We start from the raw sequence: 57,671 nt of genomic DNA on the forward strand, positions 1-57,671 counted from the left end.
GATGTGAAAGCGGAAGTGAAGGACCTGTCGCCGACGAACTGGCCCGCCATTGCGCGCTTGATCAGCACGGCGGAAAACCATCCGGAGGTTTTTAATAAAGTGGAGGACGCCATCCACGCGAAGGCCAGGGCCAGCACGGCACCGGTGCTCGGCATCACCGGCACGGGCGGATCGGGGAAGAGCAGCATGGTGGATGAATTGATCCGCCGCTTTTTGATCGATCAACCCACAAAGACCATCGGCGTGATCAGTGTGGACCCGAGCAAGCGCAAGACCGGCGGCGCGCTGCTGGGCGACCGCATCCGCATGAACAGCATCCGCGGCGAACGCGTGTACATGCGCTCGCTCGCCACGCGCCAGAGCAACCTCGCGCTGAGCAAGTACGTGCAGGAGGCGGTGAGCATCCTCAAGGCCGCGGGCTTCGACCTGATCGTCCTCGAGACCAGCGGCATCGGCCAGAGCGACACCGAGATCCTCGACCACAGCGACGTCTCGCTCTACATCATGACGCCCGAGTTCGGCGCCGCCACGCAGCTGGAAAAGATCGACATGCTCGACTTCGCCGACGTAGTGGCCATCAACAAATTCGACAAGCGCGGCGCGCTGGATGCCGTGCGCGACGTGAAGAAGCAGTACAAGCGCAACCACCAACTGTGGGACGCGAAGGACGAGGACCTGCCCGTGGTGGGCACCATCGCCAGCCAGTTCAACGACCCCGGCACCAACACGCTGTATGAGCGGCTGATGCGCAAGGTCAAGGAGAAGACGGGCGTCGACTTCCACAGCACCTTCCACGGTCACGACGAGATGAGCGAGAAGGTCTGGATCATCCCGCCCGCGAAGAGCCGCTACCTGAGTGAGATCAGCGAGAACAATAGGAGGTATGATTCCAAAGTGGATACGCAGGCTGATATTGCGGATCAACTATATGGACTGTACTCCGCTGTCCTCACCTTCGGTGGACCGGATCTTCTTGAAGAAGCCGCAAGCCTTAAGCCACAAGCTGCAAGCTCGACTACGAGCAAGCTTGGGGCTTATGGCTTGGAGCTTGAAGCCCTCGCCAACAAATTCAACGAATTAAAGAAGGACCTCGACCCCCACCTCTGGTCCATGCTCACCGGCTGGAAAGCGGAAGAGGCGCGCTACAGCGGCGAGTTCTACACCTACCACGTGCGTGGCAAGGAGATCAAGGTGCCGAACCATTCCGAGAGCCTCGCCCACCTGAAGATCCCGAAAGTCGCGCTGCCGAAATTCCGCAGCTGGGGCGACAAGGTCCGCTGGGCCATGCAGGAGAACACGCCCGGCTTCTTCCCCTATACCGCCGGCATCTATCCATTCAAGCGCACCGGCGAGGACCCCGCACGGATGTTCGCCGGCGAGGGCGGCCCCGAGCGCACCAACAAGCGCTTCCACTACGTGAGCCAAGGCCTGCCCGCCAAGCGCCTCAGCACCGCCTTCGACAGCGTGACGCTCTACGGCCACGACCCGGGACGGCGCCCCGACATCTACGGCAAGGTGGGCAACAGCGGCGTCAGCATCTGCTGTCTCGACGATGCCAAGAAGCTCTACAGCGGCTTCGACCTCACCGACCCGAAGACGAGCGTGAGCATGACCATCAACGGCCCCGCGCCCATGCTCCTCGGCTTCTTCATGAACGCCGCCATCGACCAGAACTGCGAGAAGTACATCCGCGAGAACGGCTTGCTCGACGAAGTCGAAAAGAAGATCGCTGCACGGTGGAGAGCTACAAGCCATAAGCCCCAAGCCTCAAGCTTGAAGCTTGAAGCTAGCGGCTTGCGGCCCCAGTACCACGGTGAGATCCCGGAGGGAAACAATGGATTGGGTTTGCTCTTACTCGGAATAACCGGCGACCAAGTCCTACCAAAAGAAGTCTACGCCAAGATCAAAGCCGACACCCTCGCGCAGGTCCGCGGCACCGTGCAGGCCGACATCCTCAAGGAGGACCAGGCCCAGAACACCTGCATCTTCAGCACCGAGTTCGCGCTGCGGCTCATGGGCGACGTGCAGCAGTACTTCATCGACGAGAAGGTGCGCAACTTCTACAGCGTCTCCATCAGCGGCTACCACATCGCCGAGGCCGGCGCCAACCCCATCAGCCAGCTCGCCTTCACCCTCAGCAACGGCTTCACCTACGTGGAGTACTACCTCAGCCGGGGCATGGACATCAACGCCTTCGCGCCCAACCTCAGCTTCTTCTTCAGCAACGGCATGGACCCCGAGTACGCCGTGATGGGCCGCGTGGCGCGTCGCATCTGGGCCAAGGCCATGAAGCTCCGCTACGGCGCCGACGAGCGCAGCCAGATGCTGAAGTACCACATCCAGACCAGCGGCCGCAGCCTCCACGCGCAGGAGATCGACTTCAACGACATCCGCACCACGTTGCAAGCGCTCTACGCCATCTACGACAACTGCAACAGCCTGCACACCAACGCCTACGACGAGGCCATCACCACGCCCACCGAGGAAAGCGTGCGCCGCGCCATGGCCATCCAGCTCATCATCAACAAAGAGCTCGGCCTCGCCAAGAACGAGAACCCCCTGCAAGGCTCCTTCATCATCGAAGAGCTTACCGACCTGGTGGAAGCAGCCGTGCTCACCGAGTTCGACCGCATCACCGAACGCGGCGGCGTGCTCGGCGCCATGGAGACGATGTACCAAAGATCAAGGATACAGGAAGAGAGCTTGTATTATGAGACGTTGAAGCACAATGGCGACTATCCGGTGATCGGGGTGAACACATTCTTGAGTTCGAAAGGATCTCCGACGATACTTCCCAAGGAAGTGATACGGGCAACGGAAGAAGAGAAGCAAGCGCAAATTGCGACGGCGGAGAATTTGCAGAAAGCCTACTCGAAAGAGTCTGCGGTCTGGATCAAGAAGCTTCAGGAAGCCGCCATCAAGAACCAGAACATGTTCGAGATGCTCATGGAAGCGACGAAGTATTGCAGCCTTGGGCATTTGACGGATGCCATGTTTGAAGTGGGTGGCCAGTATAGAAGAAACATGTGATGATGTCTGGTCGAGAACGTATAGCGCACCTGCCTGCCGGCAGGCAGGGCCGCATCCAGGAGGAAAGCCTCTACTACGAAACGCTGAAGCACAACGGCGACTCCCCCGTGATCGGCGTGAACACCTTCCTCAGCAGCAAGGGCTCACCGACGGTCCTTCCGAAGGAAGTGATCCGCGCCACCGAGGAGGAGAAGCAGGCGCAGATCCAAACAGCGGAGAATTTGCAGAAGGCCTACGCCACGGAAAGCGCTGCGGCGTTGAATGACCTGCAGCATGCGGCGATCAAGAATGAGAACATGTTCGCTGTGCTGATGGAGGCTTGTAAGTATTGCTCGCTTGGGCAGCTTACGGATGCTATGTTTGAGGTGGGAGGCCAGTATCGACGTAATATGTGATGCGGAATAGACGAGCCAGCTGCCGGACCAAGTTTGGTTGCGCGTATCTGATGATTCGGAACCCAAGATCAATTCATCATTCAAAGCACTTATGAAGTCGATCATTGCATTACTCGCGCTTGTCTCTTCAGGGCTTGTTTGCGGACAATCCTTCGAAGGAGCCCTGATCTATGTTGCCGACTTCACGGTGGAAGAACGCATGGAGAAAATGGGTTTGACCAAGGACATCATGATCGCCAAAATGAAAGAGGACGGATCATACACGGACACCATCACCGTTTCGTATAAGCAAGGGAATTATCGCACTGCCCTGAACACGCATCCGGCGTCATGGAACATATACACGGCAGCAAGCAACAGGATCCACACTATGCAAGATGGTGAAGCATCGGACATCTGCACCGTAATGGATGCGTCGGTCGACCTAGAGGCATCCATGATGGGCACAATACCGACGGTGCAGAAGCTGGACACTACGGTCATGCTCGGGGGAGCAGTGTGCAACATTGTGCGCGTAAAATGGAAGACCGGGACCTATGATTACTACTACGATCCGACACGCCTGACCGTGGACGCATCCCTGTTCCAAGGGCACGTGTATGATGGCTGGGCCGAGTTTCTGAAGATCTCAGGAGTGCTACCTGTGCAGATCGTTAAGACCGTGAAGGGAATGACAACCGCAACCCAGACGCTTGTGTCTATCAAGCAGGAAGCCATCGCAGATGAGTTGTTCACGATACCTACACTCATTCCAGATGAGGAATTGAATGTGATCAAAGTCGCGGGCAAGGAATTGATGCGGATCAAGAGGTAGACGTATCGACCGTGGATGGGGACCGTGCCACCGAGGATGCGACTAAGGGTTGCTCGTTGGAGCAGATGACCGAGGCTATGCTTGAAGTTGGGGGCAGCATCGGAGGAATATGTAGGGACGCATCGTCGGTGCTACCTTTGGGTCAATGCCCAAACTCTACGAATACTTCGGTCTCATCTTCCTGTTCTACAGCGATGATCACGATCCGATGCACCTGCATGTACAGGCTGGTAGTCGTGAAGGCATCATCATGCTCATCATCGTAGATGGCAAGCTAACGGAACTCCGTTGGCGGGCCAAGCGGGGTGCTTCCATGCTGAATGAAAAGGAGCAGCGCGAAGCCGAATCGTTCGTCCGCGCCATGAAAAGCGACATCGTGGAGAAGTGGACCGCATTCTATGTCGAACACAAGCGCATCAAACCGGAGCGCATAACACGCCGCATCAAATGAAGATCGCTGAAGACGTCCGCATCAAGAAGGCCACCTACTTGCACGACTACGCCATCCGCTTCACCTTCACGGACGGTCATGTTTCGGAGATCGACTTTCATCCCTTCCTCAGCGCGGCCGGGCAAAATCCGATGAACAGCCAGTACTTGGATGTGACCCGCTTCCGGAAGTTCAAGCTGCACCGCAACGTGGATGTCTTTTGGGATGATTGGGAGATGTGCTTCCGCTTCGAGACGCTCTATTCCGGGAAATTGCCGAAGATGCCTAAGCGACTTTCCATCCGCTCACGCCGTGGCAGCGCACAGCACGTTGGGCAAGATCAAGAATGAGAACATGTTCGCTGTGTTGATGGAGGCTTGTAAGTATTGCTCGCTTGGGCAGCTTACGGATGCGATGTTTGAGGTTGGGGGGCAGTACCGGAGGAATATGTAGGAGGTTTGGGCGTGCCCCCGCCTCAAATGCAGCGCCGTCGGGCTTTTCCCTCCAAGTCCTCGGCCGGATTACCGGCCTGTGGGCTTTCCGGTACAATCCCTAACGCGGAGTGCGCTCACAAGACAGCATCCATATAGTCTTCAACCTGTTCGCGCTCCAAGCGCATACTTGCATACTCCATATGGTCGTCGAGTAGTCGGATGTACTGGATTTGCTCTGGCCGCGTACAGGCTTTTCGCAGTTCTTTTAGGAACGAAACCCGCTGGCTGTACTTGGGTACGAGACTACCTCTAGTAATGCCTGAGCCCTCGTTGAAGAGCACGTCCCTGAAGAGCTTCTCCGAGGGCATGTAGGCCAATAGACTTGCAATGAGTGCAGTCCGGCGATCAGGAGGGAGATCATGCGCCATGTCGAAAAGAAGCCTCATGCGCCGCTCGTTCGAATGGTGTCGCTCAATCTCATCCGACAAGAACTTATCCTGCCTAGCAAGCAGAGCCGACTCAATATCGGCACTGTCCAACTTCAGGAAGGAGGCTAAGTATTCGTCATCCCCATAGAAACCATCCTTCAACGTTTCAACGGCGTCAAGTACGGTTGACAAAACGTGTTCGGTATCGTCACGCTTCCAGAGAAATTCAAATGCACCTATCTCATCACTCGGATCAGCGGGTCTTGATCGCTCATACTTCCATCCAACCCACTTCGACAGGAACGATGGGTCGAGGTCGAGCAGGTCATCAAACCAACCACGCTGCCGGTCAATGCTGTACTCAGTTGCTGCAATGAAGTATGCGCGCTGAAGCAATTCAAGTTCATCATGGAACACGCGCTTCACATCCTCCATTGGGTACCATTTGTCATAGAACAAGTCATGGAAGGCCCATGGAACAGAGTTATCACCGGGGAACCGGTCTATGATGTATCGGACAACGGCCACTGTGATTCCGGGGTCGTAGGGCTCGAAGCGGTGAAGGAGGGTAATTGGAACATGGAGCTGCTCTTCCTGACAATTCAAGATCCGTTCACGGAACGAACGTGCAAGTTCCTTGGCCTTTTCCGGATCGTCACGAGTGACAAGCTCGAAGTACTCAATGGTCCAGAACCAGCGGTTCATAAACGGGTGCTCGTCAATGAAGTACAATATTTCCTCCTTGCCTTGGGCATTGAACAGAAGTGGTAGTAGAACCCCACATGGAATGTTTAACCGGTTGCCTTGACGGAGATGCCCCAGAATGGCCGCAATGGCATCAACAGGCTGGTCCTCGAAATGACCAATAATTACTTGAGCCAGCGCGAAGTTGATATCCTGCGGCCAATGACCTCTACTTTCTGTCCGGGCTATCACGCTCGTACGAGCGATTGTCTTGCGAAGCTGAAACGGACTAAGACTTGCGCCAAATTCACGTAGGTCCTTATGCCAAAGCTCTTTCCATTCGTCCCTATCAAAATCAGCGTATCGGCTTCTATCCAATACAAGGAGACGAGATAACTCAAATTCAGGATTGGTGAAGCGCGCGGAAATGGTCAAGAGCACTTTCAGGTTGTGGCGCATCCAGGAATTGACCATGTCATGCACGAAGAAGCAGTGCTTCAAGTTTGAGGGCTTCAGATGGTCGTTGAAGAACTGTAGGATCTGGTCTGCATCAGCCTGCTGAACAACCTTATTCGGCTGGGTACAGAATGAGTTCTTGTATGAGCGCAGAAGGTCGAACACCTGAGCACGGTGACCAGGGTTGACGAACAAGCCGAACGCATATGACCATAGCTGGTTTCTAAGTTCCAGCATTCCAGTTGATGGACCTGCTTGGTGATGGGAAATGGTCACGACATTCCTTCTACGGCCCGATCCGAAGTGTCTGTATTCCAAGTGGAGTCCTTGCTCTGCAAAAGCGAAGAACAAACCTGTGACCAGCGAGTCGGTACCTGTTGGGTCAAGCGCTACCAAATCTTCTAGTGCTTTGCGCTGGACGTGATAGTCGTGTTCGAAGGAGCGCTGATCAACACCAAAGGTTTGCAGGAAGGCTTGTCCGACTTCCGGTGCCGAACTGGGCTTCTTCCTCAAGAATTGCAGCATAAGTTTCAGTGCTTCCGTACGATGGACGTCCACGGTCTGACCAAAGCCATCCAACACCTTCAATGCATCCGGACGCCAGTGTACTTGTTGTCGCGCCTTGTCACTGAAGTCTGGAGAGGCAGATCCCTGTTCGGTAGGCATTGCTTCTATGAGTCCACGCGCGAAGGCGAGTGTGCGAGTTGGATCCACGAACCAGAAGTACTCGTGGTATTTCTGTTGAGCCTTGGAGTTGCCTTCGGCCTCGAACCGCGCTAGTGCTACCTCAGCGGCTTGTCTCACTTTGGCAAGAGTCTTTTCGGAGTCGAAAGCGCTGAACGTAGAATTGAGCACCTCAGCCACTCGTGAAGGCTCTTCCTCAATGAAATGTGCGATTATCGCAGCCAAGTCGATGAACGGTTCCTGTCCAAAAACTGAGCGGTGAAAGAGGTATGCCGCGAGGACTTGGTCCGCTACCCTCCCGACGCCTTGTGGCATCATGTCAATGACCTCTATCCGATGCAACCGACTCGCCCCCTCCCAGAATTCATCCTCGCTCAATTGAGTGACGGCGAGGATCCTGGCCATCAGGTTCTCGTCCCCTCGATTAACAGTGCGCAACATGGAGAATATAGCCGCGACCTTCAGCTCCTGTGGTTGGATTACAGTGGTTAGTTCGTCACCGAGGCGGGAGTTGAAATAGTTGTTGTAGATGTCCTCCACGGACCTGATGCTCTCAAAGGTTTTCTGTTCACGTGCCACCTCTCCGATCATGGCCGCGAGACGCATGTTCCCTTGAGCCTGCCTGGAAATCTTGTCAAGGAAGCGATGGTTACGAATACCATACTCGTCCTTCAGGAACTCTGCGATCTGCTCATCAGTTAAAGCTTGTACTTCAATCACTTTGGCGGCACCGAACTCGTCCACCACTCTTGCAACATCCTTCTCGGCATACCCCCGCACGGTTAGGAGCAGTCGGAATTGCCGATCGCTTCCGCTGTCGGTCAGCAGGCGCATCACGTGTTTGAGGCGCCCTTTTTCAAACAGGTTCGCGTCGTCCACGAGCAGCAGATAGTCGCCTGCCTGACCGCACGTCAGGGTAAGATCTTCATACAGGTCGAGGCTCTTGTCAACGATACATAGAGATCGTATTTTAATGTGTGCAGAACAGTATCGGTTAGTCACCTCCAGGGCCAATCGGGATTTGCCAACGCCTGGTTTACCACGTAGTATTACGATTGAGTGGGAGCCAAGTGCGGATAGAACTTCTTGGACTTCCTTCTCCCTAAATCGGAACTTCGTCTCGTAGCTGGTGGCATACTTCCCTTGCGACGCATGCCGCTTGAATTCCTCCTTCGAAAGAAGTTGGCCGGTGCCGATCGAAATGCCTAGTTCATCCTTTGCGATATCGACTGACCCTGAGGATAGCTCAGGTGCCAAAATGCTGGGACCGATGATTTCCAGCGGGCATTTGTGGCGTCGTGCCAGCTGTTGCAGTGAGGCATGGTCAGAAGCGCTGAGCCCACGGTTGAGACACAAAACGATTTTGCCGACACGAGGCTTCGCTATGCCGGTGAGTTCCTTTTTCAGGCACTTCGCGTAATCCTTCTTTAGCTTTTGCAGCAACCCCTTGCCCTTCTCTGTGGTGCATTGCATGAAGCCGTATTTCTTGCGCGGAAGTTGGAACCACCCATCGTATGGTGCCACACGGGTCTTGTCCTCTCCTAGCACCCGACCCGTCGCATCTATCGGGGGATAGCCTAGGCGTGGTAGTATCCTTGTACATAGGCGCTCGAAGCGTGCTTGGTTCATGCGCGAGAGCGCACCTTCGATTTGGCTGGTCTTAGACATGGAGTTGGAATGCCGCGGTTTTCATCAAATACTTTCATGCAAAGTAGTTCCTGCTAAGCTCTTCGTGCTATCGCCGCGATGACGCATACTACGGTCAGCCCGGCAAGAACGCCCTTAACCGTGTCGGTCTGTTTACTCGCTTTGACGAAGTTCAGTGTATCATTGACAAAGTGCTCGCAGTTGTAATTGAAGGCATCGTACTTCCATCCTATGCGTGAGTTTCCACGATCGATCACGCCTTGGCGCGCCCATTCATCGCCTCGGAAGGAAGTGATCTCTGTGATCCTGCCAACACGAACGAGGAAGTGATCCATGCGCGTGAAAACCACTCCCTGTCCGACGAGGTTCTCTACAACCCATGCATCACCATTGGCGTCATAACCCCAGAACAGCGCGTAGTGCTGAACGAGGTCAAAGAGGCTCTTGGGTGATTTGATAAGGTCAGCGGAGCGCAGGCCATGGTTGGCTGCAATCTGAAAGGAGTTGTTCCTGGTCATTAGCCTTTGGGGGGATAAGGGTCTTTGCCATGACTGTCCTTGTCCCGGATCCTACCATCCGGGCGATGGATGATCAGCTCGGATCCGTTGTTCTTGGAGATCTCCCGACCGATCTCGATGGCCTTCTTTTGAGTCGGCACGACCACGGTCGCGCGCTTCCCACCTTCGCGTTTCACCGCCCAGTCGTTTCCGTGCGGGACTACATGTTGGTTCTTCTTTCCCATCTTCGTTGTATGTTTCTGCTTGCAAAACTATCTCGCTCTGGGCGCGGATTTCAGGTTGATCGACACTTTCAGTGCGTTGATCGACGATCTTCGGCGATCGATCGACAAGGTTGACGAATAATGTAAATGTATATACATTTGTCAACCAAGTCCTAAACCCTCAACACAGCACAAATGGACGACGTCCACAGCACCTTCGGCGAGCGCCTTCAACTGGCGCGCAAGATGGCTGGGCTTTCCTATCAAGGTCTGGCCGACAAGCTGCAAGGCCTCGTGACCAAACAGGCGTTGCACAAGTACGAACAGGACACGATGATGCCTGACAGCGAGAAGTTGATCGCGCTGGCGAATGCATTGGACGTGACCGTGAACTTCTTCTTCCGACAAGACCCGGTGAAGGTGGAGTTGGAGCATATTGAATTCCGCAAGACGTTACGCCTGCCCGCCAAGGAGCGCGATGCGATCCTGAGCCGCATCACGGATGAGATGGGCCGCTACTTGGAAGCTGAGCGCTTGATGGGTGCCGGAAAGAGGTTCGTGAACCCGCTGGCGAAGGAGGACGCAGTGACCGAGCCCGAACAGGCGGAAGAAATGGCGGAACTCCTACGGAGACGCTGGAAACTGGGGGTGGACGGGATACCGAGTGTGTATGAAACCTTGGAGCAACAAGCGATCAAGGTGATGGAATGCCATGCCTCCAGCCCATTCGATGGCTTGAACGCACGAGTGGACGACCACATGGTGATCGTGATGAATGACGAGAAGGAAGTGGTGCGCAAGCGCTTTACCGCAGCGCATGAGCTCGGACATGCGTTACTGAACATTCCGGATGATCTCGATCACAAAACCAAGGAACATATCTGCCATCGCTTCGCCGGGGCCTTCCTGTGGCCGCGTGAGCAGTTCATGGACAGAGTGGGGCCAAGGCGCGCGCGCTTCATGCTGGATGAACTGGTCGAGTGGAAGCAACGTTGGGGCCTTTCGTTCAAGGCGATCATCCGTCGCTCATACGACCTCGGGATCATTAATGATGCCACCTACAAACGGTCGCTGATCAACTACAACATGGCGGGTTTCGGCAAGGGTGAGCCGGATGATTACAAGATGCCCGAGCGCACGGTGCGTTTCGAGCAACTCGTTCTTTCGGGTTTGGCGCAGGACATCCTTTCGCTGAATCAAGCGGCCGACCTGATGAATATGAAGATGGGTGACTTCCGCAAGAAGTACAGCGAAGTGATATAATGGGTGCCACGACGAACCTTGGATCGGAGTCATTGTCCCTTCGGGCCAACCCTGCGGGCGCATGCCTCTGGTCTGCCCATACTTCGTTGTTCCTCGGTCGGAGACTTCCAGTATCCTCCCTCGTCACGCCTCGTCTGGCCAAACCATAGTCAAGCGTGACAACCGACCGAGGTTCGTCGAGGCACCCAGTCCTGGTCGTGACGGATACCAATGTGTTCATTGATCTGATGAGCGTGGATGCCCTTGAGGCGTTCTTCGCATTGTCGTTGGAGGTGCACACGACCGGGTTCGTCACAAACGAATTGAACAAGGAGCAGTCAGCGTTACTGGTCCCACATATCGGCGGCGGACGAATGCTCATCGATCGCTTCACGGATGTAGAGATCAGGGAGATCATGGAGATGACCACACGGAATGTGTTGCACTTCACGGACCGTTCAGTCATTCACTTAGCCGGAAAGCTGACCGCGACGGTCCTCTCCGGAGATGGTCGATTATGGAAGGAATGCAAGGCTCGGCGGCTGGACGTGCATGGTAGTCTCTGGGTGGTCGAGCAGATATGGGTCAAGCAGCTTGTTCAACCAGTTGCGTGCATTGATAAGCTGAAAGCCTTGAAGAAGATCAACTCGCGACTTCCGAAGGATAAGATCGATGCGTTGATCGAACGGATCAGGAAAGGATAGGTTCTTCACGTGCGCCCCCCATCCGCCCCACCTTTGTCCAAAACCCATTCACCCATGATCTGGAAGAAAGGACGCGGCACCCTCGGGCCGCTGGCACCGCTGTTCGGCAGCTGGGAAGCGGGCGCCGACTCACCGATGGGCAAGGTGCGATGCACGCGCGTGTTCACGGCGGTGCTCGGCGGCAAGTACATCGCGCTGGATTGCGCGTGGCACTTCGGCAAAGGCGCGTATGAAGAACGAGCGCTCTTCGGCGCGGACAATGGCGTGCTCTCGTTCTGGTCCTTCACCTCGGATGGCAAGCGCAGCAGCGGCGTGCTCAGCACTGCGCCTGATATTCACACCGACGCCATCTGTTTCGAGGCGAAGATGCCGGCAGGTATTGCGCGGCAGGTCTATTGGCCCCACGCCGACGGCGGCTTCAACTGGGCGGTGGAGAGCAGGACGAAGAAGGGCTGGAACCGGTTTACGCTGCACCATTACCAGGTCAAGCAGTAACGCTGTCCTGACAGCCATCGAACACAGATCGGCCAGTAGGTGTTCCGAAATCCGATCCTGTCCCGGCCGTTCAACTGGTGGCCGAGAGGCTCCACGAACTCAAACCGCTATTTCATTTTTACCATCGAAAGCACCCTGATCGGGTTCGCTTCTTTGCAGCGGTTCTTCATGCGTAATGGCAGGTAGTCGAAGCGTACACGGAGGCCATCGACCATGAACTCCTCTTCCAGGTCGGTCGGGTCCAGCAGGTACTCCACCTCTTTGATCTGAATGGTCCACGGGCAGCCATCCTTGGTCGTGGCCTGATGGATCACGCCTATCGTGCCGTTCTTTTTCGGTATTTCGGCCGGGGGCGATAGCGCTTCCTGTTCTGCAGCAACAGGAAGCTCCTTTTGCGGGGTGCAAGCTGCGAAAGTGAGGGTAGCACACAGTGCGAGGAGCATTTTCATAGCGGCGTTTCTTTAGGTGGTCGGCGAAGTGCAACCTGCGTGCCATGTACATGATGATACGCTTCCGATGGAGTTGCTGTGCAATGTAGCCGAGATCCTCCAGCAACTTGCGGCATATCCCCGCAGCATAGCAGATCTGCGGGTCCGCGTGATGGCATGATCCGGGTTCGATCAGGTGGGGACCGGTCCGGGATCCAAAGAGTGATGGAATATTATTCCGGCCCTAAGGCGCGGAGGTCATAGTTTGTCCCAAAACAACCTCTATGCGCTCCTTTACCTCAGTAGTATCCGTTGCACTCTTTGCCGTGGGCACCGTCGTTCTTGCTCAGGAGGCCCCACAGGCTCCTTCTCCGAACGTGGCCGGTCCCTCGACCTACACCGGGGTCATAACCAAGATACGGGAGGTGCCGTCGCTCTCTTCGCGGTCCATGTTGAACCCTGCAGTGCCTTTGACCGAGGCTCCGAATGACGGGAGGGCATCCAAGAATCTGGTGGTGCCGGGTAAGGACAGCCAAACGCAGGACGATGTCCTCGCCAGCCATCCGGATCGGCTCAAAGGACAGGTCAAGAGCCGGGACGCTTCGCTCGTTTTCGATGTGAACAACAACGTTTCATCGCCATCGGACCCCACGCTGGGTGTTGGTCCTGATCACGTGTTCATCGTTTTCAATACGGGCTTCATCATCTACGATAAGGAAGGTAATGCGCTTACAGGGCCGTTGAACACGAACAATATCTTTTCCTCAACCGGTTGTTGCGACCTCACCGCTTCCTATGATGCCGCGGCGGACCGTTGGGTGTTATCGCTCCTGGGCAACGGGGCCGAGGTTGCTGTATCGGAAGGACCTGACCCGTTGACCACGTCATGGAACCTCTACTCGGTGTCCCAGATCAGCGATTATCAAAAGCTCTCCGTTTGGAGCGATGGCTACTACATCACGGACAATACTTCGTCGAACAACAAAGTATGGGCGTTGGAGCGGTCGGCCATGCTTGCCGGAGCCGCAACACCCGGCATCCAGAGCTTCAACCTTCCCGGCATCGTCACAAGCGGGTTCCAAAGTCCGCAGGTACTTAACGTTACGGATGCCAACATGCCCGCTGCCGGCGGTGCTACGGCGATCTACCTGCAGGATGATGCATGGGCCGGGGTCGACTTCGATCACATCAAGGTCTGGACGATCGATGTGGATTGGGCCACACCGGCCAACTCCTCGGTCTCGGCGGCGACCCAGTTGGCGGCCACACCCTTCATTTCGGTGTTCGATGGCGGGAGCTTCTCCAACCTGGCGCAACCGGGAGGAGGCACTAGCCTCGATGCATTACAGGCCACGATCATGAACCAAGCGCAGTTCCGCAAGTTCCCGGGGCACAATTCCGCGGTCTTCAACTTTGTTGTGGATGCGGATGCCACGGCAGGTGAGTTGGCCGCCGTGCGCTGGTACGAACTGCGCCAACCCGCCGATAATGCACCTTGGGCCATTGAGCAGGAAGGGACCTACACCGCTGAAAATGGGAAACATGCTTGGAATGCGAGCTTGGCGATGGACCAGTACGGCAACATAGGCATGGGCTATACGAGCATGGCCGGGCCCACAACACCAAGCCCTACCAACTTTCGCGTGAGTTCGTACTACACCGGGCGCTTTGCAAGTGACCCGGCCGGTACCATGACCGTTTCCGAGGAGTTGATCTCAGCAGGCACCGGCAACATCAGCGGCTTCCGATATGGTGATTATGGCAAGATCGATGTGGATCCGGTGAACGGAAAGGAATTCTGGTACATCACGGAGTATAACCATGGCGGTGGTGGTGCCGATGTGGTCGGTGTATTCCAGATCGCTTCGGACTTCACCAACGACGTGGGGGTGATCACCATCGACACACCAACGGACGGGGCGTTGACCAATGCAGAGCCGGTGACCGTTACGGTATTCAACTACGGTCAAGGCCCGGCATCCGGTTTTGATGTATCGTACCAGGTCGATGGGGGCGCGGTAATTACCGAGCCGTATGTGGGCACCTTGGCCTCTGCCGTATCGGCACAGCACACCTTCGCCACAACGAGCGACTTCTCCACCGTCGGTCAGACCTACGCCATGCGGTCGTACACGAGCTATGCCGCGGATGAATTCCACGGGAACGATACCACCACGCAGAACGTGACACACCTGTTGGGAATTGACCTTGGCGTTACGGCGATCACAAGCCCGTCCACCGGGACCGGATTAACGGCCACGGAGAACGTGACCATCGGGATCACCAATTTCGGTAGCGTTACCCAGACCTCCGTTCCGGTCTATTACACGGTGAACGGAGGAACGCCGGTGCAGGCGACCTATACCGGGTCCATTGCGGCCGGGGCATCCGCCAATTACACGTTCACGGCCACGGCGGATCTCTCCGCGCTCGGCCCTTATAGCCTTGTGGCCGGAACAGAGGCTGTTGATGACGGGGACACGAGCAACGATGACTTCACGAAGGCGGTGACCAATAACATCTGCCAACCGATATCCAATTGTGCGGGATACAATGATGGCGTAACGCAGCTCCAGTTGGCGGACCAGAACATCCAGCCAGCTTGTGGCACCGCGCCTGAAGGGTACAGCTACCAGCCCGACATCGTGTTCAACTTCGTCTTGTCCGACAATCCGTTCGTGTCTTCCTTGGAAATGGGATATGACGATTCCGACTTCGCGATCTGGATCGACTTCAATGATAATTTCACGTTCGAGACAAGTGAACGTATCGCAAACGGTACCGTGCCCAATGCGGATACCAACTTTCCGTTCACGGTCAACCTTACAACGATCACGGGTGTAACGCAGGGCATGCACCTCATGCGCGTCCGGGGTACCGATGGGAATAACCTGCTGCAACCCTGTGCGAACATGAACTACGGCCGTACCAACGATTACACGGCGAACATAACGGGCACGGTGGGTATCGGGACCGATCTTGCCAACGCAGCGAACCTGAACATCCGCCCATTGCCCGGTGCGCAGTTCTTGCTCACCTATACCACCACCCCGTCCAGCGAGAAGCTGCCGGTCTCCATCTACGATGCGAAGGGCCAGCTGCTGGCCTACTACACGTTGGACAACGTTGGTGGTGTGTACTCCCGCACGTTGGACATGTCGCACACGAGCGCAGGTGTGTACATGGTGAAGGTGGGTACCGCCACGCTGAACGTGGTGAAACGCATCGTGGTGGAATAAAGGGAGGGGACGAAAGGTCAAACCACCACCACCACGTTCCCGACCTTTTCGCCGGAGTCCACGTAGCGGTGGGCCTCTACGATCTGTTCCAGCGGATAGCACCGGTCGATCACGGGGCGGTACGAACCTGCGGCAGCTAACGAAGCGAACAGCTCCGCGTCGGCCTGCGTGATCTTCGGGACGGGGAAGAGCACGCGCTTGCCTCCAAGCAGCGGCGTGAGCATCGCCAGCAACGGGTTCTGAAGCCAAGGGCCCAGCTCGGTGGAGAGGTAGATGCCCTTCGGCTTCAGCAATGGCTTGCAGCGGCCGAAGCAGCTTTTGCCCACGGCGTCGAACACCAGGTCGAACCGCTCCTTGCTTTGGATGAAGTCCTCCTTCAGCCGGTCGATCACGGTGGTGGCCCCGAGCGAGCGCACCAGCGCCATGTTCAGGGTGTCCGCCACGGCGGTGACGGTGGCGCCCAGGTGCCGGGCGAGTTGCACGGCCGCCGAGCCGATGGCGCCCGTGGCCCCGTTCACCAGTACTTGCTGGCCGGGCCCCACGTCCGCGGCGCGCAGGTCGCACAGCGCGTAGTGCGCGCCCTCGCAGAGCGGCGCGCAGGCGGCGTGGTCGTGGCCCTCGGGTTGCAGCGCCACGGCACCTTCGGCATTCACGCACACGTATTCCGCATGGGCGCCGAAGCGGTCGTCCTCGGTGAAGCCGAATACGCGGTCACCGACGGAGAAGCGCTGCACGCCGGTGCCCAAGGCGGCCACCGTACCGGCGTATTCGCAACCCGGCCGCGTGCGCTTCGGACGCAGGAACCCCGCGTAAGGCCGCACGATCAGGGGCTTGCCGGTGCGGAAGCCGCTGTCGGTGCGGTTCACGGTGGTGGCATGCACCTTCACCAACAGCTCGCCTGCACGCGGTGTGGGCACGGGCACGTCCATCAGATGCACCACCTCCGGCGGCCCGTAGGCTGTATGCACGGCGGCGCGCATGGTGGAGGGGAGGGAGGACGATGCGGACATGTGTGGAAGGTTGCTCGCAATAAAGTAACGATGCCCCGAACCGCCATGGAACTAAGGAACAACGGAGAGCGACGGGGATGGACGGCTTGCACCGGCCTTCCCGGACCCTGCAGCTCTTCGCGTGTGCTGAAGGCCATGCGCACCCTGTTGTTCCTGCTCTTCCTCGCACCCGCGGCGGTTCAAGCCCAACCCGCCTTGCCGGACATCCGCATCACCGTGATGGCGCACCTTCACCAGCACCTCGCAGCCAGTGCCCATACCCCGGTCATCCTTGGCGCAGCACCAGCAAGGGGAGCTTGGTGTGCAAGGCCATGCGCTTGGCGGTGCTGCTATGGAACAGCCCGTCCAGAAAGCCACGCTTGCGGTGTATCATGGCCACCAGTTGGATGCGGCCGCCCGATGCCATGTCGTTCACAGTATCCACTACACTGGCGCCATGTACGGTGATGTAACGGTGTTTGATGCCCTTCAGCGCCGCGTCGATGGCGGTGTGGTCCATGCCCTTCGTGAAGCTCACCGCATTCGTGCGCACATGGGCCACCAACACCTCGGCACCGCAGCGATGCACCAGATCGATCAGGGGACGGAGCGTTTCCGCTTCAAAGGGTTCGCCGTCCATGGGAAGCAGGATATGCTTGATCGGTCCCGGCTCCCAATGCGCCGGCACGGTGATCACCGGCAGCCGGGCCCGTTTGATCACGGTGGACGAGTTCCGGCCGATCAGGAGGGTGCTGCTTTTGCCCTGTGCGCCCATCACGATCAGGTCCCCGCCCTTGCTCGCCGCAATGTCGTTGAGCGCTTCGGGCAACGCCACATATGTGGACACCTTCGCCACGTACACGCGGTCCGCCCGTTTCCGCAAGCGGCGCTCCGCCTGCCGCAAGCCGCTCCGCGAATCCCGCGCCGGCAACAACGTGAGGTCCGGCAGTAGGGTATCGGGATAGGTCTGCAGCGTGAAGCTGTTCACCAAGGTGTAGCGCACATCGTCCGTGCCATAGACGTCCATGGCGAAGTGGGCCGCCTTCTGAGCGGTGTCACTGAAGTCGGTGGGGAGAAGAATACGTGTCATGATCGATCGGTTGGTGTCCTCTAAAGCTCGGAATTTTGCCGGAACCCGGTATGACGATCATCACCTGCCGTGGAAGGTTGCCCGCAAGAAATTAACGACGCGCCGATCCGCCATGGGACTACGGAGCAACGGAGGACGATGGCGGTGAAGGCTTGCATCGGCCTTCCCGAACCCTGCAGCTCTTCGCGTGTACTGAAGGCCATGCGCACCCTGTTGTTCCTGCTCTTTCTCGCACCCGCGATCGTTCAAGCCCAACCCGCCCTGCCGGACATCCGCTTCACCGTGATCGATGAGCGCGGCCGTCCGCTGCTCCTGGATCCGCAACCCCGTTTCGCGTTCATCCTCACCGCCGACCATCCGTACATGGACGACCCGGCCGGCAAGCACGAGGGCTGGTCATTGAGCGGGGAGGTGATCCGCGATGGCTGGCGCAAGCGCACGGTGTACAACGTGCTGGAGTGTTGGTGTACGGACCGCAGGGTGACGCTGCAACACGAAGGTGCGGTGATGCGTTTGATCTTCCCGGACGACCACACGGACAAGCATCGCTTGGTGGAGCGTGGCGCGGGCAGCGGCGCCCCGGAGGTCATTCCGTTCCGCCCCGGCACGGTGTACTTCATGGACCTGTTGGACGGTCCCGTGGCGCTGAAGGTCAAGCGACGGATGGTGCGGCGAGCGGGGCTGCGGAAGTGAGCGCGGCCTCGCCATCCCGGCCACCGTTCCATCACCGGAACATCCGCATTCGGTATATCCGCCATGGCTTAACTTCATCCATTGGACCAGCCACCATGCAGCGCCGCCGTTTCATCCTCACCGCTTTGGCGGCCACCGTTTTCGTGACGCTGGCAAAAGCAACCGACCGCATCATCATGTCGATCAAAAAAGGCTTCAACACACGCGCAGGCGAGACCCGCAACGGCGAGCGCTTCACCATGAAGGGCGTCACAAGGAACACGCTGGACCTGAAGATCGGCAGCGCCGATACCGATGGCGGCATGGCCGTGTTCGAGCAGATCGGTGAAAGCCCCAACGGCGGCCCGCCGCTGCACGTCCATCCCGCGCAGGATGAATTCTTCCACGTGCTGGAGGGCGACTATCGTTTCCAAGTAGGGGAGGACGGCTTCCCCGCTTCCGCCGGTGATACGATCTTCCTGCCGCGCAATGTGCCACATGCCTTCATCCAGCTCACCGAGCACGCGCGCATGCTGGTGTGCTACCAGCCCGCCGGCGACATGGAAGGCTTCTTCCGCGAGACCGCACAATGGACCACACCGCCGGATAAGGAGGAGATCGCGCGGGTGTTCAGCGCGCACGGCATGGAGGTGGTGGGGCCGCCGCTGAAACCGTAGGGGACCGTGAATTGCGGCGCGCCACGACCCAGCGGGCGCCGGGGGAGCCACGCCCATGGCGGCTCCCATGCACGCAGGGATCGAACCGTGTCGCATCTTCGGTGTACCGTGGCCCGATGCGATCCCTCTTCCTTCTGCTGTTACTTGTTGCGGCCAAGTGTTCCGCACAACCCGATATGCTGCGGTTCACCTTCACGCTGGCGGAGGATGTTAAGAAGCCCCGCCCATTCACCAGGGAACATCGGGTAGAGCAACACTACCGGGAGCGTGTGCCTTACGTGGGCGTGAACGGCACTTGGCTGAAGCCGGATGTGGTCCTCCCGTTGCAAGGCGGGCCACTGTTCACGGAACCGGCCGCGCATTGGCTCACCTACGCTCCGGTGGAAGACATGGCGGAATCGTTCGTGCTGGTGATCGCGGGGGTGGATACGCTGCGCATCGACCTGCCGGAGCACATGGATGTGCTGCGCGAACGCGCCTACGCGCGTTGGGACCGCGACACGCCGGAAGTCCTCCGTTTCCGCAAGGGGCGCCACGCACTGGAGGAACTGGTGAAAGGTCCCTGGTGTACGGAAGCCGCGGACCGGTTGGCACTGCGCATGATCGCCGCGGATGAAGCAGCCTACAGGAAGGAACTCGTGGAACTGGCGGCGTACTACCGCGCCCAACCTCCACCGGTGCCACCCACCAACAAGGAGCCGCCGCATACGCCAACTGCTGAAGAGATCGAACGCGAGATCGCGCAACGGCCCGGCCTGCAGGAAGTGAAAGTGGACAGCGTTGTTGCGGGCAACGTGTGGGTGCGCATCAGCGGCCGGGTAATGCTCACCGGTGGTTGCGGTAGCGGGATGCCGCTCTATGGCGTGGAACTGCGCAACGATACCGGCTGGGTGGAGCGCATCCCCTTCGAGCTGGAACAAATGGATTGCGGCCTGCCGTGGGCGGACTGGACGGACCAGCGCTTCATGATCGCACTGCCGGTGTGGCTGCGTGCGAATACCCGCGAAGGAGAGGGCGAACTGAGATCAAGGAACTATCGCCTGGTGTTCATGGGGGCGAACAGGGAGCGGATGCCCACGGGGCCGTTCCGGGTGGACTGACGGGTGCGGCGCTTGGCTCAGCGGCCTCTTGGCTGCTTTGGCGCATTTGGGGTTGTAGGCCTTTGGCGGCGCCTCGCCGGTATTGGTTTCAGGTGGCGGTATTCCGCCGAGCGTTATTCAGGCTGGCAGGCCGGTCGGCTGTTGGCTAGGCTGAACAGGCCAATGCGTGGCTTCGGGTTGTTGACAGGGAGCGTCGGGCGGCATTCATGATGGCCGGAGGCCGTATGGCGGTTGGCACGGGGCACCCCGGATGAAGCTCCGGGGTTGGGCCGAGCGCCGGGGTGGGGACACCTATCCGTTCGGCACTGCCACCACCACCAAACTCTCCGGCTTATACCGCTTGCCTTCGTACTCCACTTCCGGCTCTTTTAGCACGGTGATGGCGGAAGGTGTAAAGCCGTTGGCGCGAAGGGTGGCTTCCAAATCGGCCTGTTCGTACATCGCGAAACCGTAAGGTGCGAAGGGCAGCTTTTCCATGGCGCTGCGCGTGCGGAGTACGGCGGTGAAGGTGCCGCCGGGTTTCAGCACGCGGCGCACTTCGCGGAGGTGTGCGGCGGGGTCGTCCCAGAAGTACACCACGTTGATGCAGAAGATGCGATCCAACTGCGCATCCGCGAAAGGCATCCGGTCGCTCGCACCGTGCGCGAGGGACAAGCTGCCGGATGCAATGAGCGCTTGGTTGTGCGCGGTGGCTTGTTCCACCATGTCCCGGCTGAAGTCCAGCCCGTGCAGTCGCAGGCCCTTGGCTTGGCGCGCCAGTTCGCCGAAGAACTGTCCGTTGCCGAATCCGATCTCCAGCACATGCTGTCCCTCGCGCAGGTCCAAGGCTTTCCACGCACCATCGTACATCGGCCGGTTCGCGGCATTCATGCGTTGGCCCAACTTGCGGGCCATGAAGCCCTGCGGCTTGCGCAGTTGCGCGGCCATCTGCTGCGGCGTAGGACCTCTGAAGAGCAGGCGCAGGAATTCGATCGGACCCATGGTGCAAAGATGTGGGTTGGGTTTTGGCTGGATGGTTCAGGCCGATGAGAAGAAGGGGGGTGAGGTTGAGCTCACTGGGATCCTTTTGGATGGCCGGAGACCGATCGATGGTTGGCACTCGGGAAACAGGTGAGCGGCGGGGGCTTAGGCTTCTTGGGCCCCTCATCTCGCGCGAGTGACTTCGCTCGTGCGCATACCCTCTGCACTCACGCCTCATCGTATGCAAACCCCAAGTGCGGGTCGTCACAGCTCCACATATGCGCCAATACATCATGGACTAAACCTGCACACAGCTGGCAAAAGGCACGAGCGTGGTCCGATATGCATCGGACACTCGCGCCAGAAAGGGGTTGTGTGAAAAAGGGGCCCGGCCGTTGATCTTGTTTTGATTGACCGAAGACAAGCTCTTGCCCAGATAGAGACGCATTTCTTCCAAACTGATAGAGGCCATGAGCGGTTCGTTAAAGAAATAATTTTGAGTGTCAGTTCCACTTTTCGGCAACATTCGCTTGGTGCCAAGCCAAGGCGTCGTTATGCAGCCTATACTGAGCTGACCGGGATTCGCGAATGGGTTTGCCAGCGAACTCATGCAGAAAAGCACAAGACTCAATTTTTAGTACCTGCTTCGGCACAAACACCTTGCGTTCAACCGGCTGAATTCCAAAAAGGCCGAGGTCGAATGCCCAATGCAGGGTGGAGGTGAGGGCCAAGCCATTTCGGATATCATCGCTACCTCCGTGCTTCAACGGTACCACATGCGCCGCTTCGACTTCTACCAGACCAGAAGGAGTTCGAAGACCAATGCCACTCACGGCGCAAAGGGTATCGTACTCGTAACGGACACTTGAGCGGAACGCAGTGCCTCGTGCTATCCGCGCTTGCGTGGTGGTGACGCGCTTGATCTCATCGATAGTGGTCTGGAAAGGCTTGAGCGCAATGGTCACCAACTGTAGACGCGCTTCATTGATCTGCTTCTGAACGACCGGTGGTTTATCGTGCCACACGAGTCCCCAGCGCCTATCTCCGACGAAGCCCAGCAGATCAGCATATTCTGGTGTGCCTTGCTTCACGAGTGAGAACCGATACTCCTCCAAGGTGTCGATCCGCCGTTGCATGACGAGCACATCATTCTCCACAGCAAGTGCGCGGAGCAGCAGCATGCCATTCGTCAATCTGCTTTCAGGCGAGCGTGTGCCACCCCATGTCTGGAATTGATACCGAACGGACGATTCCGTGATCCACTGGGTTCCCACATAGAGGTCAACATCGAGCTGGCGATCCACCGTGGGAGACTCCTCTTCTGTATGCTCTTCAGCCAAGGCAGGAAGGAATTCCCGCAGGTCTTTTGGGAAGGCAAGTCCAGCTTGATGGCCTTTCGCCGCTCCGGAGTCGTTATGTGCAAGTCTCTTGAAGAATGGCATCTCACAACTTCTGCGCGGCCGTCCTGTGGCGACTGAGCAATTCGGCGTCTGGCTCGAATCCTTTGGACAATATCAGAGGCTTCCCATCAAAGGCAGTGAGCCATTGTGCTTCGGCCAGATTCCCTATTAATCCTTCGACAAGGCGAGGTGCTACTTGGACCATGCCGTTGTTAGTGACCCAGAGCAGACCACGATCGAAGGCCTTGTCGTGAAGAGCATTCAGGCAAAGGCCATTGCGGACGTTCAAACGGTTCGTTTTATCCTTTGCCCAAGGAACAATGTGACTGGCGACAAGAAGCTGGGGCACAGCCAAACCGGTGATGCAGCACGTATTGTTGTATGCTGACAAAACACGGCGCCGGAAGAAGTCCTGATTCACACGTAGCTTCACAATTGCTTCGCGCTCCTTGCCTGCAGGTGGAAGGTCATCGGTCATCACTCCGGCATATTCCAACAGGTCTTGGCCTGTGTACTTCGCCATCAGGCGTTGGCTCTCGAAGGCGAGGGCTTCCGGGTTATTCGCAAACTCACTCCAAACTTCCTCTTCTCCCTTTGCACCATGATCCGCACCCTTGATGTTTCGCACGTGCAACGCTGGGTCAAGCCGAGCGAAATTGGCCAGCTTGTAGGAGACGGCTCCGACCGACCGACCGATCAGCTTCGCCAATGCCTGCAACTTCGGATTTCGCATGTGGATTGTTCCGAAAGGAATCTGGCTATATAAGTTGAATGCGAGAATGTGTTGCTCGCGGTTCCAGTTATCATTCTTCGGCATGGGCGTTGTCTGTGGTTGAGAAGGTCATCGACCATTTGATTGTCGGCCCATAGAGCTGATCAACCGAGTCGCGATCTTTGAAAGCATTCAGGTCGAAGATCGGCGTTTGGATTAAGTGTGCCACATGCCACGCCCAGTAATCAACTAACCATCGTGAGGCTATGAGCGCGAAATCATGTCCATCCAACTGCGGTCCCCCAATTAATGCCGTTGTGTTGTCCATTGACCAGTATCCCTGAACCACCCCGTGAAATCTATGCATCACCTGAAGAGCGGAACTCGTGCAAATCGCACACGCACTTCCATCGGCAAACTGCCACTCATCGCAGTCTGTGTTGTAATGCTCTTCCTCCCTAAGGTCTAGAACGAAGCGTAAGATGTCATCCTTCATCACGGCATGTTCTTCAATGGTCTGTCCAATGCAGGGATCAGCCATTGCAATGCTTCGCGTTCGTTCTTCGGGGTGGGCTTCGTGGGTTCCATGGTTGACGATTTTAAGGGCAAACTGCCGCTTATAATGTAGCCAGATCAAAGTGCAGATCCAAATCCTGTTGAAAAGTTTAGTCCCATATTCTCTAATGCCCCAAAGCCCAACTCGCCTTCGCCCAAGCCTACCAAGCCGACCAGCCCAATGCCCCTGAGCCTACCGACCGACTCGGCCTTCGTAGCCGAAGCGGCTACTTCGGCGAAGGAGGCGGCCGCCGGCCCCAAGGCCGAATACCTCGCCTACCACCGCAATGAGATATTCGCAAAGTGAGGAACACTTTGTCGTCCTCGCTCGTTCCGAGTCCTATATTTGCAATTCATGAATCGTGAAACATGAAGAACTCGAATGGAATGCGCCCGCAGGATGTGGCGGTGCTGTTGAAGATCGTGCGCATGGGCAAGCAGCCTTGGCTGGCCAAGGATTTGGCAGCAGCGCTTCACCTGAGCCCGGCGGAAGTGAGCAATTCGCTCAGCCGTTCGGCCTTGGCCGGGCTGCTCGATAGTTCGAAGCGCGTTGTGTCGCGGGGCAACCTGCTCGACTTTCTTCGGCATGGCCTTCCTTACGTGTTCCCGCAATTGCCGGGCGGTCTGGTGCGGGGCGTTCCCACGGCGCATTCGGCCTCGCCGTTGAATGCTAAATTCCAGAGCGAGGAGGCTTACGTGTGGCCATCGGGCAAGGGAACGATGAAGGGGCAGGCTATTGCGCCCTTGTATCCCGGCGCGGTGGACGCGGCGCTGGAGGACGAGGACCTGCATCAACTTCTCGCCCTTGTGGATGCCTTGCGCGTGGGACGCAGTCGCGAGCGCGCCGAGGCCGCCAAGGAATTGGCCAAGCGGATGAAGTGATGCGGGACGCAGTGAACATCCAAGCTGTGCAGCTAGTGGCCGATGGTCTGAAGGAACTGCGCGACCAAGTGGTCTTTGTCGGCGGTTCGGTGGTCAGTCTCTACGCGAACGATCCCGGTGCTGATGTTCCACGCCCCACCTCGGACATCGATCTGGTGGTGGTCGTTTCCAGTTATGCGGAATACGAAAAATTGGAGGTGCGATTGCAGGAACTGGGTTTCCAGCACTCTCCGGAGGACAAGATCCTGTGCCGCTATCGCTTTCATGGGGTGATGGTGGACATCATGCCCACGGATGTCCCGGCCATCGGCCCGACGAATCCGTGGTTCGTTCCCGGAATGGAGCATGCGGTGGACCATGGGCTTCCGGACGGCGGAACGATCAAGCTGTTGACCGCGCCCTATTATCTGGCCACCAAACTAGAGGCGTTCAAGGGACGTGGCGACGACATGCGTACGAGCAAGGACTTCGAGGACATCATTTTCGTGCTGGACGGTCGCATAGGGGTCTTGGAGGAACTGCAGGAGGCTCCGGTGGACGTGCGCGAATACTTGAAGGCGGCGTTCAAGGGGCTAATGAGGCGAAGGGGATTCACTGAAGCGGTTGTTGGTCATCTAGATCAACGGGTGGCAGCGGAAAGGTCTGCGCTGGTCTATGAGGTGATCAGTCGCGTAGTGGCAAGCGGCGAATGACCGTTCCGAAGTGAAGGCCGGTTGCGCATCCAATACGCGAACGCCCCCGTGCCGCCGCACGGGGGCGTTCGCGTTCGTACCGCCCGGCCTCGCGATGGCGGCCGAACGATCGTCATCGCGAAGCCCGCCCCCGGCCCCTACCTTGGCCAATGCGGCAGCGGGGCTTCCCGCGCCGCCGTTATGCGGAAGAACATGGGCAAATACATGTCCGCCGAGCAGGCGGTATCCTTGGTGAAGAGCGGGCAGCGGGTGTTCGTACATGGCAGCGCGGCCACGCCGCTGGTGCTGATGCGCGCGCTCTTCGCGCGGGCGGCGGAGCTGAGCCGGGTGGAGCTGGTGAGCATCAGCACCATCGGCCCGCTGGACCTGCAGCAGCCCGAGGTGCAGCGGGCTTTTTTCATGAACAGCCTCTTCGTGAGCGACAACGTGCGCACCGCCGTGAACGGGCCGCACGGCGACTACGTGCCGGTCTTCCTCAGTGAGATCCCCCGGCTGTTCGAAGGCGTGCTGCCGCTGGACGTGGCGCTGCTGCACGTGTCGCCGCCGGATGCGCACGGCTATTGCTCCTTGGGCGTGAGCGTGGACGTGGCCCGGGCGGCGGTGCGCAACGCCGCGGTGCTCATTGCCCAAGTGAACCCGCGCATGCCGCGCACCCATGGCGAGGGGCAGGTACACAGCAGCCGCTTCACGGCGATGGTGGAGGTGGACGAAGCCTTGCCGGAGGTGGATTATTCCAGCGCCATCGGCCCGGTGGAGGAGCGCATCGGAGCGCTGTGTTCCGATCTGATCGAGGACGGGAGCACGTTGCAGATGGGCATCGGCGCCATCCCGGACGCGATCCTGCGCGGGCTGCGGGACCACAAGGACCTCGGCGTGCATACCGAGATGCTCAGTGACGGACTGCTGCCCCTGCTGGACCTCGGCGTGATCACGGGCAGCCAAAAGCGCAGGCACCCCGGGCGCATCGTCACCAGCTTCGCCTTGGGCAGCCGTGCGCTCTACGACCGGGTGGACGACAATCCGCTCTTCGCCTTTCTGGACACCGCCTATGTGAACAGCGGCCATGTGATCCGGCAGAACCCCAAGGTGGTGGCCATCAACAGCGCCATCGCGCTGGACCTCACCGGGCAGGTGTGCGCGGACAGCATCGGTATGCGCCAGTACAGCGGCGTGGGCGGCCAGATGGATTTTATGCGCGGCGCCGCCTTGAGCGAGGGCGGCAAGCCCATCATCGCCATGGCCAGTACGACCCGCACGGGCGCCAGCAAGATCGTGCCCTTCCTCGCGGAAGGTTCCGGCGTGGTGACCACCCGCGCCCACGTCCACCACGTGGCCACCGAGCACGGCATCGTGGACCTCTACGGCAAGAGCCTGCGCCAACGCGCGGAACTGCTCACAAGCATCGCCCATCCGGACCAACGCGAAGAGTTGGACCGTGCAACCTCCGAACGTTTCGGACCGAAGTTCCGATGAATCTCCGCGGAGGACGGGATCGCGCGACGGCCTTTCCGGGCGACAACGGCCGAAGGGTCGCTGCAAAGGTTTTTATCCACAGATGACACAGATGGCGCGTTGCGCTATGGGTACGTCGGCAGCCGACCTTATCCGTGTCATCAACGCCATCTGCGGACAACCATCGGCAGCCGGCATTATCGGTGTTCATCCGTGTTCATCCGTGGTTTAGCTCCTTCTTCAAGGCAGCACCCACTATTCGTGCAACACCAGCAGGGGCACCGTGGTGTTCAGCGCCATGCGCTTGGCCACGCTGCGGTGGAACAGCTCGTCCAGCCAGCCTAATTTGCGGTGCAGTACCGCCAGCATGCCGTAGTCCCCGCTGTCCGCCAGAAGGGCCAGGCTCTCGGTAACGTTGGTCCCCGCAGTGGAAGCGGTGCTGGTCTTGATCCCTTTGAAGATATCGGAATTACCGGCCGATCCCGGTTCCGGCCCGCGGACCACCTCATCCTTGTTCACATGCACGAAGTCGATCCCGGCCCCGTAGTGTTTGGCGAGCTGCACCAAGGGGAGGAGCGTCTTCAGGTCGGCCACCTCCTCGCGATCGTCCGCGTAGAGGATCTTCCCGATCGGTCCCGCTTCCCATTCCGGGGGCACCACGATCACCGGGCCGCCCGCGTTCCGCGCCACCACTTCGGCATTGCTGCCCCATTTCAGCGCACCGCCTTCGCCCCGCGTGCCCATCACTACCATGTCCACCGGGTTCTCCTCGGTGTAACGTTGGACCACGGCGAACACGCTGCCGTTCGCCACCACGTCCTGGATGTCCAAGGTCTTCCCGGGGTGCAAGGCCCGGATCTCCGCCGTGAAGGCATCCAGTTCCTCGCGGGCCTGCTGCTTCACGAACCGGATAAATTCCGGGACCAGCGAGGGCCGCGGCACATCGCCGACGGAGAGGAGCAAGGTGAACCGGTTCTGTTCGGCGCCAAAGGCGTCCAGCGCGAAGAGGACCGCCTTGCGGGAACCTTCGCTCATGTCGGTGGGGATGAGGATCTGTGCCATCTGTTCAGTTTTATTGCGGTGATAGGGACCGCTGCCAAACAAGGTACGAACGGGACAAGATGCTGAATTGACGAAGCTCAGCTATGCAAGATCGCGACGCCGTCATCGCTCCGCGGGGCCTTGTCCGTCGGGTCCATAACTATGTTCCGCGGGATCTGTTAAGGATCTCACTTCACCAAGGAGGCGCTCAGCGTAATGGGCACTGCCTTCAGCGCTTGGCTGATGGGGCAGTTCACCTTGGCTTCCTCGGCGCACGCATCGAAGTCCGCTTGGCTGATGCCGGGCACCTTCGCCTTCAGCACCAAGTGGATGCCGACGATGCCGTTCCCGCCATCCACGGGGCCGAGCTTCACTTCGGAATCGCAGTCCAGCTCGTCCGGCGTAAAGCCTTTGTTGCCCAGCACGAAGCTCAGCTTCATGGTGAAGCAGCCCGCGTGCGCGGCCGCGATCAGCTCTTCCGGGTTGGTGCCGGCCTTGCCGTCCTCGCTTACAAAGCGCGTGTGGAAGGTATAGGGCGTATCCTTCAGCACACCGCTGGTACTGGTGAGTTTGCCTTTGCCTTCTTTGCCGGTTCCTTTCCAAATGGCCTTGCTTGATCGGATCATGATGTGCTTTTTTGTTCGGGTTCGTAGAGGGTCCCAAAGGTAGGGCAGGGGGCAGGGGCGCCTGTTCCGCGGCTGCCGCTCGCGCCTGACGGCATGATGGGTAAATACGAACCGTGCTCCGCGCGCCGTCGCCGTAGCGCTTTGGCGAAGGAGCCCGACTCGGCCTTCGCAGCCGCTTCGGCGAAGTAGGCAGCAGCTACGCCCGGACGAGTGAACCACGGATGCACACGGATAAACACGGATACCAACGTACCGGCCTCACCAGAGGGTCCATTGCTGCTGTCCATGATCTCGGCAATCCGTGTTTATCCGTGTGCATCCGTGGTTTATAAAAAACATGGATGGCGATCCCGCCGAACGGCGGGCGCTCAGACGCGAAAGCCCTGCGTTCCGACCATGGGCCATGCTGCCGGTGCCGTACCTTCCCCACGGTCATGAAGCGCACGCACTGGTTGGTCCTTTTCCTGTTGCTCGGGAGTTTCTCCCGAGCGACGGACCAACAACGGATCGACTCCTTGCTGGCCGTGTCCCGGACCATCCCGGTGGCTCCGGCACAAGTGCGGGCCTTGAACCGGATATCGGTGATCTATGCGGGCCGGCGATCCCGATCGGCCAAGGATTCGTCCATGTTCTATTCCCAGCAGGCCATTGCGTTGGCGCGGCGGATCGGCGATGAAGAGGGGCTTGCGGAGGCGCTCTACGATCTTGGGAAATACTACGTGGGCGTGGCCGGAAGTCCTGCCAAGGCCACGGAGAACCTGCTGGAAAGCCTTGAACTGTACACACAGCTCAACGACCGGTCGGGCATTTCCATGTGCCACATGCAGCTGGGCCTGGTCAGCTACATACTGAAATATTACGAGGACGCGGTGAAGAACCTGGACCTCTCGCTCAAGGCGGAGGATAACCCGACCGCCACCTACCTGATGGCACTGTCCTACACGGAACTCGACAGCTTTTCGCTCGCCAAGGCGTACTTCTCCCGCGCCATCACCGACTATACGGACCGTGCGAACGCCGAACGGTTGGCCGAATGCCACTTGTACTTGGGGCGCTTGTACCTACGGACGGGGGCGCTGGACTCCGCCCTGTACTACATGAAGATGGCCATGGAAAGCAGGGCCCTGGTCGGGGATCCACGGGACATGGTGCGACCCTATGCGTTCGTGTCGGAGGTCTATCTCCGGTCCAACGATCTTGACCGGGCCATCCACTTTGCAGAACGCAGCTATGAGCTGGAAACAGGCCAGCAGGACAAGAACCAGGACATGATCAGTTTGATCCAAGCGACCAAGACCTTGAGCGAAGCGTACGCCTTGAAGGGGCGCTACGAGAAGGCCTATTTCTTCCTGGACCTGTACAACAAGGCCAGCGACCGGGATGCGAGAGGCAGCATCAAGCAGAAGGTCGCCGACATGCAGAGCATGTTCGATTTTGAACAGCGCATGAACCTGCAGCAGGTGCGGCAGGAGAAGGACCGGGAGATCGCCCAAGCGCAGATCGCGAAGGAAAGGATACTGCGGAACGCCTTCCTGGTGGGGACGGTCCTGTTGCTGCTGCTGCTGATCGGGCTGTACAAGCGTTACCGGTTCAAGCGGCGCTCCAATCAGACCTTGGTGGAGCTCAATGAGGAGGTGACGCGGGAGAAGGAACGCTCGGACCATCTGTTGCTGAACATCCTACCGGAGGACGTGGCCGAGGAGCTGAAGATGAACGGTGAGGCGGCGGCGCGATCCATCGAGCATGTCACGGTCCTGTTCACCGACTTCAAGGGCTTCATCGCCGTGAGCGAACAGTTGGGCCCGAGGGAGCTCGTACATGCCCTGAACGAGTGTTTCTCGGCCTTCGATGGGATCATGGAGAAGTGGGGCATAGAGAAGATCAAGACCATCGGTGATGCGTACATGGCGGCGGGAGGGTTGCCATTACCGGACGAGGGGCATGCCCGGAAGGTGATCCACGCGGCCTTCGAAATGCGCGACTTCGTGGAAGCGGAAAAGGCGCGGAAGATCGCGGCCGGGGCACCGTATTTCGAGATCCGTATCGGCATGCATACCGGACCGGTGGTGGCGGGCATCGTTGGCGTGAAAAAATTCCAGTATGACATCTGGGGCGATACGGTGAACACGGCGAGCCGAATGGAAAGCAGCGGCGAGGTCGGAAAGGTCAATATCAGCGGGTCCACCTACGCGCTGGTGAAGGATGATCCGGAGTTCAACTTCACACCGCGCGGTATGATCGAGGCGAAAGGCAAGGGAGAGATGGAGATGTATTTCGTGGAGCGCGCTCCTGATAGAGGCTGACCGTACCGATCACACCGCCCGTGGTCAATGCTCCGTCTTAGGGCAGTTGTTCGGTGATCACGGTCGTGGGCGATAAGCCACCGATGTTCAGCAGCAGCAGGTCCCGGTCGTTGTCCGCACCGGTGTACTTCACCGTTCCGTCCATGTTCGCATCCTCGCGGTGGTAGCCCGTGCTTGTGGCGGTGGGCATCACGCCCCCGACCTCCTGAAGGATGAGGTCGCGGTCGTTGTTGTCGCCGGTGTACTTCAGCTCGCCATCGCCTTGGCAATCACCTGCCCAAAGCGCGCGCCGTGTACCGATCGTGGCTTGCGCATCGGTGCCGTACGTGGCGGTGCCCGGTATGCTGAAGTCGACGACCGTCGTGGTGTTGCCCAAGGCGAAGGATGCATTGCTCATCACCCCCAAGTGGTTCCTGTGGCGAAGAGCGACATGGTAGTTCCCCGCCGCGATGTTGAAGAATACCGGACCGGTCCCGCTGGTGCCGGCCACATCACCGTCGCGTTGCAGCAAGGCGCTTTTCGTCGCCACCACGGCATATGGTGCCGTGCTGCTCCGCAATTCCACCACCACCCAGTCCACGATGGCATCATCGCCGCTCACGGCCAGCACCGCGGACGTCGTGGTCTCCCCACCACCGTTCACATGGGGATAGCCCAATGCGGTGTAGGGTTCAGTGAACGGGATCAGCTCTGCGGCGCGCAGGCCGTCGCTCATGCGTTGCGTGGCTTCCTCGTAAGGCCCGCCCAATAGCATTCGGGGTGAAATGGCCACACCCGGAGATGCAACGGTCAGGATGGATGGATCCGTGATCACCGGCGGGTTGAAGTCGAAGAAGATGTTGGCGATGTTCTCGATGGTCGTTCCGGGCACCACCGGGTCACGAGGCTTGATGCGGAAACTCACGAAGCCATGGCTTGCTGCTTCGTTCACGTTGCTGTCCGGCAAGAAGATGTTCGCGAACGTGAAGCGCAGCACCCCGTGCCCCAGCAAGCTGCGCGTAGCGGCGTGCGAACTGGCACCCCATTGGATGGACGCAGGGTCCAACGTCGCAGGAAGCGTATCCGTCACGATCACATTGAAGGCGGTGTCCGTTCCGGTGTTCTGGAAGCGGATGGTGTAACCGATCCTTTCATCGGAGTTGATGAAGTAGAGCTCATCACTGGCGCGCGAGCTGGTGGTGGCCACCTTGTCGTTGGGGTCGAAGCTGCCCGTTACGGTCACGCTGGTGCTTGCTGTGTTGTTGGCAGCGATCACATCCGTGTTCGCGGTGGAGAACACCACCGAAGCATTCAGCACCGTACCGATCAAACCCACATCGGGCGGCACTTGCATCCGCACTTGGATGCTCCTTTGGGCGAATGCACTGAGGCTGCCCTGGTCCCATGTGATCGTGTTCCCCGCCACGGTACCCGCCGGGCTCGATGAGAGCACTGTTATCGCCGGGTCGAAAGTGAAGGTGGTGACCGTGTTGCCGGTTACCGCTGGCGTGAGGTTCGATTGGCGGATGGCGTAGTTCAATTCGAAGCCGGGACGCGCCGGTCCACTGGCGATCCTCACCTCGGCATCCAGCGGCACCAAGGAAGTGTCGGCGATGTTCAGCGTTTGCATGCCAACAACGTTCACAGGAGCCGGAGGTGTCGGGCAATGCTGCGCGATGTCCGTGGCGATCTGTTCCACGGTGTAGGCACCGGTGGGCAGGTTGATGCTGTACTTCCCGTTCGATGCCGCGGTGGCATAATAGGGCCCGGGTTGGAATTCCAGGATGGCACCGGGCACGCGCGTCTCACTGCTGCCGCCCATGACGCAGTCCGCGTTGTTGTCCATGTACACCGTGCCGTTCACATTGCCGCATGCCGGGCCGAGGTCGGGCACGGTCACCATGATCGAATCGCCGCATTGGGCACGCAGGAAGGTGCCGTTCGGGCCAGAGCCCAGACCGATGATGCGTTGCACCAGCCAGTAATCGCCGGGAAGGAGGCCGGTGAACGTGCTCGTCATGGCGGTAGGGCCGGAGTATGCGTTCTGCACCACTTGGCCGGTGGAATTTTTCAATTCGAGGTCGAGGACCTGGCCGTGCCCTTCAGCTGTAAGCGCCACATCGAGGCTTCCGGTTGCCGTTGATGCGCAAGCTCCTTCGATGTTCAACACGGCCATTGCGGGAAAGATCACCGGATACCCGATGTGCAGGGTCACCGATCCCAAGCAGCCATTCCCGTCGGCATACGCGGTCTGGAATGAACTGCCGGGCGCACCTTGCACCACGACAAGGATGTCGCCGCCCATGTCCTCGGTCACCACGCCCCCGAGGGAGATCGGGCCCTGGATCGGAAGGTCATAATTCCCTGATGCGAATTGCCACGGGCTGAAGGTGGCGAAGCTGTGCGGATCGCAATACGCCCAAGGCACATCCCAGTCCCTGTTCGGAAATTCCGCATAGCCGTCCACTGTGGCCTCTTCCGTGGCCTGTGTGCCCATGAAGTCGGTAACGGTCAAGCTGTAGGTGCCTGCTTCCACATTCCATAGTTCCGGGGAAGTGGACCCGTTGCTCCAGGCGTAGGTGTAGGGTGGCACACCTCCGCTCGCATAGGCGGATACTTGGCCATTGGGAACCCCGCAATATTGATGGACAATGGAGAACGTCACGGTAAGCGCGTTCGCTGCACCAGCGTACAGTGCCAAGGCGATCAATAGTTGGTTGCGGAACGACTTCATTTACCAGCTTCTTTAATGAATGATGCGGTGGTGCTGCCCTTTGTTCCGATCGTCCGCAGCAAGTAGGTGCCATTGGCCAAGGTGGAGATGTCGATCCCTTCCGCTCCGGAGGTGAGCGTTGCTTGAAGGACGATCCTGCCGTCCACGGCTTGAATGGTGATGTAGTATGGCGTGCCTCCGCACTCCGGGCAAGAAGCGTAGATCCGGTCGCTCGCCGGGTTCGGGTACACCTTGGACCCGTCCCTCATCACTTCACCCACCGCCGTACTGAAGTCCGCCACCAGCACGCTCGGCTCGGTGGTCACCGGCGGGTTGAAATCGAAGTAGATGTTGGCGGAATTGCTGATCTCCGTTCCCGGCAACAGGGGCAGCACCGGACGAATGCGGAATGTCACTTGCCCATGACTGCGGCCCTCGTTCACGTTGCTGTCCGGAAGCAGGATGTTGGCGAAGCGCCACTCCACGGTACGGCCGGGTTTGAAGCTTACTTCGAACGGATGCGATGCGATCCCTTGTTCAAAGGTTCCCATGTCCAAGGTCGCAGGAAGTACATCGCGGACCACCACGGTGAAGGCTGTATCCGTACCTGTGTTCTGGAAGCGGATGGTGTAGTCCATCCATTCGTCCTGATCGATGAAATAGAGGCTCTCGCTCGCACCGGTGCTGGTGTGCACCAACTTGTCGTTCGGGTCATAGCTCGCGGTGAACACGGCATTCCATGTGGCTGCGTTGTTCGCGAGATCGGATTCGGTAATGCTTTGGCTGGCACTTGCCAGATGGCTGAAGGGTAGCCCGAAGAGCCCAATGTCGGCCGGGACCTGCAGCAGGACGGATGCTTCCACTTGATCAAATCCATTGAGCGCAGGCAAGCTCCAGGTCACCGTATTACCCGCCACGGAAAGCGGTGCAGGTTCCGCGCTGATGAAACTCATTTGCGGATCGAATTCCATCGTGGCCGTGATCGATCCGGAAGCTTGTCCACTCGTGTTCCGAATACGCATCCATGTGCTGTGTTCGAAACCGATCCGTGCAGGTCCGGCGCTGATCGTGGTGACCAGGTCCAAGGGCACGAGGCTGCTATCGGCCACATTCACCACTTGGTTCACGCCACTAACGACCACAGGTATCGGCTGCACAGTAGGACAGATCGGGTAGAGTTCCGTGCCCGTGCCTTCCACTTCCATGCTGTAACTCCCATTGGCCAAATTGATCCCGTAATTCCCGTTCGAACTGGTGATCGCATAGAATGGACCCGGTGTGAATTCGATGAGCCGGTGACGCAAGGCCGGATCGTTCGCATCCTTCACACAATCCTGGTCGTGATCGATGAAGACCTGCCCGCTCACTTGTGCGCATTGACCCAGCCAATCCGGAACTTCCACATACATGGAATCCACACAGTAGAGCTGGCCTCCTTCATCATTGGGCACCGTGCCGAGGATATCCGGATCGGTGATGATCCAATACGCTCCCGCAGCGAGGTTGGAGAAGTTGAAGGAGGTGTTGTTGGATACGTCCTGACCACCAAAGTTGAATTGTTGACTGGGAGGGATCTGTCCATTCAATGTGCGGATGTTCACCCGGAAGTATTGCCCGGAAGCCACGCCACTCACCGCTACACTGATGCGTCCGTTGCTCCCATTACACGCACCCAGCACACTAGGGATCTGCACGGTCGGTTGCACGAATGTGGACGAGAGCTGCAGGTAGGTCGATCCCGGACAGCCACTACCATCGGTCCAATCCACCGTTACCCAGCTCCCCGGGGCCGTATCCATCCAGATCGCGTAGTAGCTGTATTGGGCACTCATATCACTGAAGTTGCCGAACAAGGTGCCCGGCGTGGTGATCGAATGTGGCTCGGGTCCATGGTGCGGGTCATCCAAGTAGACAAAGGCATAAGGGTCGTCTCCGGGGCAATTCACGAGGCCGTCGAACCCGCCCTGATAATTCGGGTGAAAGCTGGTCACGAGGATCTCCTCATCGTCCGTGGCCATGTCGCTCAGCGCGTCGGTCACAGTAACCGAATAGATGCCCGGTGGCAGGAATTCGATCACCGGGTCGGTGGAACCATTGCTCCACAGGTAGGTATATGGCCCTGTTCCTCCGGAGACTTCCGCAGTGAGGTAGCCCAGAGACTGGCCGCAAGGTGCATCCGAGGCCTTCCAAATGCTCACTGAAACCGCAGAACATGGGAGCGAGCAGAGCAGGAATGTCGCCAAGGCGATCGTGTTGTTCCGGTTCATGGATGTGTGGATCTGAGCAAGGTGATGGTGCTGACACCTTCGTTGGTCTGTAGACGGAGCATGTACGCTCCGGTAGCAGCCGTGTGGATATCAATGGTCTCTTCGCTGCCTGTGGTTCGTCCGTTCAGCACAATTCGGCCATCCGCTGCAACGAGCGCCCATGGTGCATTGATAGGGGTTCCAGCGGGCCAACTCACACGTACGTGGTCATTGGCAGGGTTCGGGTACAACTTCACTCCATCCCGCTGTCGTTCCACCATCCCCGTACTGAATTCCGCCACCAATACGCTCGGATCGGTGATCACCGGCTCGTTGAAGTCGAAGTAGATGTTGGCGATGTTCTCGATGGTGGTACCGGGAAGCAGTGGCAATACCGGTTTGATCCGGAAGGTCACCAGACCGTGGCTCGCGGCCTCGTTGGCATTGCTGTCCGGCAGGTTGATGTTATCGAAGCGCCACTCCACCACCCTACCGGGCTTGAAGGAAACATCGAATGCATTTGACGCGACACCTTGCTCAAAACTCAGCATGTCCAGGTCCTCGCTGAGCGTATCGGTAACGATCACGAAGTAGGCTTCAGCCGTTCCTGTGTTCTGGAATCGTATCGTGTAGTCGATGTATTCGTCCACATCGATGAAGTAGTTGCTTTCGCTGCTGCGCGAACTGGTCAGAGCGGTCTTGTCGTTCGGGTCGAAACTGCCGACCACCGTTGCAAGGACAGTACGCGTGTTGTTCGTCAGGTCCGGTTCGGGTTCCGTGTTGGACGCAGTGATGGAATGGGTCAAGGTCGTGCCAAGCGCTGTGCCTACTGGTACGTTGGCCACCACATGCATAGCTTCACCTTGGAAGCTGGTGAATGCGGGGAACTCCCACGTCAACGTATTCCCGATCACCGTACTGGGAGTCGGTATTGCACCGAGATAATCGACCGCAGGATCAAGCGTCATCGATACGGAAACAGCTCCGCTCAGCTGCGGTGATCGGTTCCCCACACTACCGTGAATGGTGACATCGAAGCCCGGCCTGGACTGCCCGGAAGCGATGGAAACACCTAGGTCAAGAGGAGCTGTACTTCCATTGGCGAAGTCGATCACGGTCGTGTTCGCGTTCACTGTGAACGGCACGGGTTGGGTTGCGGGGCAGATCGGGATCAACGTCGGGTCGGTCTGTTCCAGTGTGTAATTGCCATTGATGAGTGGGAAAAAGAATGACCCAATTGGGTTGGTCAAAAGCACATCACCGCTGGGTTGAAGCAAGAGTGGACTGTATGGAATGCCGACCTCATCCACATCACGAATGCAATCGCCGTTGGAGTCGTACCAGCTGGTTCCGGAAACCCATCCACATGCCGGACCAAGGCTCGGGACCGTGAACCAAAGTGTGTCATGATCACAAGGCCCGACAAGCAATTCGATCGTAAGTCCAAGACCCCATGTGATGCCATAGTTCCCGGGGAATATGGATGTGATCGTCCCGTCCAAGGTACCGGGGTCCACATTCCCGGAACTGACCAATGCCCCGCTCTCATTGACAAGCATGATGTATGCGTCGTTCACAGTGCTTGGAACTTGGTAGCTCACACTCCCGGTGCTCTGATTGGAGCAAGAAGGCTCAATGTTCGTGATCGTCAACGTAGGCCACGTGGTGATCTGCGGGCCGATGATCCCGCTGATCGTTCCGGTACAGCCATTACCATCCGCAAAGTCGTAGGTATAGGTTCCGCTACCGGGGGGGGAGAAGACGAATAGTCCCTGAACGCTCCCCGGCGCTGGGTCCATGGGTACGCCGTTCACATACCACGGCTCAACGGCACCGGGTGGTGGCTCGAAATCACCCCCCGGGAAGAGCTGTGCGGGTGCATCGCAATACGGCCAGGGCTGGCCCATATTGATCACATAGGGAATGGAGGCGACAACGGTTTGGTCACTGACCTGATCACTGTTCGAATCCGTCACGGTCACCGAATAGTTTCCGTTAACGAGGTTCGTGCGGTACCCCTCTGTGTTTCCGTCGCCCCACAGGTAGGTGTATGGTGGCAAGCCACCCGACACGTTCACAACGATCTCCCCGTTCCCGTAACCACAACGCTCGTGGGAAACGAGCAGGGACATGGATAGGGGATCCGCACTGCAAAGTGTCGGAATTGGTGCGGCAAACAGGAAAAGGCGTAATGCCCAATTCATGGGGGTCAGTATTTGGTGAACCGTTTTGTGATCCTGGTGCCGTCGTCGAAATGCAGTTCTGCGAAGTAGACGCCGGCCGGTAAGCCGGCGGTGTCCATGGAGATGGTAGAACCTTGATGCTTGCTAACGGCGATGGATCGGCCATCCGCAGCGAACAGCCGAAGTGATGTGATGGATCCGCTCGTTACTGCAATGGTGATCCGGTCATGCGCCGGGTTGGGCGAGAAGGACACTCGGCGGTCGACTACGTTACCCGCAACGCCCGTGCTGAACTCCGCCACCAGCACGTTCGGCCCGGTGATCACCGGTTCATTGAAGTCGAAATAGATGTTGGCGGTATTGGCGATCTCGGTTCCGACAAATAGCGGTTGCATCGGCTTGATGCGGAAGCTCACCAAGCCGTGGCTCAGTGCCTCGTTCGTTGTGCTGTCCGGAAGCAGAATGTTCGAGAAACGCCACTCCACCACACGGCCCGCCTTGAAACGAACATCGAACAGGTGGGAAGCCGCACCTTGCTCAAAGCTCGACATGTCCAATGCTGCGCTCAACGTGTCTGTTATGATCACGGTGAAGGCGGTATCGTTCCCGGTGTTCTGGAAGCGGATGGTGTAATCGATATGATCGTCCTGATCGATGAAATACTGCGTATCGCTCAGTCCACTGCTGGTGCGCGCGATCTTATCGTTCGGGTCCAACGATGCGGTAACCACGGTGCCCGCGTTCACTGCATTGTTGGTGTAGTTGCTTTCAGCGAGAGTGTTGGAGACGCTCAGGGCATGGACCACCGGCGTACCCACCGCAGTGCCGACAGGAACAAGTGTTTCCACGGACAGCTGTGCTGAACCGAACAGGCCGAATGCCGGAAGTTCCCACGTCAGCGTGTTGCCCACTACCGTGGTCGGTGCAGGCGTGGCGTTCACATAGTTGACGTCGTTATCCAGGATCAGCGTAATGGTAACAGCACCGCTCTGTTGCGGAGCGAAGTTGTGGACCAGGGCATGGACGAGGCTGATGGATCCCGGTCGCGCAGCGCCGCACGACGCGAAGGCAACAAGGTCCAACGGATGGGTGCTTCCATTGGCCAGGTCGATCGTGGTCCCGTCATCATTCACGGTGAACGGGACCGGCTGGACCACGGGACAAATGGGGATGAGCGAAGGATCCGACTGCGTAAGTGTGTAGGAACCGTCAACGAGTTCGAACTGGTAGGTACCATCCGCGCCGGTGAGGGCCCATTCCGGTCCGGGCTCGATCCGTAGCGTGGTGTAGGGTATGCCAACATCCTCGGCATCGAGCACACAATCGCCATTCACATCGTACCAGCTTGTTCCGGCAACAGTGCCACAGGATACGCCGATGTCCGGGATGGTGAACATCACCGAGTCGGCGCAAGTCCCTATAAAGCTCGGCAGCACACCGAAGAGGCAATACTCGTCCACGTCCAGCACGGCCCAGTAGTCTCCCGGCGCCAGTATGGAGAAGGGAATGTTGAGGCCGGAGAATCCTCCGGGCTGTTCACCCAGACAAGGCGTCTCGTAGACAACCACACCCGATGCGTTCTTCAAGGCGAAGTGCAGGTCGTTGTCGTTCGGAACTGCGGGCACGTATACTGTGGCCGTACCCGTGGCACCATCGCTACAGGAGCCGCCGATGCCCGAAATGGTGATCGCAGGCAATACGACGGGTTCATGGATGTTCCAGAAGAAAGATCCCGGGCAGCCCAAGGCATCGGTGTAGAAGATGTGCGTTGTCCCCGGCGGATCGTTGATCTCGATCACATACCATTGTCCGTTCTGCGAGATCGATTGCCCCAACACCCCGCTGCCGGAGAACGTTGCCGGTGCGATGGGATTGAGCCCACCGGCATCATCGACCGGGAAAAGGGCATATCCCTCACCGTATGTGCATGAACTCATGGTGGCCACCGGGAACACCTGCGGGTACTCGCTCACGAAGGTCACATCGGCGGAGGCCTGCGCCGTAGTACCGTCATCGTCCGTGACCGTGACCGTATACGTACCCACCGGCAGGTCAAAGATCGTGTTCGTGGTAGCCCCATTGCTCCAAGCGATCGTGTAAGGCGGAACACCACCGCTCGGTTGGGCCCTCATGGAACCGCGTGCTTGCCCACAGGGAGCTTGACCTTGATAAACGGTGATGGAAACGGAAAGGCACCAAGCGGATGTGCCGAAGGCCAAAGCCACGCACAGCAATGCTGATCGGTGCAACATGTTCAAGGATCGTGCTGATATGCAGAGCATGATCCGATCCATGGTGGGTGTGCTTGTGTTCATGGTCGGGAGAGTTTTTGGAATGGGATGGTATACCGCCGTTGAGCGGTGAACAGCGTGATCAGGTAGATGCCGTCGCTAAGGGATCCGACATCCACTGATCCGGGCTCGGTGTTGAACATCCCTGAGGCCAGCCTTCGCCCATCCATGCTGGTGATGGTCCACCGCGCGTTCGGCATACCGCTCAGTGCAATGCTATTGATCGCGGGATTAAGAAAAAGCTTCACCTCGGACAGATGTTCATCAATACCCGTACTGAACTCCGCAGTAAGTATGCTCGGCGCGGTGATCACGGGATCATTGAAGTCAAAGAAGATGTTCGCGGTGTTGGTTATCTGCGTGCCCGCTGTGAGCGGAAGGCGCGGGCGGATACGGAAGGAGACGAAGCCGTGGCTGGCCGCTTCGTTGGAATTGCTATCGGGGAGCATGATGTTCGGAAAAATGAACTTCAGTAGGCCTTGGCCGCTCAACGAACGCGTGCCCGTGTGTGAAAAAGCGCCCCACTGCACCGTGGCCGGGTCAAGCGTGTTCGGCAAGGTGTCCGTGATGATCACGGTAAAGGCCGTGTCAGTACCCGTGTTCTGGAAGCGGATGGTGTAGTCGATCCATTCATCCACATCGATGAAGTACTGCGTGCTGCTGGACCGACTGCTTGTGGTGGCGACCTTGTCGTTCGGGTCGAAGCTGCCTGTAACGAGCTGGGCCGATGTGGCCGTGTTGTTCGCAAGGTCGATCTCCGGATTCGCGGTGGTCAGTTCAATGGAGGTGTTCAAGGTGCTTCCGATCAACCCGACATCCGATGCCACCAGGAAATCCACGCGGAAGTCGATCGCTTGAAAGACCGAATTCATCATGAGCTGCGGTGCGGTCCATGTGATGGTGTTGCCCACCACCGAGGTTGGCGTTCTTGTCGCGTTCAAGTACGTCAGGTCCGGGTCGAATTCCATGGAGAGCGTCACCGTGCCAGGCGAGGCCGAGGTAAGGTTCTGCAGGTGAATGCCATAGCGCAACTCGAAACCGGGCCGTGCCGGACCGTTCGCAATGGCCACCTCTACATCCAAGGGCACACCGCCTTCGCAACCGATGTTCAAGGTCTGTGTAACTCCGGCATTGATCGTCACATCTCCCGGGCAAGACTGGGTGAATGTGGGGTTCTGCTCTGTGAACGTGTAGTCGCCGAAAGGCAGTGCAAGGGTGTAGAGCCCAGTGCTCGATGTGGTCACGTAGGTGGGTCCGGGAGTGATGGCGATGATGCTGGAAGGGATGCGGTTCTCACCGCCGTTCCGGATGCAGTTCGCATTCTCATCGATGTACAACTGACCGGTCACCACCCCGCAATCCTCCGTCAACGCGGGTACAGTCACCATGATCGAGTCCTTGCACTCCAGATAGGAATAGGTGCCCTCTTGAAAGATCCCGAGGGCATCGCTGCTCATAATGAGCCAATAATCCCCTGCTTCCAGATCACTGACCGTCTGTCCCGTGGTCCCACTAGCAAGATCGTAACTATAGTTCAAGTGACCACAGGAAGAAGGATCGCCATCGGAGCGCCAACGGATGGAGTAACTCGAATTGATGTCGGTTCCTTGGCAAGCGAAGGTGAAGGAGCCCGTGGTGTAGTTGGGACAACTGGGAGATACATCGATCACCTGCAGGTCCGGCCAGGTCATTTCGCCACCAAGGACCACGTCGAAGGTGCCCGGGCAGCCGTTCGCGTCGGTATAGTCGAGTTGGTAGGAGCCGGGCTGCACACCATCAAAGGTCAAGAGTTCCCAGACGACCCCGTTCGGATCATTGCACGAGGTGGATTGCCCCAAATGCGTTAGTCCCGGACCCGTGAAGCTGTAAGGGTTCGGGCCGTAGATGTCATCTTCCGGCGGTTGCACACCGGGTTGGTTCATACCTGTAAAGACCGCAAGGTGCATGGGATCTCCCGGACAGTGCATGAGGATCGGAGGCAGGTTCACTCCATAATCGTAGCTGTTCAGCAAAGGCACCTCACCGTCCGCTGTGGCCTCGTCCAATTGCGAATCGGTGACCACCACCGTATACATGCCCGGAGGGAGCCCCGGGTTGTACTGTTCCGTGGAACCATTGCTCCATTGGACGTCGTAGGGAGGGACTCCTCCACTGACATTAGCTATGAGGGTCCCCGAGGCCCTGCCGCAATAGGAGGGCCTGACCACACTGATCGTGACCGTGAGCGCTTGTATTGCGATGGATGCGAACAAAGCCGTAGTGAAGAGTAGAGGTCGTTTCATCATCGGCGGGATCGGTTTCTATGGGTAAGACGCAAGAAAGCGGATCGGATGTCTCAATTGGTTCAACTTACTGGCCCGACTGCTCGGACAACAACACATCAGAGATCGCTCCCTGACCTAGTTCTTCACGAAGGTCGAACGCAAGCGATGGCCATCCTCCCGCAAGACCTCCAGAATGTAGATGCCTGCGATCAGTCGGGCCACATCCAGCATCTGCCGGGTTCCTTGTGCGCGTAGTTCCTGTGCCACCCGTCCATCCGTGCTCAGCAACCTCGTCCCGACCATTCGTTGAACGCTCGTAACGTGAAGCATGTCGCTCGCCGGATTGGGGTGGAGCCGGAGTCCCTCTTTTCCATTTTCTTGCACCTCCGTACTGAACTCCGCCACCAGCACGCTCGGCTCCGTGATCACTGGTTCGTTGAAATCGAAATAGATATTCGCGGTGTTCTCGATCACGGTGCCCGGCAACACCGGTTCATTCAACTTGATGCGGAAGCTGGTCAGTCCGTGGCTCGCCGCTTCGTTCACGTTGCTGTCGGGCAAGAGGATATCATTGAATGTCCATTCCACCACGCGGCCTGCTTTGAAATCAACGGTGCAAGGGTGGCTGCATACACCGGGTTGGAAGCTGCTCATGTCCAGCTCGGCGCTTAGTGTATCGGTGATCACCACCGTGAAGGCGGGATCCGTGCCGGTGTTCTGGAAGCGGATCGTATAGTCGATGTATTCATCGTTGTCGATGAAGTAAAGCTCATCGCTGGCCCTGGTACTTGTTCGTGCGGTCTTGTCGTTCGGGTCGTAGCTGCCGGTAACGGTCACGTGTTCTGTGTTGCTGTTGTTCGTGTAGTCCGTTTCGGTCAGCGTGTTCGTTGCACTGAAGGAGCTGGTGAGCACCGTGCCCAATAGCGTGCTTACCGGAATGTTGAACTGCACCGAGACGTGCGCGTATTCGAACGAGGTGAATGGCGGCAACTCCCAGGTGAGGACGTTGCCCACAATGCTGGTGGGAACAGGCGACGCTTCCAAATACGTCATGGAAGGATCGTAGGTGAGCGATGCACTCACGGGTCCGCTCACCTGTGGTGTGGTGTTCCGCACTTGTGCGAAGAGCGTGTGGTCGAAGCCGGGCCGTGCCCGGCTACCGTTCAGCCATGTGCGCAGATCCAACTCGGTGCTACTTCCATTGGCCAGTTCGATATTCACTGGAGTGCTGCCGATGATGAAAGGCACGGGTTGCACGACGGGGCAGATCGGCAACAGGGTAGGGTCCGCCTGTTCCAAGGTGTAGTTGCCGTCGGGCAGATCCATGCTGAAGGTGCCATCGTATTGCGTCAACGCGAAATAGCCGCCGGGTTCTATAGCGAGTACACTATTCGGAATGCCCACTTCACCGGCATCGCGGATGCAATCGCTATTCGGGTCATACCAACTGATGCCGGTCAAGGTGCCGCATTCGGTACCGAGGTCGGGTATGGTGAATTGCAGATCTTGGACGCACTGGGCAGGGGGCCAGGTCGCATGGAGGTCATAGGTGCCCGGAGCAAGGTTCATGAACCGTACACTGTTTGAGGACCAATCCTCGCCGGGTTGCACCAATTGGCCGTTCAGCCGCACTTCGATGAACTGTTGGAACTCCTGGGTCTGAAAGTCGAAGAGCGCACTTCCGCCCATACCTCCAGAACAGGATCCTACAACATCCGATTGTTGGAGGTAGTTGCCCGCGTTGAAGGTGGCAATGTAGGCGTAGCCCGTGCCGGTGCAGCCTAGGGCATCTTCCATGAAGTACGTAACTAGGTCATCTGCACAAAAGCCACCGTACACCGGGCGGCCGGAGGGTTGTTCGTAGCCGAGGATATTCGCACCGCTCGGGAACGAGTAGGTCATCGGGCCGGTACCGCTTTGCAGATCATCGATCATCAGCATCGCGCCATTGCATTCGCCGGGGCAAGCGTGGCCCATGTACCCGATAATGGGTTCCAGGGCAGAGAACAGCCCACCGTACCCCTCCATCAAATTCGCGAGATCATCCACGATGCCGCTTTGCACCGCTGTGGCCAGCAGAGCATCCGTCACGGTCACTTCGTAGGTGCCGGCTTCCAAGTTGGTCAAGCTATCGATGGTGGCCGTGAAACCATTGGGTCCGGTCCACGCATAGGTGTAGGGTCCGGTGCCGCCGTATGGAATAGCCCAAGCCGTACCATTCGCGTTGCCGCAGGTCTCCGGGACCACGTTCACGATCACTTGCAAGGCAGCGCTGGCAGGTAGGGAGAAGGCGAGCGCAAGGAGTAGGAGTATCCGCATGAAATGGTGGTTTCGGAATAAAGACGCGCAATAGGGTAAATGGTGGTCTGGAAATGCCACTATCGGGCAAGATATAGCGGGGCCGCCCTCCTCTTGCTCCCGTCCATCCACGAACTTTGCACCATGTGCTACGGAGTGAAGGCCCGCACGGAGATGTCCCTGCGCATCGCGAAGAGCCGCGGTAACACCGCCGCCGCTGAGCGTTTGGCACAACTGCTCAACCCCTTCCCGGAGTTCGACCACCACTTCGCCAACGGCTTTGCGCACCCGGGCATGGTGGTGTACACCGATGCCGCGCCGCGCGATCCGCAGTTATCCTTTTGGGGCCTGGTGCCCGCATGGGTGAAGGACGACGCCCAGCGCAAGCAGCTCTGGAACCAGACCCTGTTGGCGCGCGGCGAGACCATGTTCGACAAGCCTGCTTTCCGCACTTCCGCCATGGGAAAGCGGGCCATCGTGCATGTGGAGGGCTTCTACGAGCACCATCATTTCGGCAAGCGCACCTATCCGTATTTCATCCGCCTGCGGGACCGCGACCACTTCGCGCTGGCCGCACTATGGGAGCAGTGGAAGGACCGGGAAAGCGGCGAAGTACTGCACACCTTCAGCATCGTCACCACGGAAGCGGACGAGCTGATGCGGCGCATCCACAACAACCCCAAGGCGGAAGGTCCGCGCATGCCGCTGATCCTCACGGAGGAGGAAGAGGAGCAGTGGCTCGCGCCGATCGCATCCCCTGCGGACGAAGCGGCGATCAACGCGTTGATCAAGCCCTATCCGGCGGACGCGCTGTTGGCGCATTCCGTGCGGCCGCTACTGGGCAAGGCCGGATCCGGCAACGTGCCGGAAGCCAGTGAGCCTTTCGAATACCCGGAGCTACAGCTCGCAGACCCGTTGGCGTGAGATCCAAAGGCCACTTCAGTTTTCATCGAACAATGGATCGACCGTCTACGGCTTGAACCGGTACACATAGTTCTTATCCGGGCCGCAGACGGAAGGGCAGGGGAAGCCGCAAACCCGTACGAACTTGGGATCGCTGCCCAAGGGTTCCGCCTTGCCGCCTGTGATCTTCATGGCCGTCAGGCGCATGGTGGTCTCTCCTTTAGCGGTGTCCGGGGCGGCTTGGAGGGCTTGGCAACCTTGGAGATCCGTTAGCGCCTCGATCTCCGTGCGGGTGAACGAGGCGGAGTAGGAGGGATGGCCGGATGCCTGCATGGATGAACAAGCCGTTTTAGCGTCCTTGGAGTTCAATGCGTTCATTTTGATCACGCCGTTCACAAAGCCTAAGCTGACCTGGTACGCATTGCCCTTGTTGATCTCGCTGCCATCGGCATGGATACCGATCGCCATGGCGCTGCCGTCCTTATTTTCAGGAGGCACGAGAACGTTGTAGAAGCGTACGGCCATGGCCTTGTCGTCCTTGAGCATGTCCGCGATCGTGGTGCTGTCGAACAGTGCCTCCGTGAAACCGGGATCAGTTGGCTTCGCGGCCGGTGCGGAGGGTTCCTGCCCCATTAGGTTATGGATCGGCATCAGCAGGGCTAATACGGAGGCGGTGGCAAGTAAACGCATGGTGGTTTGGTGGTTTGGTGTAGGGTGAAGGTAGGCTATTCGGGTAAGCTGGGCGTGCCAACAGGGCCAATGGGCCGAGTTTTCTCATGGCTCCGGATCAATGGGGGCCATCTATCCGGGCGGAACGAAAATCGAAATCCGCCAAATGGTAAAAAGAGGGTATTCGAGCCCCGGGAACCTTGGCATTACCCTACCTTTTCCCCCATGATCGTTCGGTGGAAACGTGCAATGCGGCATTACTGGGATCGACCCGCAGTGCTCGGCACGGTCCTAGCCCTTGTTCTTTGGGCCGCTGCGGACCGTACTTGCGCCGCAAAAGTGGATAAGTCCCCCGAGCTGCAGAAGATCCTGAACGTGGTGGACAGCTTGAAGCAGAACGGCCAGATGGCCCGTGCGGCCGTCCTGCTGGACTCGGCCGTGGTGATGGCACGGGCGGCAGGGGAAGAAAAATTATTGGGCCGCTTGATGTTGGAACAGGCGGCCATGTTGGAGACGAGGGGCGAGAGCGGGAGGGCATTATCCTTGCTTTACGAAGTTATGGCGGACGTCCGCCGATCGGGTGACAGTCTGGGTTTGGCCGAGGTGCTCAACAGCATCGGCACCATCCAGCACAACCAGAAGAACTACGACAAGGCCGAAGAGTACTACCGCAGCAGCGGGGCGATCTATCAGCAATTGGGATCGATGCGGGAAACGGGCAAGTACTGGAACAATCTCGGCTCCCTTTACGAGGACAAAGGCGACCCGGCCCAGGCGCTCACCTTCTATAGGCTTTCCTTAGGCGTATGGCAGGCCTTGCGGAATACCGGCTGGACGGCCGTCAGCTACATGCACCTCGGCACCTGTTACGGCCTGCTGGGCGAGACTGATTCCGCGAGGTACTACCTGAAGCAGAGCATGCGCGATCAGGGCCTCACGAGCAAAGGGTATTTAATGGCTATTACAAAGGTCAGGTACGGTGCCGTCGAGAACCAGGCGGGGCGGCGGGGAGAGGCCTTGCGTTTCTGCGCGGATGGGCTTGCCATGGCGGAGGAACAGCAGGCGCGCATGCTGGAGCAGCAGGCCTGTGAATGCCTCTATGATACCTACGACGCACTGGGCGACAAAGGCCGTGCCCTGGACTACTATCGCCGGTCGATCGTGTTGCGGGACACCCTCTTCGGAGAGGCCAAGATCAAGGAGATGACCCGCATCGAGATGGACCATGAGTTCGCCCAGAGGCAATTGGCGGACAGCCTGAACCGGGCCAAGAAGCAGGTGGAGGAGGAGATGGTCCATCAGGCGGAAGTGACCGGTGAGCGTGAAGCGCGCAACCTCGCACTGTACGGCGCGATCGCGGTGTTCCTGCTGGCCGCCGGCCTCTGGAGCCGCCTGCGTTTCATGCGCATATCCAGTGCCAGGGTCCAACGCGAGCGGGGACGTTCGGAGCGGCTCCTGCTCAACATCCTGCCCGCCACCGTGGCCCAGGAGCTGAAGGACAACGGCAAGGCCATGGCGCGCGATCACCCGTGTGCCACCATCCTCTTCTCCGATTTCAAGGACTTCACCCGGATCAGCCAGACCATGAGCGCCCAGGCCTTGGTGGAGGAGCTGGACCATTGCTTCAAAGCCTTCGACCGCATCGTGGCCGCACACGAGATCGAAAAGATCAAGACCATCGGTGACGCCTACATGTGCGTGGGCGGACTGCCGGGCCTGGCACCGGCAGCACCGGTGGACGTCGTACGCGCCGCTCTGGAGATGCAGGCGTTCATCACGGCGCGCAAGGCCGAGCGTGAAGCCAAGGGGCTCAGTGCCTTCTCCATGCGCGTGGGCATCCACACCGGCCCCGTCGTGGCGGGCATCGTGGGGTTGCGGAAATTCGCTTTTGACATCTGGGGCGATGCCGTGAACACCGCCAACGCCATGGAGCGGAGCGGCGAGGAAGGAAAGGTGAACATCAGCAAAGCGACATATGAACTGGTGAAGGAGGGCCCGGATCTCTCCTTTACCCCGCGCGGCATGGTGGAGGCGAAGGGAAAAGGGGAAATGGAGATGTACTTTGTGGGGCGAAAGATCACATGAAGCCGCTCACTCGGTGCGTTGGTAAGAACATGGCCTGGCTTGGAGCCTTGCTGCAGGTCGTTCCTGCGTTTGTGGCGATGCTTTCATTCGGGACCTTGTACGGTCAGGACACGACCAGCGCGGTTGTTACAGGCACGACGATCACAGAAGAGCCTCGCGATGCGGAGGTGATCACCCCTGTGCGGCTTTCGCAAATGATGGATTCAGCCAAGGTGTATGTCTATGATTGCAATGAACCCGAGATGTATGCCGAAGCCCATGTGCCGGGTGCGGTGCTCACCGTTTATGATGAGGTGACCGAGGCGAGCCTCCCCAAGGACCATCAGGCCATGCTCGTGTTCTATTGCTACAGCCCCGAGTGCCCGGCCGGGACCAATGCGTCAAAGACCGCATTGAAGTTGGGCTATGCGCATGTTTACTCCATGGTGGCGGGGATCACCGGCTGGCAGGATGCCAAATTGAGGACGGAGCCATAAGCGTTTTCGCGGTCCCCAAAGCCCCGCGTCATTCATCTTTGCCCCATGCGTGTGATCGTCGTCGGAGGGGGTGCAGCGGGTTTCTTCGCGGCGATCAGCGCCAAGCAGCACCATCCAAGTGCCGATGTGCTTTTGCTGGAGAAGAGCAATAAGCTCCTCGCCAAGGTGCGTGTCAGCGGTGGCGGGCGCTGCAATGTCACGCATGATCAGCCCAACATCCGCAAGCTTTCGGCACACTATCCGCGCGGCGAGCGCTTTCTGCGGAAGGTGTACGAGTACTTCAGCGTGAAGGACACCATCGCGTGGTTCGCGCAACGCGGCGTTCAACTGAAGACCGAAGCCGATGGCCGCATGTTCCCCATCTCCGATGACTCGGGCACCATCATCCGCTGCCTGATGGACGAGGCCGAAGAGCAGGGCGTGCGCATCGCGTTGCAGTCCGGCGTTGGCGCGATCGACAATGCGACGAACGGATTCAAACTGCGCATGGAAAGCGGAGGCGAATTGCAAGCGGATCATGTCATTGTTACCACTGGCGGCCACCCCAAAGCGGAAGGCTACGCATGGCTGAAGCAGCTCGGCCACACCATCGTTCAGCCGGTGCCGTCGCTCTTCACCTTCAACATGCCGGGCGAGGCGATCCGCTCCCTGATGGGCGTGGTGGCTGACCCGGTGCGCGCGCGCATCATCGGCACAAAATTGGAGAGCACCGGCCCGTTGTTGATCACGCACTGGGGTATGAGCGGCCCGGCCGTGCTACGGCTCAGCGCATGGGGCGCGCGCGTCGTACAGGGCATGGGCTACCGTTTCACATTGCAACTGCACTGGCTCGGCGGAATGGGGGAGGAGGACGTACGCAATGCGATGGCCCAGGAGGATCACCGACGCAAACAAGCGCAGAACGCGAACCACTTCCCGTTGCCGCGCCGGCTCTGGGAATTTTTGCTGGCCAAGGCGGAGATCCCGCTGGAGAAACCCTGGGGCGATGTCGGCAAAAAGGACCGTAACCGCTTGGTGGACCTGTTAACGAACGACCGCTACGCCGTGGCCGGCAAAACCACCTTCAAGGAAGAGTTCGTCACCGCGGGCGGGGTGGCGCTGGAAGAAGTGGACCCGCACACGTTGCAAAGCCGCAAGGTGCAAGGGCTCTATTTCGCAGGCGAAGTGCTGAACATTGACGGCATCACCGGCGGCTTCAACTTCCAAGCGGCCTGGACCACGGGGTATTTGGCGGGCAGGTTAGTGCGATGATCAACTGCTCTGTCGAAGTTGTTCCTTCGCCAGCGGGGCACGAACTTTGTCCCTTTCAGATCAAACCCAAGCTCATGACCTTTCCCCGCCCTGCCCTGCTGTTGTTGCTGCTTCCGTTCCTCACGAACGTGCATGCACAGTCCATTGATCAGTCTGCTTCCAGTATCTCATTCAAGATCGGGAACATGAAGATCAGCAGTGTGAACGGCTCCTTTTCCGGACTGAAGGGCAATGCGGCCTTCGATCCATCTGATCCCGCAAGGTCGAAGTTCGCGGTGTGCGTGGATGCCGCGACCGTGGACACGGGTAACAAGAAACGCGACAAGCACTTGCGCACCGACGATTTCTTCGATGTGGAGAAGTACCCGGCGATCTGCTTCGCCTCCACTTCCGTGGAAAAGGCCGAAAACGGGTTCATGGCAAAGGGGAAGCTCACCATGCACGGCATCACGAAGGATGTGGAGGTCCCGTTCACCTATGGGAACAGGACGCTTACGGGCACAATCACTGTGAATCGGCTGGACTACGGTGTGGGACCGAGCGGAACCTTCATGGCCGGTGACGAGGTGGAGATCTCGATCGTTTGCGTGATGAAGTGAACACGCGGCCCGAACGCTTTCCCGATCGTTAGGCAAGGGCCGGAAGCGATGTTACGGACCTACAGGGAGGTACTGAACTACCGCATATTACCTTTTGAGGACTACGTGATACGGATCGACGGGGCTTCCTCGGAGATCACGTTTCCTGTCCACCGCATGCGGAACGACCGCAACGCGGACAGGCTGATGGGCCCCACGGTGATCATGATCAAGGACCACCAACCAAGGCCGGCGAACACGGCCATTGCCACCAATGCCAACAGCCAGAGCGGGTAGGTCAGGAACAACAGGCCGAACAGCACCGAATCGAAGAATACCGTGCCGCGCGTTTTTCCGGCCGTGAATGCCCGCAAGGGAAAATACCAAGGCGCATGAAGGAGCAGTCCGGCAAGCGCGGGCAGTACCAAAATGATGCGGCACATCGTGCGCAATGCACCCGAACACCGCGAAGTATCGAGCGATCGCCGTGCATCCACGATCGCTGAAGCCTTCAGTAAGCGATCGCGCAACACCGAATTGAATCCGCGCAGGAAAACCGCTTCCGGCCTCACCGGTGTTGCGCTGTGGTCCATCATCTCGCCCGTGCCGATGCACACCTCCATGAACGGTAGATGGTACGTATCGTAGCGCAACCACACCGGAAGCACCCGAACGTCCAAGCCGCTCTGCCAAGCGCGATAAGCGATCCTTGCGGTGCCTTTTCCCAAGGGACGAAGCCCTGATTCGTTCTCCGAGTTCCCTTCGGAAAACACCAGCACGGAGCCGCCATGCTCCAAATCCTCCTGCGCAAGTAGGAAGCTGTCCTCCGTTCGTCTCAGTTCCGCACGTCCGTCGCTCATGCGGTAGATCGGGATCATGAACAATGCGCCCAACATTTTCGCGGCACGCGGGTCACGGAACGCATCACCACGCGCCAGGAAGCGCATGCGGTGGGGCAAGTGCGTAGCGATCACCAAAGCATCGAAGAACGAATTGGGATGGTTGCTGGCCAGCAAGAGCACGGTATCCACCGGTGGCGCGGAACGCACATCCACACGGATCCGCCCGCAGTACAGATACAATGCCGCGCGCACACTGGCTCTCAGCGCCCGGTACATCCACAGTGTCGGATCAATGTCATCCGCCAAAGATGATGCAGTTGCGGACAGGTGGAATTAGTTGCTGGTACAAAGTACCGGGTACTGGGCACAGGGTACAATTCCGCGAAGGTCAACACCCGGTACTCGGTACCTTCTACCCGGTACCCTGTACCAGCACCCTCACTTCTGCTCGTTCAAGCTCCAATCGTAGTCCATGTAGCTCAGGTCCGCCTCGGCGTCCAACTTCACCTTACTATACTGGTTGATGAATTCGATCAACGTGCCGTGCTTCTTGAAATCCCCGCTGAACCAGCTGAAGATCTTGGAGAGTTCCGCCTGGTCCTTGGTGATCTTGTTGTAACGCGGGTTATTGATGAAATTCCGCGCTTGGTCGTCCAATTGCTCCTGCACGCGCTCTCCGGTGAATGCCTCGTTGCGCAGGGGCGGGCAGCTCATGGAAGCGCAGTTGATAGCGAAGTGGATCCGCGGTTCCTCGAATTTCCTGCGCAGCACCTTGTTCTCCACATCGTCCAAGCTGTACTCGGTGTCACCGATCTTGAATTTCGTGCCTGTCCAAACGGTATGCAGCAAGGGCACGCTCAAGGAAGGATCCAGGTCTTTGATGCTCTTCACCGGGTAGTTGTCCACAATGAGCTGCACCGTGAAGGCATTGTACGTATTGATCCAGAAGGCCAATTCGGCGTTCTTGCTCCACGTGTCCGTGGGGGGCGTGCTGCTCAACAGGTCGCAGTAGGCGTGCAATTTTCCCTTTTCCTTCACCAAGCCCTTGTAATCCACCATGCCGTCCTTCACATGGGCCTGGAGCAGCACGTTCCAGGTCTTGTGCAGGTCCACGGGCACGCTCGTCTTAGCCTCGGCACAGGGTGGGCCGTCCATCGGTTCCTCCGGTGCCGAGTTACATGCCAATGCACTGATGAAGGCCAATGCGGTCAGGGGGATGTTCTTCAAGTTCATTCCGTGTGGAGTTCAATGATCAGTGCATGCTGGCCCGGACCGGACAAAGGGTGTGCCACCGCTATCCGGGCCTGCGGATCTTGTTGGGCTTCCGGAGATGTGGTATTTGTCGGAAGAGGACGGGAACCTGACGGTGCGTGCGTGAGGTGTTCATCGCCCTAAAGGGGTTGATGTTCTCTGAAGGCCTGGCCATGCAACGGACCTGCTTGTCAGGGATCGTGCGGGCAGGTCGCTCCGTAACGCGCGAACAAGGTGGCTTTGATGTACAAGCCCCGACGGTGGAGACCATCGGGGCTTGTGCCGGGATCCGAAAATTGCGGCTTAGAACACGATCTTCTGCCTGCGGATCCGCGTGCGGTACTTCTTGTTCTTCGAGCGGTATTTGAAAAGCTTATAGTGTAGCTGTGCTTTCAGAAAGATATAGCCGTCATTGTGGTTCGTGTAGCCCCGTTGTTGGCCGGCAGCCGTTTGGCCGGGGACCTCGCCCAAGCTGGGGTCCGAGAGATAGGCTGCCATGGGGCCGTGCGCGTCCTCGAGTGCTTGGCGGTCGTAGTATATGCCGCTCACATCGTCGATATAATCGGTGAAGGTCTTCGTGTATTGGAGTTCCAGACCGATGGTCATAGTCTTGTTCAAGGCCTTGCGGATGCCTATGCCCATGGGGATGCAGAACTGAGTTAGGGAGTATTCGTCCGCTCCGTCCGGCAGCCCCTGTCCTTCCGTGCCCAGCGGGCGCAATTCCACCCATGCGCCGTCGAACTGGGTCTTCGGATTGAAATGGAAACCGCCCACCCCGGCGAAGACGTAGAGGCCCATGCGGCTCGGTGCCATGCCTTTTACCCCGCGAAGGTCATACATGTGCCCTGGTTGTTCCTGGAAGGGGTGCCATTCCAAACAGAGCTGCGCCTCGATGATGTTCGACTTGAAGCTGAGGTTGCGGTTGTGCCTGAACGTCTCCTGGGTGAGGTTGTCGTTTCCGGCCAGTACGCCATAGGTCCCATTAAAACGCATGGAGACCGCTTTGGCCAGATAGTACCGGTAGCCCAAACTGAGGGCGGGCTTGGTCAGGCTGAACTCCAGGTCCCACACGAAGGGGGAGCCGATCTGGTTCCGACCGCCGAGTTCGCCAAGGAAATTGGTGACACCTATGCCGACGGTGATCTCTTTCCGGTGGGTCTTCCAGTAGCTGGAATTGCGGAAATACTGGGCGTTCAGCACATTCGAGAGACCGAAGCATGCCAAGAGGGCCAATAAGGGGAGGGTGTGTTTGGAGCGCACTTCCGTTTCGATCTGTGCCAAATATAGAGGAAGGAGACAACTACGGGCCACTTCGTGGCACAATCCTTTAACGAAGCACCTGTGGAGGGGTTGCCTCGTGTTAGAGTGTTTTTCCGTTAAATACGGCCCATGCCGCCACGATCCCGGCGCATACGGACACGTTCAGACTGTGTTTTGTCCCGCCCTGTGGTACCACGATCGCTCCGTCACAGGCGGCCACCACGGCCTCGCTCACCCCGTGCAGCTCGTTGCCGAGCACCAAGGCCAACCCTTTTTCCGGGTCCGGGGCCCATTGGGTGATCGCCATTGCATGCTCGGTCTGCTCCACCGCCCATACCTCCCAGCCTTCCGCCTGCAGCTTATGCACCGCGTCCAACGCCGAGGTATGGTGTACCCAGGGCACGGAGAGCGTGGCCCCCAGCGCCGTCTTCTCGATCTCCCGGTGGGGCGGCAGCGGCGTGAAGCCGCACAAGTCCAACCCCTCCAGTGCGAAAGCATCAGCTGTACGGAAGATGGAACCGGTGTTGTGGCGGCTCCGTACATCGTCCAGGATAAAGCGCAACCGCCGCTTGGCCATAGCCTTGTATCCCTCAGCATCCATCCGCCCGAGTTCATCCATGGTCAGTTTGCGGTCAGGCTGCGACATATTTGTGAAAGCTGAAAAGATGAAAGCTGAAAGTTGAAAACGTGACGGCGAGGTTGCGGCCAAATGAAAGGGGAAAAGTTGAAAGCGGGAGCGACAGTGTTATAGTAGGCAGTATGCAGTGGCAGTTGGCAGTCGGCAGGGTGCGTCGGCAGTACTCGGTACTCAATACCCTGTACCCTGTACCAGAAACTCCGATCATCGATCACTACTAAATTCAGATCCGCGTGGATCAGCTCCTTCAGCGTCATCCGCGTTCCATTCGGAAAAGATTAAATTTCGGGCTGCCCGAACGGTATTGCGAACTTCGCGCCGATGACCAAAGCCTCTCCCGCCGAAACACCCTTGATGAAGCAGTACATGCGCATCAAGGCGCAATACCCGGACGCCCTCCTGCTGTTCCGTGTCGGCGATTTCTATGAGACCTTCCTGCAGGACGCCATCACCGCCGCCAGCGTGCTCGGCATCACGCTCACCCAGCGCAACAACGGCACGGGTACCATCGAGCTGGCGGGCTTCCCGCACCATTCCTTGGACAATTACCTGCCGAAGCTGGTGCGGGCCGGCCATCGCGTGGCCATCTGCGACCAGTTGGAAGATCCCAAACTGACCAAGACCATCGTGAAGCGCGGCGTCACCGAGGTGGCCACGCCGGGTGTCTCCTTCGCCGAAGGAGTGGTGGACGGTCGCAGCAACAACTGGCTGGCTGCGATCTGCGGCGAAGGCGAACGCTACGGTGTCGCCTTCCTGGACGTCACCACCGGCGAGTTCATCGCCGGGGAAGGCGACAGCAAGACCATGGCCAAGGCGATCGAGAGCCATGCGCCCGGTGAACTGCTCTTCCCGCGCGGGGCGAAGCAGCCCTTGGTCGCTGAGGAATCCGGGCGCTGGCGCAGCTTTGCGTTGGAGCCATGGGCCTTCACGGACGACTTCGCGCGCGAGCGTCTTTTACGCCAGTTTGACACCGCCGGGCTGAAGGGCTTCGGCATCGAGGAACTGCCCTTGGCCCAGCGCGCCGCCGGTGCCGTGCTGCATTACCTCGGTGAAACGCACCACGACCGCCTCGGCCACGTGCGGCGCATCGCCAAACTGGCGAACGACGGCCATGTCTGGCTGGACCGCTTCACCGTGCGCAACTTGGAGCTGGTGGCCCCGGTGAACGAGGGCGGCCACACGCTGCTGGCCGCCATGGACCGCTGTGAAACACCCATGGGCGCGCGTCTGCTGCGGCGTTGGCTGCTCTTTCCGCTGGTGGATGAGAAGGCTATCGGGGAGCGTTTGGACCACGTACAGGCGCTGTTGGAAGCATCGGTCTTACGGGATGCCATCGGCGACGACCTCCGTGCGGTGGGCGACTTGGAACGCTTGGCCGCGAAGGCCGCCGTGGGCCGCATCAATCCCCGGGAGCTGCTCCAGATGGCCCGTGCCATTCAGGCCGCCGAGCGGGTGCGCGGTGCTTTGGACAAGGCAGGCGGCATTCTAGCGGCTACTGCAAAAGGGTGGATGGTGCCATTGGAAATCGCGGAGCACATCAGCGCGAGCATCGAGCCGGAAACGCCCGTGAACATCCAGAAAGGCGGCGTGATCCGCACCGGCGTGGATGCCGACCTGGATGAATTGCGCCACGTGACCACCCACGCCAAGGAACTCCTGATGGAAGTCCAGCGCCGCGAGGTGGAGCGCACCGGCATCACTTCGCTGAAGGTGGGCTACAACAACGTCTTCGGCTATTACTTGGAAGTGCGCCACACACACCGGGACAAGGTGCCACCGGAATGGGTGCGCAAGCAGACCCTCACCGGTGCCGAGCGCTACATCACCGACGAGCTGAAGGCTTTGGAGGAGCGCATCCTCAGCGCCGAGGAACGCATCCTCGCCCTCGAGGGGCAACTCTATGGGACGGTGGTGGAGCGTGTGTGCAAAGGCATCGGGGAGGTGCAGGCCATCGGTACGGCCATTGCCCGGGTCGATGTCCTGCGCGGCTTCGCTATCAATGCCGCCACGTGGAAATATGCCCGACCGGTGATCTCCCAAGATGCTGTACTGCGCATCCGTGATGGCCGTCATCCCGTGATCGAGCAGCAGCTTCCGCCCGGCGAACCGTACGTGGCCAACGACCTCACGCTGGACCCGGAGAACGCCCAACTGCTGGTGATCACCGGCCCCAACATGAGCGGTAAGTCGGCGCTATTGCGGCAAACGGCCCTCATCGTGCTGATGGCCCAGTGCGGCAGCTTCGTCCCGGCGCGCGAGGCCAACATCGGCATCATCGACCGCGTCTTCACCCGCGTGGGTGCCAGCGACAACCTCACCACGGGGGAAAGCACCTTCATGGTGGAGATGAACGAGACCGCCAGCATCCTCAACAACCTCAGTGCGCGCAGCCTGCTGCTGATGGACGAGATAGGCCGCGGCACCAGCACTTACGACGGCATCTCCATCGCGTGGTCCATCGCCGAGTTCCTGCACGAGCATCCCATGCGGCCCAAGACGCTCTTCGCCACGCACTACCATGAGATGAACGACATGGCGGAGACCTTCCCGCGCATCCGCAACGCCAACGTGGCCGTGCGTGAGGCCGATGGCAAGGTGCTCTTCTTGCGGAAACTCGTCCCCGGCGGCAGCGACCGCAGTTTCGGGATCCACGTGGCCCGCATGGCCGGCATGCCGGAGCAAGTGGTGAAGCGCGCGGAAAAAGTGCTGCACCATTTGGAACAGACCCATTCAGGAGACCTCGGCGAAGACCTGCCCGGTGAG

At 58.8% G+C, this 57,671-nt stretch carries 45 protein-coding genes (2 of these 45 running past the window's edge); 22 read left to right on the plus strand and 23 right to left on the minus strand.

Going from position 1 to position 57,671, the window contains the following annotated elements; all coding sequences use genetic code 11:
* The 5 genes from IPP95_13490 to IPP95_13510 all read left to right on the plus strand — a co-directional run.
* On the plus strand, positions 1-3,030 hold the 3' portion of the coding sequence (locus IPP95_13490; protein ID QQS72171.1) for a cobalamin-dependent protein. Its footprint begins 477 nt before the window's first position; the window shows 3,030 of its 3,507 coding nt (coding positions 478-3,507); the start codon falls outside the window, past its left edge; it ends in the stop codon at positions 3,028-3,030.
* The gene (locus tag IPP95_13495) at positions 3,030-3,425 is read left to right on the plus strand and encodes a methylmalonyl-CoA mutase (GenBank protein ID QQS72172.1); all 396 of its coding nucleotides are present in this window, start codon (positions 3,030-3,032) and stop codon (positions 3,423-3,425) included. Before IPP95_13490 ends, IPP95_13495 begins: the two co-directional genes overlap by 1 nt.
* A 91-nt stretch (positions 3,426-3,516) precedes the next feature.
* On the plus strand, positions 3,517-4,239 hold the full coding sequence (locus IPP95_13500; protein ID QQS72173.1) for a hypothetical protein: 723 nt from the start codon (positions 3,517-3,519) through the stop codon (positions 4,237-4,239).
* Positions 4,240-4,384: 145 nt separating this feature from the next.
* Entirely contained in the window at positions 4,385-4,690 is a 306-nt protein-coding gene (locus IPP95_13505; GenBank protein ID QQS72174.1) for a DUF4160 domain-containing protein, read from the plus strand.
* Positions 4,687-5,019, plus strand: coding sequence for a DUF2442 domain-containing protein (locus IPP95_13510; GenBank protein QQS72175.1), 333 nt, complete (start codon positions 4,687-4,689; stop codon positions 5,017-5,019). The genes IPP95_13505 and IPP95_13510 overlap by 4 nt, the downstream gene beginning before the upstream one ends.
* A 218-nt stretch (positions 5,020-5,237) precedes the next feature.
* Here the strand turns inward: IPP95_13510 and IPP95_13515 are convergent, their stop codons facing one another.
* Genes IPP95_13515 through IPP95_13525 form a run of 3 tightly spaced genes read right to left on the minus strand, consistent with a single transcriptional unit; the run spans position 5,238 to position 9,744 of the window.
* The gene (locus IPP95_13515) at positions 5,238-9,023 is read right to left on the minus strand and encodes an ATP-binding protein (GenBank protein QQS72176.1); all 3,786 of its coding nucleotides are present in this window, start codon (positions 9,021-9,023) and stop codon (positions 5,238-5,240) included.
* A gap of 53 nt (positions 9,024-9,076) precedes the next feature.
* Positions 9,077-9,520 (minus strand): hypothetical protein, encoded by a 444-nt coding sequence (locus tag IPP95_13520; protein ID QQS72177.1) that lies wholly within the window; start codon positions 9,518-9,520, stop codon positions 9,077-9,079.
* On the minus strand, positions 9,520-9,744 hold the full coding sequence (locus IPP95_13525) for a DUF2188 domain-containing protein (protein QQS72178.1): 225 nt from the start codon (positions 9,742-9,744) through the stop codon (positions 9,520-9,522). The genes IPP95_13520 and IPP95_13525 overlap by 1 nt, the downstream gene beginning before the upstream one ends.
* A gap of 174 nt (positions 9,745-9,918) precedes the next feature.
* On the opposite strand from IPP95_13525, the gene IPP95_13530 reads away from it, so the two are divergent.
* From IPP95_13530 to IPP95_13540, 3 genes are all read left to right on the plus strand, one after another.
* Positions 9,919-10,986 (plus strand): ImmA/IrrE family metallo-endopeptidase, encoded by a 1,068-nt coding sequence (locus IPP95_13530; protein QQS72179.1) that lies wholly within the window; start codon positions 9,919-9,921, stop codon positions 10,984-10,986.
* A 227-nt stretch (positions 10,987-11,213) separates the two neighbouring features.
* The gene (locus IPP95_13535; GenBank protein QQS72180.1) at positions 11,214-11,669 is read left to right on the plus strand and encodes a hypothetical protein; all 456 of its coding nucleotides are present in this window, start codon (positions 11,214-11,216) and stop codon (positions 11,667-11,669) included.
* Positions 11,670-11,723: 54 nt separating this feature from the next.
* The gene (locus IPP95_13540; protein QQS72181.1) at positions 11,724-12,164 is read left to right on the plus strand and encodes a hypothetical protein; all 441 of its coding nucleotides are present in this window, start codon (positions 11,724-11,726) and stop codon (positions 12,162-12,164) included.
* Between the two features lie 107 nt (positions 12,165-12,271).
* Here the strand turns inward: IPP95_13540 and IPP95_13545 are convergent, their stop codons facing one another.
* Positions 12,272-12,607 carry a hypothetical protein gene (locus IPP95_13545; GenBank protein QQS72182.1) on the minus strand — a complete coding sequence of 112 codons (336 nt, stop codon included), beginning with the start codon at positions 12,605-12,607 and terminating at the stop codon, positions 12,272-12,274.
* Positions 12,608-13,041: 434 nt separating this feature from the next.
* Here IPP95_13545 and IPP95_13550 point away from each other — a divergent pair, with 434 nt between their 5' ends.
* Positions 13,042-15,831, plus strand: a complete 2,790-nt coding sequence (locus IPP95_13550) for a T9SS type A sorting domain-containing protein (GenBank protein QQS72183.1) — start codon at positions 13,042-13,044, stop codon at positions 15,829-15,831.
* Between the two features lie 17 nt (positions 15,832-15,848).
* On the opposite strand, the gene IPP95_13555 is transcribed toward IPP95_13550, so the two are convergent.
* Together IPP95_13555 and IPP95_13560 are read right to left on the minus strand one after the other, a co-directional pair.
* The gene (locus tag IPP95_13555) at positions 15,849-16,811 is read right to left on the minus strand and encodes an NAD(P)-dependent alcohol dehydrogenase (protein ID QQS74276.1); all 963 of its coding nucleotides are present in this window, start codon (positions 16,809-16,811) and stop codon (positions 15,849-15,851) included.
* Positions 16,812-17,106: 295 nt separating this feature from the next.
* On the minus strand, positions 17,107-17,910 hold the full coding sequence (locus tag IPP95_13560; GenBank protein QQS72184.1) for a universal stress protein: 804 nt from the start codon (positions 17,908-17,910) through the stop codon (positions 17,107-17,109).
* Between the two features lie 201 nt (positions 17,911-18,111).
* Between IPP95_13560 and IPP95_13565 the strand changes: the two genes are divergently transcribed.
* The 3 genes from IPP95_13565 to IPP95_13575 all read left to right on the plus strand — a co-directional run bounded on the left by IPP95_13565 (position 18,112) and on the right by IPP95_13575 (position 20,359).
* Positions 18,112-18,603 (plus strand): hypothetical protein, encoded by a 492-nt coding sequence (locus IPP95_13565; protein ID QQS72185.1) that lies wholly within the window; start codon positions 18,112-18,114, stop codon positions 18,601-18,603.
* A 176-nt stretch (positions 18,604-18,779) separates the two neighbouring features.
* Positions 18,780-19,259 (plus strand): cupin domain-containing protein, encoded by a 480-nt coding sequence (locus IPP95_13570; GenBank protein ID QQS74277.1) that lies wholly within the window; start codon positions 18,780-18,782, stop codon positions 19,257-19,259.
* A gap of 116 nt (positions 19,260-19,375) precedes the next feature.
* Positions 19,376-20,359 carry a hypothetical protein gene (locus tag IPP95_13575; GenBank protein ID QQS72186.1) on the plus strand — a complete coding sequence of 328 codons (984 nt, stop codon included), beginning with the start codon at positions 19,376-19,378 and terminating at the stop codon, positions 20,357-20,359.
* Between the two features lie 291 nt (positions 20,360-20,650).
* Here the strand turns inward: IPP95_13575 and IPP95_13580 are convergent, their stop codons facing one another.
* The 4 genes from IPP95_13580 to IPP95_13595 all read right to left on the minus strand — a co-directional run bounded on the left by IPP95_13580 (position 20,651) and on the right by IPP95_13595 (position 23,927).
* A complete protein-coding gene (locus tag IPP95_13580; protein ID QQS72187.1) occupies positions 20,651-21,340 on the minus strand; it encodes a class I SAM-dependent methyltransferase in 690 nt (229 codons plus the stop codon).
* 482 nt (positions 21,341-21,822) lie between these two features.
* Positions 21,823-22,761: an HNH endonuclease gene (locus tag IPP95_13585; protein ID QQS72188.1), complete on the minus strand. Its 939-nt coding sequence runs from the start codon at positions 22,759-22,761 to the stop codon at positions 21,823-21,825.
* 1 nt (position 22,762) lies between these two features.
* Positions 22,763-23,536 (minus strand): HNH endonuclease, encoded by a 774-nt coding sequence (locus tag IPP95_13590; GenBank protein ID QQS72189.1) that lies wholly within the window; start codon positions 23,534-23,536, stop codon positions 22,763-22,765.
* A complete protein-coding gene (locus IPP95_13595; protein QQS72190.1) occupies positions 23,523-23,927 on the minus strand; it encodes a hypothetical protein in 405 nt (134 codons plus the stop codon). Before IPP95_13595 ends, IPP95_13590 begins: the two co-directional genes overlap by 14 nt.
* Before the next feature lie 446 nt (positions 23,928-24,373).
* Between IPP95_13595 and IPP95_13600 the strand changes: the two genes are divergently transcribed.
* The 3 genes from IPP95_13600 (at position 24,374) to IPP95_13610 (ending at position 27,033) form a co-directional block, all read left to right on the plus strand.
* Positions 24,374-24,868 carry a hypothetical protein gene (locus tag IPP95_13600; protein ID QQS74278.1) on the plus strand — a complete coding sequence of 165 codons (495 nt, stop codon included), beginning with the start codon at positions 24,374-24,376 and terminating at the stop codon, positions 24,866-24,868.
* The gene (locus IPP95_13605; protein ID QQS72191.1) at positions 24,868-25,560 is read left to right on the plus strand and encodes a nucleotidyl transferase AbiEii/AbiGii toxin family protein; all 693 of its coding nucleotides are present in this window, start codon (positions 24,868-24,870) and stop codon (positions 25,558-25,560) included. The genes IPP95_13600 and IPP95_13605 overlap by 1 nt, the downstream gene beginning before the upstream one ends.
* A gap of 192 nt (positions 25,561-25,752) precedes the next feature.
* Positions 25,753-27,033 carry a 4-hydroxybutyrate CoA-transferase gene (locus IPP95_13610; protein ID QQS74279.1) on the plus strand — a complete coding sequence of 427 codons (1,281 nt, stop codon included), beginning with the start codon at positions 25,753-25,755 and terminating at the stop codon, positions 27,031-27,033.
* A gap of 234 nt (positions 27,034-27,267) precedes the next feature.
* Here IPP95_13610 and IPP95_13615 read toward each other — a convergent pair whose 3' ends face one another.
* Positions 27,268-28,074: a universal stress protein gene (locus IPP95_13615; protein QQS72192.1), complete on the minus strand. Its 807-nt coding sequence runs from the start codon at positions 28,072-28,074 to the stop codon at positions 27,268-27,270.
* Between the two features lie 167 nt (positions 28,075-28,241).
* The gene (locus IPP95_13620; GenBank protein ID QQS72193.1) at positions 28,242-28,679 is read right to left on the minus strand and encodes an OsmC family protein; all 438 of its coding nucleotides are present in this window, start codon (positions 28,677-28,679) and stop codon (positions 28,242-28,244) included.
* A 434-nt stretch (positions 28,680-29,113) separates the two neighbouring features.
* Here IPP95_13620 and IPP95_13625 point away from each other — a divergent pair, with 434 nt between their 5' ends.
* Positions 29,114-30,982: a hypothetical protein gene (locus IPP95_13625; GenBank protein QQS72194.1), complete on the plus strand. Its 1,869-nt coding sequence runs from the start codon at positions 29,114-29,116 to the stop codon at positions 30,980-30,982.
* 37 nt (positions 30,983-31,019) lie between these two features.
* On the opposite strand, the gene IPP95_13630 is transcribed toward IPP95_13625, so the two are convergent.
* The 6 genes from IPP95_13630 to IPP95_13655 all read right to left on the minus strand — a co-directional run bounded on the left by IPP95_13630 (position 31,020) and on the right by IPP95_13655 (position 44,977).
* Positions 31,020-33,695 carry a DUF11 domain-containing protein gene (locus IPP95_13630; protein QQS72195.1) on the minus strand — a complete coding sequence of 892 codons (2,676 nt, stop codon included), beginning with the start codon at positions 33,693-33,695 and terminating at the stop codon, positions 31,020-31,022.
* A complete protein-coding gene (locus tag IPP95_13635; protein ID QQS72196.1) occupies positions 33,692-35,941 on the minus strand; it encodes a T9SS type A sorting domain-containing protein in 2,250 nt (749 codons plus the stop codon). The genes IPP95_13630 and IPP95_13635 overlap by 4 nt, the downstream gene beginning before the upstream one ends.
* Positions 35,938-38,052: a T9SS type A sorting domain-containing protein gene (locus IPP95_13640; GenBank protein ID QQS72197.1), complete on the minus strand. Its 2,115-nt coding sequence runs from the start codon at positions 38,050-38,052 to the stop codon at positions 35,938-35,940. The genes IPP95_13635 and IPP95_13640 overlap by 4 nt, the downstream gene beginning before the upstream one ends.
* Before the next feature lie 77 nt (positions 38,053-38,129).
* Positions 38,130-40,418 (minus strand): T9SS type A sorting domain-containing protein, encoded by a 2,289-nt coding sequence (locus IPP95_13645; GenBank protein ID QQS72198.1) that lies wholly within the window; start codon positions 40,416-40,418, stop codon positions 38,130-38,132.
* Positions 40,415-42,679, minus strand: coding sequence for a hypothetical protein (locus IPP95_13650; protein ID QQS72199.1), 2,265 nt, complete (start codon positions 42,677-42,679; stop codon positions 40,415-40,417). Before IPP95_13650 ends, IPP95_13645 begins: the two co-directional genes overlap by 4 nt.
* A 114-nt stretch (positions 42,680-42,793) precedes the next feature.
* Positions 42,794-44,977, minus strand: a complete 2,184-nt coding sequence (locus IPP95_13655; GenBank protein QQS72200.1) for a SprB repeat-containing protein — start codon at positions 44,975-44,977, stop codon at positions 42,794-42,796.
* Positions 44,978-45,100: 123 nt separating this feature from the next.
* On the opposite strand from IPP95_13655, the gene IPP95_13660 reads away from it, so the two are divergent.
* Complete coding sequence (locus IPP95_13660) at positions 45,101-45,880, plus strand: SOS response-associated peptidase (protein ID QQS72201.1); 780 nt, start codon at positions 45,101-45,103, stop codon at positions 45,878-45,880.
* A gap of 45 nt (positions 45,881-45,925) precedes the next feature.
* On the opposite strand, the gene IPP95_13665 is transcribed toward IPP95_13660, so the two are convergent.
* Positions 45,926-46,549 (minus strand): hypothetical protein, encoded by a 624-nt coding sequence (locus IPP95_13665; GenBank protein QQS72202.1) that lies wholly within the window; start codon positions 46,547-46,549, stop codon positions 45,926-45,928.
* A 204-nt stretch (positions 46,550-46,753) separates the two neighbouring features.
* On the opposite strand from IPP95_13665, the gene IPP95_13670 reads away from it, so the two are divergent.
* The 4 genes from IPP95_13670 to IPP95_13685 all read left to right on the plus strand — a co-directional run bounded on the left by IPP95_13670 (position 46,754) and on the right by IPP95_13685 (position 50,939).
* Positions 46,754-48,613: a tetratricopeptide repeat protein gene (locus IPP95_13670; GenBank protein QQS72203.1), complete on the plus strand. Its 1,860-nt coding sequence runs from the start codon at positions 46,754-46,756 to the stop codon at positions 48,611-48,613.
* Between the two features lie 29 nt (positions 48,614-48,642).
* Positions 48,643-49,089 (plus strand): rhodanese-like domain-containing protein, encoded by a 447-nt coding sequence (locus IPP95_13675; protein QQS72204.1) that lies wholly within the window; start codon positions 48,643-48,645, stop codon positions 49,087-49,089.
* A 45-nt stretch (positions 49,090-49,134) separates the two neighbouring features.
* On the plus strand, positions 49,135-50,340 hold the full coding sequence (locus tag IPP95_13680; protein ID QQS72205.1) for an NAD(P)/FAD-dependent oxidoreductase: 1,206 nt from the start codon (positions 49,135-49,137) through the stop codon (positions 50,338-50,340).
* Between the two features lie 74 nt (positions 50,341-50,414).
* Complete coding sequence (locus IPP95_13685; protein QQS72206.1) at positions 50,415-50,939, plus strand: YceI family protein; 525 nt, start codon at positions 50,415-50,417, stop codon at positions 50,937-50,939.
* 101 nt (positions 50,940-51,040) lie between these two features.
* Here IPP95_13685 and IPP95_13690 read toward each other — a convergent pair whose 3' ends face one another.
* From IPP95_13690 to IPP95_13705, 4 genes are all read right to left on the minus strand, one after another.
* The gene (locus tag IPP95_13690) at positions 51,041-52,066 is read right to left on the minus strand and encodes a 1-acyl-sn-glycerol-3-phosphate acyltransferase (protein QQS72207.1); all 1,026 of its coding nucleotides are present in this window, start codon (positions 52,064-52,066) and stop codon (positions 51,041-51,043) included.
* Between the two features lie 132 nt (positions 52,067-52,198).
* A complete protein-coding gene (locus IPP95_13695; GenBank protein ID QQS74280.1) occupies positions 52,199-52,987 on the minus strand; it encodes a DUF547 domain-containing protein in 789 nt (262 codons plus the stop codon).
* Positions 52,988-53,314: 327 nt separating this feature from the next.
* Positions 53,315-54,292 carry a hypothetical protein gene (locus IPP95_13700; protein QQS72208.1) on the minus strand — a complete coding sequence of 326 codons (978 nt, stop codon included), beginning with the start codon at positions 54,290-54,292 and terminating at the stop codon, positions 53,315-53,317.
* A gap of 79 nt (positions 54,293-54,371) precedes the next feature.
* Positions 54,372-54,917 (minus strand): TrmH family RNA methyltransferase, encoded by a 546-nt coding sequence (locus tag IPP95_13705; protein ID QQS72209.1) that lies wholly within the window; start codon positions 54,915-54,917, stop codon positions 54,372-54,374.
* A gap of 312 nt (positions 54,918-55,229) precedes the next feature.
* Between IPP95_13705 and mutS the strand changes: the two genes are divergently transcribed.
* Positions 55,230-57,671, plus strand: the 5' portion of a protein-coding gene (gene mutS, locus IPP95_13710) for a DNA mismatch repair protein MutS (GenBank protein ID QQS72210.1). The gene runs 222 nt beyond the window's last position; 2,442 of the gene's 2,664 nt are visible here — the first part of the coding sequence; its start codon is at positions 55,230-55,232; the stop codon falls past the right edge of the window.

The sequence above is a fragment of the Flavobacteriales bacterium genome (assembly GCA_016700415.1).
Classification (GTDB): domain Bacteria; phylum Bacteroidota; class Bacteroidia; order Flavobacteriales_F; family PHOS-HE28; genus PHOS-HE28.

Coding starts and splice junctions, on each gene's coding strand:
- IPP95_13495 (QQS72172.1), top strand. CDS start 3,030: ATGATGTCTGGTCGAGAACGTATAGCGCACCTGCCTGCCGGCAGGCAG.
- IPP95_13500 (QQS72173.1), top strand. CDS start 3,517: ATGAAGTCGATCATTGCATTACTCGCGCTTGTCTCTTCAGGGCTTGTT.
- IPP95_13505 (QQS72174.1), top strand. CDS start 4,385: ATGCCCAAACTCTACGAATACTTCGGTCTCATCTTCCTGTTCTACAGC.
- IPP95_13510 (QQS72175.1), top strand. CDS start 4,687: ATGAAGATCGCTGAAGACGTCCGCATCAAGAAGGCCACCTACTTGCAC.
- IPP95_13515 (QQS72176.1), bottom strand. CDS start 9,023: ATGTCTAAGACCAGCCAAATCGAAGGTGCGCTCTCGCGCATGAACCAA.
- IPP95_13520 (QQS72177.1), bottom strand. CDS start 9,520: ATGACCAGGAACAACTCCTTTCAGATTGCAGCCAACCATGGCCTGCGC.
- IPP95_13525 (QQS72178.1), bottom strand. CDS start 9,744: ATGGGAAAGAAGAACCAACATGTAGTCCCGCACGGAAACGACTGGGCG.
- IPP95_13530 (QQS72179.1), top strand. CDS start 9,919: ATGGACGACGTCCACAGCACCTTCGGCGAGCGCCTTCAACTGGCGCGC.
- IPP95_13535 (QQS72180.1), top strand. CDS start 11,214: ATGAGCGTGGATGCCCTTGAGGCGTTCTTCGCATTGTCGTTGGAGGTG.
- IPP95_13540 (QQS72181.1), top strand. CDS start 11,724: ATGATCTGGAAGAAAGGACGCGGCACCCTCGGGCCGCTGGCACCGCTG.
- IPP95_13545 (QQS72182.1), bottom strand. CDS start 12,607: ATGCTCCTCGCACTGTGTGCTACCCTCACTTTCGCAGCTTGCACCCCG.
- IPP95_13550 (QQS72183.1), top strand. CDS start 13,042: ATGTTGAACCCTGCAGTGCCTTTGACCGAGGCTCCGAATGACGGGAGG.
- IPP95_13555 (QQS74276.1), bottom strand. CDS start 16,811: ATGCGCGCCGCCGTGCATACAGCCTACGGGCCGCCGGAGGTGGTGCAT.
- IPP95_13560 (QQS72184.1), bottom strand. CDS start 17,910: ATGACACGTATTCTTCTCCCCACCGACTTCAGTGACACCGCTCAGAAG.
- IPP95_13565 (QQS72185.1), top strand. CDS start 18,112: ATGCGCACCCTGTTGTTCCTGCTCTTTCTCGCACCCGCGATCGTTCAA.
- IPP95_13570 (QQS74277.1), top strand. CDS start 18,780: ATGTCGATCAAAAAAGGCTTCAACACACGCGCAGGCGAGACCCGCAAC.
- IPP95_13575 (QQS72186.1), top strand. CDS start 19,376: ATGCGATCCCTCTTCCTTCTGCTGTTACTTGTTGCGGCCAAGTGTTCC.
- IPP95_13580 (QQS72187.1), bottom strand. CDS start 21,340: ATGGGTCCGATCGAATTCCTGCGCCTGCTCTTCAGAGGTCCTACGCCG.
- IPP95_13585 (QQS72188.1), bottom strand. CDS start 22,761: ATGCCATTCTTCAAGAGACTTGCACATAACGACTCCGGAGCGGCGAAA.
- IPP95_13590 (QQS72189.1), bottom strand. CDS start 23,536: ATGCCGAAGAATGATAACTGGAACCGCGAGCAACACATTCTCGCATTC.
- IPP95_13595 (QQS72190.1), bottom strand. CDS start 23,927: ATGAAGGATGACATCTTACGCTTCGTTCTAGACCTTAGGGAGGAAGAG.
- IPP95_13600 (QQS74278.1), top strand. CDS start 24,374: ATGCGCCCGCAGGATGTGGCGGTGCTGTTGAAGATCGTGCGCATGGGC.
- IPP95_13605 (QQS72191.1), top strand. CDS start 24,868: ATGCGGGACGCAGTGAACATCCAAGCTGTGCAGCTAGTGGCCGATGGT.
- IPP95_13610 (QQS74279.1), top strand. CDS start 25,753: ATGGGCAAATACATGTCCGCCGAGCAGGCGGTATCCTTGGTGAAGAGC.
- IPP95_13615 (QQS72192.1), bottom strand. CDS start 28,074: ATGGCACAGATCCTCATCCCCACCGACATGAGCGAAGGTTCCCGCAAG.
- IPP95_13620 (QQS72193.1), bottom strand. CDS start 28,679: ATGATCCGATCAAGCAAGGCCATTTGGAAAGGAACCGGCAAAGAAGGC.
- IPP95_13625 (QQS72194.1), top strand. CDS start 29,114: ATGAAGCGCACGCACTGGTTGGTCCTTTTCCTGTTGCTCGGGAGTTTC.
- IPP95_13630 (QQS72195.1), bottom strand. CDS start 33,695: ATGAAGTCGTTCCGCAACCAACTATTGATCGCCTTGGCACTGTACGCT.
- IPP95_13635 (QQS72196.1), bottom strand. CDS start 35,941: ATGAACCGGAACAACACGATCGCCTTGGCGACATTCCTGCTCTGCTCG.
- IPP95_13640 (QQS72197.1), bottom strand. CDS start 38,052: ATGTCCCTGCTCGTTTCCCACGAGCGTTGTGGTTACGGGAACGGGGAG.
- IPP95_13645 (QQS72198.1), bottom strand. CDS start 40,418: ATGAACACAAGCACACCCACCATGGATCGGATCATGCTCTGCATATCA.
- IPP95_13650 (QQS72199.1), bottom strand. CDS start 42,679: ATGATGAAACGACCTCTACTCTTCACTACGGCTTTGTTCGCATCCATC.
- IPP95_13655 (QQS72200.1), bottom strand. CDS start 44,977: ATGCGGATACTCCTACTCCTTGCGCTCGCCTTCTCCCTACCTGCCAGC.
- IPP95_13660 (QQS72201.1), top strand. CDS start 45,101: ATGTGCTACGGAGTGAAGGCCCGCACGGAGATGTCCCTGCGCATCGCG.
- IPP95_13665 (QQS72202.1), bottom strand. CDS start 46,549: ATGCGTTTACTTGCCACCGCCTCCGTATTAGCCCTGCTGATGCCGATC.
- IPP95_13670 (QQS72203.1), top strand. CDS start 46,754: ATGATCGTTCGGTGGAAACGTGCAATGCGGCATTACTGGGATCGACCC.
- IPP95_13675 (QQS72204.1), top strand. CDS start 48,643: ATGGCCTGGCTTGGAGCCTTGCTGCAGGTCGTTCCTGCGTTTGTGGCG.
- IPP95_13680 (QQS72205.1), top strand. CDS start 49,135: ATGCGTGTGATCGTCGTCGGAGGGGGTGCAGCGGGTTTCTTCGCGGCG.
- IPP95_13685 (QQS72206.1), top strand. CDS start 50,415: ATGACCTTTCCCCGCCCTGCCCTGCTGTTGTTGCTGCTTCCGTTCCTC.
- IPP95_13705 (QQS72209.1), bottom strand. CDS start 54,917: ATGTCGCAGCCTGACCGCAAACTGACCATGGATGAACTCGGGCGGATG.